The 57,671-nt window shown below is 39.5% G+C and carries 64 protein-coding genes (2 of these 64 cut by a window edge); 32 read left to right on the top strand and 32 right to left on the bottom strand.

Going from position 1 to position 57,671, the window contains the following annotated elements; all coding sequences use genetic code 11:
• Positions 1-200 carry the 5' portion of a BatA domain-containing protein gene (locus PL_RS21040; RefSeq protein WP_041877794.1) on the bottom strand. 1,828 nt of this gene lie to the left of the window's left edge, so only the first 200 of its 2,028 coding nucleotides appear in the window; it begins with the start codon at positions 198-200; the stop codon falls past the left edge of the window.
• Positions 201-483: 283 nt separating this feature from the next.
• On the bottom strand, positions 484-2,061 hold the full coding sequence (locus PL_RS21035) for a L,D-transpeptidase family protein (RefSeq protein ID WP_235324413.1): 1,578 nt from the start codon (positions 2,059-2,061) through the stop codon (positions 484-486).
• A 278-nt stretch (positions 2,062-2,339) separates the two neighbouring features.
• Between PL_RS21035 and hisG the strand changes: the two genes are divergently transcribed.
• The 9 genes from hisG to PL_RS20990 all read left to right on the top strand — a co-directional run bounded on the left by hisG (position 2,340) and on the right by PL_RS20990 (position 10,325).
• A complete protein-coding gene (gene hisG / locus PL_RS21030) occupies positions 2,340-3,191 on the top strand; it encodes an ATP phosphoribosyltransferase (RefSeq protein WP_041877868.1) in 852 nt (283 codons plus the stop codon).
• 65 nt (positions 3,192-3,256) lie between these two features.
• Positions 3,257-4,555 (top strand): histidinol dehydrogenase, encoded by a 1,299-nt coding sequence (gene hisD / locus PL_RS21025; RefSeq protein ID WP_041877797.1) that lies wholly within the window; start codon positions 3,257-3,259, stop codon positions 4,553-4,555.
• Positions 4,545-5,591, top strand: coding sequence for a histidinol-phosphate transaminase (gene hisC, locus PL_RS21020; RefSeq protein WP_041877799.1), 1,047 nt, complete (start codon positions 4,545-4,547; stop codon positions 5,589-5,591). Before hisD ends, hisC begins: the two co-directional genes overlap by 11 nt.
• Before the next feature lie 2 nt (positions 5,592-5,593).
• On the top strand, positions 5,594-6,727 hold the full coding sequence (gene hisB / locus PL_RS21015) for a bifunctional histidinol-phosphatase/imidazoleglycerol-phosphate dehydratase HisB (protein ID WP_041877800.1): 1,134 nt from the start codon (positions 5,594-5,596) through the stop codon (positions 6,725-6,727).
• A gap of 1 nt (position 6,728) precedes the next feature.
• Complete coding sequence (gene hisH / locus PL_RS21010; protein WP_041877801.1) at positions 6,729-7,322, top strand: imidazole glycerol phosphate synthase subunit HisH; 594 nt, start codon at positions 6,729-6,731, stop codon at positions 7,320-7,322.
• A 1-nt stretch (position 7,323) separates the two neighbouring features.
• The gene (gene hisA, locus PL_RS21005) at positions 7,324-8,073 is read left to right on the top strand and encodes a 1-(5-phosphoribosyl)-5-[(5-phosphoribosylamino)methylideneamino]imidazole-4-carboxamide isomerase (RefSeq protein ID WP_041877802.1); all 750 of its coding nucleotides are present in this window, start codon (positions 7,324-7,326) and stop codon (positions 8,071-8,073) included.
• Positions 8,074-8,076: 3 nt separating this feature from the next.
• Positions 8,077-8,832 (top strand): imidazole glycerol phosphate synthase subunit HisF, encoded by a 756-nt coding sequence (hisF, locus tag PL_RS21000; RefSeq protein WP_041877803.1) that lies wholly within the window; start codon positions 8,077-8,079, stop codon positions 8,830-8,832.
• Positions 8,829-9,416 carry a bifunctional phosphoribosyl-AMP cyclohydrolase/phosphoribosyl-ATP diphosphatase HisIE gene (hisIE, locus tag PL_RS20995; RefSeq protein WP_041877804.1) on the top strand — a complete coding sequence of 196 codons (588 nt, stop codon included), beginning with the start codon at positions 8,829-8,831 and terminating at the stop codon, positions 9,414-9,416. The genes hisF and hisIE overlap by 4 nt, the downstream gene beginning before the upstream one ends.
• Positions 9,417-9,425: 9 nt before the next feature.
• Positions 9,426-10,325, top strand: a complete 900-nt coding sequence (locus tag PL_RS20990) for a WD40 repeat domain-containing protein (RefSeq protein WP_348620316.1) — start codon at positions 9,426-9,428, stop codon at positions 10,323-10,325.
• Here the strand turns inward: PL_RS20990 and PL_RS20985 are convergent.
• Positions 10,300-11,100, bottom strand: coding sequence for a C40 family peptidase (locus PL_RS20985; RefSeq protein ID WP_041877806.1), 801 nt, complete (start codon positions 11,098-11,100; stop codon positions 10,300-10,302). The genes PL_RS20990 and PL_RS20985 overlap by 26 nt on opposite strands.
• 130 nt (positions 11,101-11,230) lie before the next feature.
• Between PL_RS20985 and PL_RS20980 the strand changes: the two genes are divergently transcribed.
• Positions 11,231-11,680 (top strand): universal stress protein, encoded by a 450-nt coding sequence (locus PL_RS20980; RefSeq protein ID WP_041877807.1) that lies wholly within the window; start codon positions 11,231-11,233, stop codon positions 11,678-11,680.
• Between the two features lie 73 nt (positions 11,681-11,753).
• Here PL_RS20980 and PL_RS20975 read toward each other — a convergent pair whose 3' ends face one another.
• Entirely contained in the window at positions 11,754-12,104 is a 351-nt protein-coding gene (locus tag PL_RS20975; RefSeq protein WP_041886312.1) for a 4Fe-4S dicluster domain-containing protein, read from the bottom strand.
• 77 nt (positions 12,105-12,181) lie between these two features.
• Between PL_RS20975 and PL_RS20970 the strand changes: the two genes are divergently transcribed.
• From PL_RS20970 to PL_RS20930, 9 genes are all read left to right on the top strand, one after another.
• Positions 12,182-13,201: an acyl-CoA reductase gene (locus tag PL_RS20970; protein WP_041886315.1), complete on the top strand. Its 1,020-nt coding sequence runs from the start codon at positions 12,182-12,184 to the stop codon at positions 13,199-13,201.
• Positions 13,202-13,237: 36 nt separating this feature from the next.
• On the top strand, positions 13,238-13,441 hold the full coding sequence (locus tag PL_RS20965; protein ID WP_041886318.1) for a hypothetical protein: 204 nt from the start codon (positions 13,238-13,240) through the stop codon (positions 13,439-13,441).
• Between the two features lie 3 nt (positions 13,442-13,444).
• The gene (locus tag PL_RS20960; RefSeq protein ID WP_041886320.1) at positions 13,445-14,128 is read left to right on the top strand and encodes a cell division ATP-binding protein FtsE; all 684 of its coding nucleotides are present in this window, start codon (positions 13,445-13,447) and stop codon (positions 14,126-14,128) included.
• Between the two features lie 145 nt (positions 14,129-14,273).
• A complete protein-coding gene (locus PL_RS20955; protein ID WP_041886322.1) occupies positions 14,274-14,852 on the top strand; it encodes a nucleotide exchange factor GrpE in 579 nt (192 codons plus the stop codon).
• A gap of 2 nt (positions 14,853-14,854) precedes the next feature.
• Positions 14,855-16,027: a molecular chaperone DnaJ gene (gene dnaJ / locus PL_RS20950; protein ID WP_041886325.1), complete on the top strand. Its 1,173-nt coding sequence runs from the start codon at positions 14,855-14,857 to the stop codon at positions 16,025-16,027.
• 126 nt (positions 16,028-16,153) lie between these two features.
• Positions 16,154-16,900: a DUF72 domain-containing protein gene (locus tag PL_RS20945; protein WP_041886327.1), complete on the top strand. Its 747-nt coding sequence runs from the start codon at positions 16,154-16,156 to the stop codon at positions 16,898-16,900.
• A gap of 62 nt (positions 16,901-16,962) precedes the next feature.
• A complete protein-coding gene (locus PL_RS20940; RefSeq protein ID WP_041886328.1) occupies positions 16,963-17,868 on the top strand; it encodes an ABC transporter ATP-binding protein in 906 nt (301 codons plus the stop codon).
• A 4-nt stretch (positions 17,869-17,872) separates the two neighbouring features.
• Entirely contained in the window at positions 17,873-19,207 is a 1,335-nt protein-coding gene (locus tag PL_RS20935; RefSeq protein ID WP_041886365.1) for an ABC transporter permease, read from the top strand.
• A gap of 49 nt (positions 19,208-19,256) precedes the next feature.
• Positions 19,257-20,186, top strand: a complete 930-nt coding sequence (locus PL_RS20930) for an exopolyphosphatase (protein ID WP_041886330.1) — start codon at positions 19,257-19,259, stop codon at positions 20,184-20,186.
• Here the strand turns inward: PL_RS20930 and PL_RS20925 are convergent.
• The 18 genes from PL_RS20925 to PL_RS20840 all read right to left on the bottom strand — a co-directional run bounded on the left by PL_RS20925 (position 20,162) and on the right by PL_RS20840 (position 34,190).
• The gene (locus tag PL_RS20925; protein WP_041886332.1) at positions 20,162-20,731 is read right to left on the bottom strand and encodes a Maf family protein; all 570 of its coding nucleotides are present in this window, start codon (positions 20,729-20,731) and stop codon (positions 20,162-20,164) included. The two genes, PL_RS20930 and PL_RS20925, sit on opposite strands and share 25 nt — an antisense overlap.
• 117 nt (positions 20,732-20,848) lie before the next feature.
• Complete coding sequence (locus PL_RS20920) at positions 20,849-21,247, bottom strand: hypothetical protein (RefSeq protein ID WP_041886337.1); 399 nt, start codon at positions 21,245-21,247, stop codon at positions 20,849-20,851.
• Positions 21,248-21,311: 64 nt separating this feature from the next.
• Positions 21,312-21,839 carry a KdsC family phosphatase gene (locus tag PL_RS20915; RefSeq protein ID WP_041886339.1) on the bottom strand — a complete coding sequence of 176 codons (528 nt, stop codon included), beginning with the start codon at positions 21,837-21,839 and terminating at the stop codon, positions 21,312-21,314.
• Entirely contained in the window at positions 21,840-22,082 is a 243-nt protein-coding gene (gene iscX, locus PL_RS20910) for a Fe-S cluster assembly protein IscX (protein WP_041886340.1), read from the bottom strand.
• 21 nt (positions 22,083-22,103) lie between these two features.
• Positions 22,104-22,436 carry a 2Fe-2S iron-sulfur cluster-binding protein gene (locus tag PL_RS20905; protein ID WP_041886343.1) on the bottom strand — a complete coding sequence of 111 codons (333 nt, stop codon included), beginning with the start codon at positions 22,434-22,436 and terminating at the stop codon, positions 22,104-22,106.
• Positions 22,437-22,475: 39 nt separating this feature from the next.
• Positions 22,476-23,240, bottom strand: coding sequence for a Rossmann-like and DUF2520 domain-containing protein (locus tag PL_RS20900; protein WP_041886344.1), 765 nt, complete (start codon positions 23,238-23,240; stop codon positions 22,476-22,478).
• Between the two features lie 29 nt (positions 23,241-23,269).
• Positions 23,270-25,738 carry a heme lyase CcmF/NrfE family subunit gene (locus tag PL_RS20895; protein WP_041886345.1) on the bottom strand — a complete coding sequence of 823 codons (2,469 nt, stop codon included), beginning with the start codon at positions 25,736-25,738 and terminating at the stop codon, positions 23,270-23,272.
• A 5-nt stretch (positions 25,739-25,743) separates the two neighbouring features.
• The gene (locus PL_RS20890) at positions 25,744-26,154 is read right to left on the bottom strand and encodes a cytochrome c maturation protein CcmE (protein ID WP_041886348.1); all 411 of its coding nucleotides are present in this window, start codon (positions 26,152-26,154) and stop codon (positions 25,744-25,746) included.
• A 296-nt stretch (positions 26,155-26,450) separates the two neighbouring features.
• A complete protein-coding gene (gene msrA / locus PL_RS20885; protein WP_041886350.1) occupies positions 26,451-27,110 on the bottom strand; it encodes a peptide-methionine (S)-S-oxide reductase MsrA in 660 nt (219 codons plus the stop codon).
• A gap of 143 nt (positions 27,111-27,253) precedes the next feature.
• Positions 27,254-28,675 (bottom strand): Glu/Leu/Phe/Val family dehydrogenase, encoded by a 1,422-nt coding sequence (locus PL_RS20880; RefSeq protein WP_041886353.1) that lies wholly within the window; start codon positions 28,673-28,675, stop codon positions 27,254-27,256.
• Positions 28,676-28,839: 164 nt separating this feature from the next.
• A complete protein-coding gene (locus PL_RS20875; RefSeq protein WP_348620296.1) occupies positions 28,840-29,046 on the bottom strand; it encodes a CcmD family protein in 207 nt (68 codons plus the stop codon).
• Between the two features lie 149 nt (positions 29,047-29,195).
• Positions 29,196-29,855: a cytochrome c biogenesis protein CcsA gene (gene ccsA, locus PL_RS20870; protein ID WP_041886359.1), complete on the bottom strand. Its 660-nt coding sequence runs from the start codon at positions 29,853-29,855 to the stop codon at positions 29,196-29,198.
• A 117-nt stretch (positions 29,856-29,972) separates the two neighbouring features.
• Positions 29,973-30,632 carry a heme exporter protein CcmB gene (locus PL_RS20865; RefSeq protein WP_041886360.1) on the bottom strand — a complete coding sequence of 220 codons (660 nt, stop codon included), beginning with the start codon at positions 30,630-30,632 and terminating at the stop codon, positions 29,973-29,975.
• Between the two features lie 206 nt (positions 30,633-30,838).
• Positions 30,839-31,258 (bottom strand): hypothetical protein, encoded by a 420-nt coding sequence (locus PL_RS20860; protein WP_348620292.1) that lies wholly within the window; start codon positions 31,256-31,258, stop codon positions 30,839-30,841.
• Positions 31,259-31,427: 169 nt separating this feature from the next.
• Positions 31,428-31,844, bottom strand: coding sequence for a hypothetical protein (locus tag PL_RS20855; RefSeq protein WP_348620289.1), 417 nt, complete (start codon positions 31,842-31,844; stop codon positions 31,428-31,430).
• A gap of 321 nt (positions 31,845-32,165) precedes the next feature.
• Positions 32,166-32,501: a gliding motility protein GldC gene (gene gldC, locus PL_RS20850; RefSeq protein WP_041881265.1), complete on the bottom strand. Its 336-nt coding sequence runs from the start codon at positions 32,499-32,501 to the stop codon at positions 32,166-32,168.
• A 79-nt stretch (positions 32,502-32,580) separates the two neighbouring features.
• The gene (locus tag PL_RS20845; protein WP_235324515.1) at positions 32,581-32,850 is read right to left on the bottom strand and encodes a hypothetical protein; all 270 of its coding nucleotides are present in this window, start codon (positions 32,848-32,850) and stop codon (positions 32,581-32,583) included.
• Positions 32,851-32,852: 2 nt separating this feature from the next.
• A complete protein-coding gene (locus tag PL_RS20840) occupies positions 32,853-34,190 on the bottom strand; it encodes a DEAD/DEAH box helicase (protein ID WP_041881268.1) in 1,338 nt (445 codons plus the stop codon).
• A 155-nt stretch (positions 34,191-34,345) separates the two neighbouring features.
• Here PL_RS20840 and PL_RS20835 point away from each other — a divergent pair, with 155 nt between their 5' ends.
• Positions 34,346-34,654, top strand: a complete 309-nt coding sequence (locus PL_RS20835; protein WP_041881270.1) for a hypothetical protein — start codon at positions 34,346-34,348, stop codon at positions 34,652-34,654.
• 6 nt (positions 34,655-34,660) lie between these two features.
• Here PL_RS20835 and PL_RS20830 read toward each other — a convergent pair whose 3' ends face one another.
• Positions 34,661-35,329 carry a GIY-YIG nuclease family protein gene (locus tag PL_RS20830; RefSeq protein ID WP_041881271.1) on the bottom strand — a complete coding sequence of 223 codons (669 nt, stop codon included), beginning with the start codon at positions 35,327-35,329 and terminating at the stop codon, positions 34,661-34,663.
• Between the two features lie 143 nt (positions 35,330-35,472).
• Here PL_RS20830 and PL_RS20825 point away from each other — a divergent pair, with 143 nt between their 5' ends.
• From PL_RS20825 to PL_RS20810, 4 genes are read left to right on the top strand one after another with little or no spacing between them, the layout of a single operon-like run.
• A complete protein-coding gene (locus tag PL_RS20825) occupies positions 35,473-36,807 on the top strand; it encodes a dihydroorotase (RefSeq protein ID WP_041881272.1) in 1,335 nt (444 codons plus the stop codon).
• Between the two features lie 8 nt (positions 36,808-36,815).
• A complete protein-coding gene (locus PL_RS20820; RefSeq protein WP_041881274.1) occupies positions 36,816-37,916 on the top strand; it encodes a DUF3810 domain-containing protein in 1,101 nt (366 codons plus the stop codon).
• Positions 37,917-37,956: 40 nt separating this feature from the next.
• The gene (gene hscA / locus PL_RS20815) at positions 37,957-39,813 is read left to right on the top strand and encodes a Fe-S protein assembly chaperone HscA (RefSeq protein WP_041881276.1); all 1,857 of its coding nucleotides are present in this window, start codon (positions 37,957-37,959) and stop codon (positions 39,811-39,813) included.
• Positions 39,814-39,868: 55 nt separating this feature from the next.
• The gene (locus PL_RS20810) at positions 39,869-40,825 is read left to right on the top strand and encodes a zinc dependent phospholipase C family protein (protein WP_041881279.1); all 957 of its coding nucleotides are present in this window, start codon (positions 39,869-39,871) and stop codon (positions 40,823-40,825) included.
• On the opposite strand, the gene PL_RS20805 is transcribed toward PL_RS20810, so the two are convergent.
• From PL_RS20805 to gldF, 4 genes are all read right to left on the bottom strand, one after another.
• On the bottom strand, positions 40,822-41,481 hold the full coding sequence (locus PL_RS20805) for a VTT domain-containing protein (protein ID WP_041881280.1): 660 nt from the start codon (positions 41,479-41,481) through the stop codon (positions 40,822-40,824). The two genes, PL_RS20810 and PL_RS20805, sit on opposite strands and share 4 nt — an antisense overlap.
• Before the next feature lie 75 nt (positions 41,482-41,556).
• The gene (dnaN, locus tag PL_RS20800) at positions 41,557-42,681 is read right to left on the bottom strand and encodes a DNA polymerase III subunit beta (RefSeq protein WP_041881282.1); all 1,125 of its coding nucleotides are present in this window, start codon (positions 42,679-42,681) and stop codon (positions 41,557-41,559) included.
• Positions 42,682-42,715: 34 nt separating this feature from the next.
• A complete protein-coding gene (gene gldG, locus PL_RS20795; RefSeq protein ID WP_235324516.1) occupies positions 42,716-44,368 on the bottom strand; it encodes a gliding motility-associated ABC transporter substrate-binding protein GldG in 1,653 nt (550 codons plus the stop codon).
• 20 nt (positions 44,369-44,388) lie between these two features.
• A complete protein-coding gene (gene gldF / locus PL_RS20790; protein ID WP_041881288.1) occupies positions 44,389-45,117 on the bottom strand; it encodes a gliding motility-associated ABC transporter permease subunit GldF in 729 nt (242 codons plus the stop codon).
• Positions 45,118-45,268: 151 nt separating this feature from the next.
• On the opposite strand from gldF, the gene PL_RS20785 reads away from it, so the two are divergent.
• Positions 45,269-45,877, top strand: coding sequence for a YdeI/OmpD-associated family protein (locus tag PL_RS20785; protein ID WP_041881312.1), 609 nt, complete (start codon positions 45,269-45,271; stop codon positions 45,875-45,877).
• Between the two features lie 134 nt (positions 45,878-46,011).
• On the opposite strand, the gene PL_RS20780 is transcribed toward PL_RS20785, so the two are convergent.
• From PL_RS20780 to PL_RS20770, 3 genes are all read right to left on the bottom strand, one after another.
• Positions 46,012-46,554: an outer membrane beta-barrel protein gene (locus PL_RS20780; protein WP_041881290.1), complete on the bottom strand. Its 543-nt coding sequence runs from the start codon at positions 46,552-46,554 to the stop codon at positions 46,012-46,014.
• A gap of 233 nt (positions 46,555-46,787) precedes the next feature.
• Positions 46,788-47,330 (bottom strand): outer membrane beta-barrel protein, encoded by a 543-nt coding sequence (locus tag PL_RS20775; protein WP_041881294.1) that lies wholly within the window; start codon positions 47,328-47,330, stop codon positions 46,788-46,790.
• A gap of 89 nt (positions 47,331-47,419) precedes the next feature.
• The gene (locus tag PL_RS20770; protein ID WP_041881297.1) at positions 47,420-48,127 is read right to left on the bottom strand and encodes an ATP-binding cassette domain-containing protein; all 708 of its coding nucleotides are present in this window, start codon (positions 48,125-48,127) and stop codon (positions 47,420-47,422) included.
• Positions 48,128-48,235: 108 nt separating this feature from the next.
• On the opposite strand from PL_RS20770, the gene PL_RS20765 reads away from it, so the two are divergent.
• The 6 genes from PL_RS20765 to PL_RS20740 all read left to right on the top strand — a co-directional run bounded on the left by PL_RS20765 (position 48,236) and on the right by PL_RS20740 (position 54,576).
• Positions 48,236-49,723 (top strand): glycine--tRNA ligase, encoded by a 1,488-nt coding sequence (locus PL_RS20765; protein WP_041881300.1) that lies wholly within the window; start codon positions 48,236-48,238, stop codon positions 49,721-49,723.
• A 201-nt stretch (positions 49,724-49,924) separates the two neighbouring features.
• Positions 49,925-50,614, top strand: coding sequence for a CAP domain-containing protein (locus PL_RS20760; protein ID WP_041881302.1), 690 nt, complete (start codon positions 49,925-49,927; stop codon positions 50,612-50,614).
• A gap of 70 nt (positions 50,615-50,684) precedes the next feature.
• A complete protein-coding gene (locus tag PL_RS20755; protein WP_041881304.1) occupies positions 50,685-51,164 on the top strand; it encodes a GtrA family protein in 480 nt (159 codons plus the stop codon).
• Positions 51,165-51,249: 85 nt separating this feature from the next.
• The gene (locus PL_RS20750; protein WP_041881306.1) at positions 51,250-53,034 is read left to right on the top strand and encodes an aromatic amino acid hydroxylase; all 1,785 of its coding nucleotides are present in this window, start codon (positions 51,250-51,252) and stop codon (positions 53,032-53,034) included.
• A 1-nt stretch (position 53,035) separates the two neighbouring features.
• Positions 53,036-53,737 (top strand): SDR family oxidoreductase, encoded by a 702-nt coding sequence (locus PL_RS20745; protein WP_041881309.1) that lies wholly within the window; start codon positions 53,036-53,038, stop codon positions 53,735-53,737.
• Positions 53,738-54,072: 335 nt separating this feature from the next.
• Positions 54,073-54,576 carry a C40 family peptidase gene (locus PL_RS20740; RefSeq protein WP_041885399.1) on the top strand — a complete coding sequence of 168 codons (504 nt, stop codon included), beginning with the start codon at positions 54,073-54,075 and terminating at the stop codon, positions 54,574-54,576.
• Positions 54,577-54,579: 3 nt separating this feature from the next.
• On the opposite strand, the gene PL_RS20735 is transcribed toward PL_RS20740, so the two are convergent.
• Together PL_RS20735 and PL_RS20730 are read right to left on the bottom strand one after the other, a co-directional pair.
• Positions 54,580-55,473, bottom strand: coding sequence for a flavin reductase family protein (locus PL_RS20735; protein WP_041885398.1), 894 nt, complete (start codon positions 55,471-55,473; stop codon positions 54,580-54,582).
• A complete protein-coding gene (locus PL_RS20730; protein WP_041885396.1) occupies positions 55,473-56,468 on the bottom strand; it encodes a fumarylacetoacetate hydrolase family protein in 996 nt (331 codons plus the stop codon). The genes PL_RS20735 and PL_RS20730 overlap by 1 nt, the downstream gene beginning before the upstream one ends.
• Before the next feature lie 347 nt (positions 56,469-56,815).
• On the opposite strand from PL_RS20730, the gene PL_RS20725 reads away from it, so the two are divergent.
• On the top strand, positions 56,816-57,671 hold the 5' portion of the coding sequence (locus PL_RS20725) for a homogentisate 1,2-dioxygenase (RefSeq protein ID WP_041885394.1). The gene runs 311 nt beyond the window's last position; only the first 856 of its 1,167 coding nucleotides appear in the window; it begins with the start codon at positions 56,816-56,818; its stop codon lies off the right edge, out of view.

Raw genomic sequence — 57,671 nt, 5'->3', positions numbered from 1 at the left:
ACGATGGCCAGTATCCTGCAGATCAGAATTAATAAATTACGTAGTTTTTCTCTGGAAGAATGTTGTATGGTAACAGCCTTTAAGAAGGCTACATTACTGAAATATATCTTCTTGAATTTCCGGAAATTAAATAAATGAATAAGGATAGGAATGGCTACCGCCAGCAGAGAAAAAAGAAAACCTGGGTAGAGGAAATTCATTAAAAACCAAAGGTATAAATTTTATTAACATCATTTCTCAAAAATCAGAAATTTCAATGCGGCTAAATCCCCTGTTGATTGAGGTTATACCAGTGACCGTTCAGGTTAGGTTCAACTTCTCTGTGAGTCCGCCGCAAGTCCACAGTGAGTCCACGTCGAGTCCACGTTTTTCCAAAAAAAAGGTGGACTCGCTATGGAATTGTTACGGACCTGAAGTGGAATCACACAGAACTTCGTGCGATCTTGTTCAAAACCGTAACTCCAGTACGTATTCAATAAAATTTTACAGGTATTTTTTCATGGCTGCATACAAAGCATCATCCAGTCCGTAAACATCATTGCGATATTCAACTCTGCCGTTTTCAGCCCATGCTGTTTTGTAATTGATAAACACAGAAATGTTTTTCCTGGTGCCAAACCATTTTGGTTTTAACTGGAATACATTCAGTGTATCAGCTTTTTTAGCCAGTTTCTTTCTGTAGATGCCCATTTTTGTCGTGTCAACAGGCGGCAGATTGACTTCCATCCTCAGCTGATCGTATTCAGCATTTCCATTCACCATCTTCTGCGCAAATTCCAAAGGTTTTTCAACTCTTACACAACCATGGCTTATTGCCCGGCTGGCCAGACCAAACGCCGATTTATTATTGGTATCATGCAGATAAATACTCGCTCCGTTATCAAACATAAATTTAAACTTACCCAGTGCATTACCTGAACCGGAGCCCTGTTTAAACTGAAAAGGCAAATGGTCTCTTGAATACTTTTCCCATTGTATAGTATCTGTATCATTAACCAGCTTACCTTTGTAATAAACCTTCATGTTATTATTTGATAAATAATAAGGATCTCTTCTGGCCTGATTATAAATCTCATTTTTAGCTATACTAACCGGAATATTCCAGACAGGGTTTACCTCGATAGCACTGAATTTACTTAACAGAACCGGGGTCTGGTGATTTTTAGGTTTATCATCCAGCGAATGAGTTTTGGCATAAGTTTTCAATTTTTCTTCGTAAGCTTTTTCACGTCTGGCGCCTACACAAACTTTCATATGGGTAACCGTATCCTGTTCTTTAAACCAGGTCAGAGAAAAATCGGGGATATTTACTTCCACATATTCTGAGCTCAGCCCGGGGATTTTCCATCTTGCTCTTTCCATGTTCACTTCAACAGCTTTAATGGCTACTGCATTACGGGAAGGATCTTTTTTGAGTACAGCAAGCGTATGCTGCAAGACTTTGTAGTTTTCTGAGGCAGGCTGAATATCCTTTAACAGTTTTGTCAGACTTTTTGTCTCCAGCACTTTATTCATCGCCGCACTATCTGGTCTGGTAGTAGTTACATAATACCTGTTGAGTACTTTTTTAGGATTAACGCTTCCATAACCTACAAAAGTGTCATACTTTAACAGTGCCGAAGCTGCATAAAGCTCCAGATCGGCAAGAACCGGATAAGCTTCACTCACAGATTTGAATTGATTGGCTGATAAGGCCGATAACGTTTTCTCCAGCTCTTTATAACGGAATACCTCCGGATTATATCCGTGAATATTACTATTTTCCAGATAATTTTTCAGGGTATCTAATTCCCCATTAATATAAAAACGGGTAACCAGCAGATTTCTGCGGTCTTTATCTGCATAAAAATTACCGATTACTTTAGGATTACTTAATTTAGACTGTAAAGAATCAAGGTGACGGTTAAAAACTACATTATAGGCTGCAGTATCAAAATCTTTATAAATTTTATTCTTAAAATGTTCAGAGAGGATCACACCGACCTCTGGTGTGGTTTTAAACCAGTTACAGGACGACAGGAAGAGGCAAACAGGTAAAATTAGTGTTAGTGCTTTTTTCAAAATGAGCGGTATTTAAATAAATTGAGCTTTGTTAACAGGCTTCACGAGCATGCTAAACAAATAAAATGCCATATATTTTTGATTTGTCAATTCTATCTATATATTTGTGGCACTCAGTGTGCAACGCATTATTGAATAGAGACATAGATTATGAACAATATTTTGAACCATCACTCACATTTGTACCATCGCCAGTTATGGCGATAGATATTTAATGTTTTGTACTTCAAAACTTGTTTCCGAATTATTTTCCTGTTTCATTCAATAATTTCAATCAATTGAAAACACTTAAAATTGCTATCCAGAAATCTGGCAGGCTTAACGAAAAATCCGTAGAGATTCTTAAAAATTGTGGTTTATCATTCGAAAACTACAAAAGCTCCTTAATATCGACTGTTACAAATTTCCCACTGGAAATCTTATTTCTGAGAGATGATGATATTCCTGAATATGTTCAGGATGGTATTGCCGATCTGGGTATAGTCGGCGAAAACGTAATCACAGAAGTTGATGCGGATGTAGCCTATCTTCAAAAACTGGGCTTTGGAAAATGCACGCTGAAAATTGCTGTTCCCAATGACAGTGAAGTTACCAGTGTCAGCGGACTGGAAGGAAAAGTAATCGCCACTTCTTATCCGGTAATCCTTCAAAAATATCTGGATGATAACAAAGTAAATGCAGTAGTCCGTACCATTTCCGGATCAGTAGAAATTGGTCCCGGGCTGGGTCTGAGTGACGCGATATGTGATATTGTTTCTACCGGCGGAACTTTAAAAAGCAATGGACTGAAACCCTTTGGTGAAGTCATGAAATCTGAAGCTGTACTGATTGCCAGTAAAGGTATGGAACTCAATGAAGACGTCATAGAATTGCTGCAAAGAATCCGTTCCGTACTGCGCGCCAAAGAGACAAAATATGTAGTCCTGAATGTTGCCAAATCCAATCTTGATAAAGTCGTGAGTTTACTTCCGGGAGTTAAAAGCCCGACAATTGTACCTCTTTTTGAAGAAGACTGGGTAGCCGTGCATTCGGTAATTGCAGAGCAGGACTTCTGGGAAAAGATCAACAGTTTAAAAGCTGCAGGTGCAGAAGGAATTGTGGTTATGCCGATTGAAAAGATCATTTCTTAGGCATTATTTTAATCAAATAGCTTCTTTTTACCGTTAACTATTAGTTAACATAAAAATATAAAACATTGAAAATCTACAAGTATACTGATTTATCTAAACAGAATATTGAAGAACTCTGTTTAAGACAACTGGCTGATGATGCAAGCATTGCTAAAAGCGTCAAAGCGATCATTGGAAAGGTAAAATCAGCAGGAGACCAGGCGCTCAGAGATTACGCCCTGCAGTTTGACAAGGTAAATCTGGACCAGCTCTTCCTCACCAAAGATGAGATCGCACAGATTGCCTCAGAGATTCCTGATGATGCCCGTGCTGCTATCGATACGGCCTATGCAAATATCAAAAAATTCCACGCCGCGCAAATTTCTCAGGAAGCTAAAGTGGAGACTATGCCCGGTGTTTCGTGCTGGCGGGAAGCCAGAGCAATAGCGCGTGTCGGCTTATATATTCCTGGTGGAACGGCTGTTTTACCGAGTACTTTTCTGATGCTTGGCATACCGGCAATACTGGCAGGCTGTCAGGAAATCGTAGTCTGTTCACCACCTCAGCAAAATGGAAAAACCAATTGTTTTCTGGCTTACTGTGCTCAGCTTTTAGGGATTGAAAAGATTTATCTGGCCGGTGGTGCACAAGCTATTGCCGCTATGGCATTCGGCACAGAAAGTGTACCAGAGGTTTACAAGATTTTTGGTCCGGGGAACCGTTATGTAACCCAGGCTAAACAACAGGTGCTGGCATCTGGTATTACTGCAATTGACATGCCTGCAGGTCCGTCAGAAGTACTGGTTATTGCTGATGAAACTGCAAGTCCGGCATTTGTTGCGGCTGATCTTTTAGCACAGGCAGAACATGGTACAGACAGTCAGGCTATCCTGATTGCCAACTCCGCAGCGCTGATTACTGAGACCCTGCAGCAAATTGAGCTTCAGCTCAGCGAACTGCCCAGAAAGGATATTGCTGCTCAGGCTATCGTCAATTCTTATGCAGTACTGGTAGAAAATATGACGCAGGCTATGGCTTTCAGTAATGCTTATGCTCCTGAACACTTAATCCTGGCAACAGACCACTATGAAGAGCTCATTCCGCAGATTATCAATGCCGGATCTGTTTTTCTGGGTAATCTGACTCCGGAAAGTGCCGGAGACTATGCCTCAGGCACTAATCACACTTTACCTACAAGTGGTTTTGCCAAAGCCTATTCTGGTGTTTCTATTGACTCTTTTATCAAAAAGATTACATTCCAGCATATCAGTCCGCAGGGACTGACGGCTATTGGCCCTACTGTTGAAATCCTTGCTGCTGCAGAAGGACTTCAGGCACACAAAAATGCAATCACCATTCGTTTAAAATCATCAGATGGATATTAAGAACCTACAAAGAGAAAATATAAAAACGCTTCGTCCCTACTCTACTGCAAGAGATGAGTACAAAGGTCAGGCAAGCGTATTTTTAGATGCAAATGAAAATAGTTATGGCTCTCCTTTACCGGAAAACTTTAACCGTTATCCTGATCCTTTACAACTGGATCTGAAGGATGCACTTAGTAAAATCAAAGGCGTACCGATAGAAAACACCTTTTTGGGGAATGGCAGTGATGAAGCAATAGATCTTTTGTTTCGTGCCTTCTGTAACCCGGGAAAGGACAATGTGATTATCCTGCCACCTACCTATGGTATGTATGAGGTTTCTGCAAACATCAATGATGTGGAGATCCGCAAAGTGAATCTGCTGCCAAATTTCCAGTTAGACCTGGAAGGTATCGCAGAAGCTATTGATGCCAACACCAAACTGATTTTTATCTGCTCCCCTAATAATCCAACCGGAAATTCAATCATCCGCACAGATATAGAAACAATACTGGCTAATTTTAACGGTCTGGTTGTAATTGATGAAGCTTATATCAATTTTGCCAAACAACGTACGTTCATACAGGAATTAACTGAATATCCGCATTTAGTTGTATTACAGACTTTTTCCAAAGCCTGGGGTCTTGCCGGTTTAAGACTGGGAATGGCCTTTGCTTCAACCATCGTCATTGACATCTTAAACAAAGTAAAGGCGCCTTATAATATCAGTCAGTCTACACAGGATCTGGCACTGGCTGCACTTGAAAATATAGGACAGGTAAATGAGTGGATCAAAACCACAGTTGCCGAAAGAGAAAAACTGAGTCAGTCACTGCAGGAACTTGCCATGGTCAGAAAGGTCTATCCTTCTGATGCGAATTTTATCCTTACAGAGGTTGATGATGCCAATCGGACTTATGATGCTCTGGTAGACCGCGGAATCATTGTCCGTAACCGTGCAAAAGTAACTCTTTGCGAAGGCTGCCTGAGAATTACTGTTGGAACACCGGCAGAAAATGAAATACTAATATCCGCTTTAAAATCGTTAACTAATTAGCCATGAAGAAGATACTTTTCATAGATCGTGATGGTACACTGATCACAGAACCGGAAGATGAACAGGTAGATTCATTTTCCAAGCTTAAATTTTATCCCAGATCTTTGTATTATATGGCTAAAATAGCCGCAGAACTGGATTTTGAACTGGTTATGGTCACCAATCAGGACGGACTGGGTACAGACTCGCACCCGGAAGTGAACTTCTGGCCAATCCATAATTTAGTGATTGATACTTTTGCAGGTGAGGGCGTAGTTTTTTCTGAAGTGATCATTGATAAAACTTTTGCTCATGAAAATGCACCTACCCGTAAACCAAACACGGGCTTGTTACAGCATTATATGACCGGTGAATATGACCTGGCAGGATCATTTGTGATTGGCGACCGCATTAATGATGTGGTACTGGCTAAAAATCTGGGTGCAAAAGCGATCTGGTTAAGAAACAATGATACTTTAGGATCAGCAGAAATGCTGGATAAAGCAGAAACACTGACTGCTGTTATCGCACTGCAAACACAAAACTGGGTAGACATCTATACTTTTTTGAGTGCCGGTAGCAGACAATTTCACCATATCAGAAAAACCAATGAAACTGATATAGAAATTGAACTGAATCTTGACGGAACCGGAAAGGCTAAAATAGAAACGGGTTTGAATTTCTTTAACCACATGCTGGATCAGATAGCCCGTCATGGTGGCGTTGATCTGAATATCACAGCAAAAGGTGATTTGCATATTGATGAACATCATACTGTTGAGGATACCGGAATTGCACTGGGCGAAGCTTTTGCTAAAGCTATAGGCAACAAACTGGGGCTGGAGCGTTATGGTTTCTGCTTACCTATGGATGATTGTCTGGCACAGGCAGCTATAGATTTTGGCGGCAGAAACTGGATAGTCTGGGATGCAGAATTTAAACGCGAAAAAGTAGGTGATGTACCTACAGAGATGTTTTATCACTTTTTTAAATCTTTTAGTGATGCTGCAAAATGCAACCTCAACATTAAAGCTGAGGGCGAAAACGAGCATCATAAAATTGAATCTATTTTTAAGGCTTTTGCCAAAGCTATCAAAATGGCTATCAAAAGAGATCCTGAAAAATTAGTTTTACCAAGTACAAAAGGCTTATTATAAAATGATAGGAATCGTTAATTACGGGGCAGGTAATATCTTCTCGCTGACTTCAGCTTTATCCAGACTGGGACTGAGTTATGGAATGATCAACACCGCACATGATTTTGAGGAGTACTCCCATATCATTATCCCAGGTGTGGGCCATGCCGGAGCGGCCATGGAAAAACTGAATCAGACCGGCCTGGTAGAGTCTGTTAAAAAACTGACAAAGCCTGTACTGGGAATTTGTGTGGGGATGCAACTGCTCACTGCACATTCAGAAGAAGGCGATGCACAGCTGATGAATATTATCCCGCTGGAAACGAAACTATTTGACAAGGATCTGGGTATTAAAATCCCGCATATGGGCTGGAATAATATTCAGATTAAAAACAATTTGCTATTCGAAGGTGTTGAAAATCAGACACAATTTTACTTTGTGCATTCGTACTTTATTGAATATAACGCTATTTTTGAGATAGCTACTGCAAATTATGGTCTGCAATATTCTGCAGCTATACAAAAGGATAATTTTTACGGGGTTCAGTTTCACCCTGAAAAATCCGGTGCCGCAGGTGAACAATTATTATTGAACTTTTCAAAACTAAACAATTAAGATGTACATTATTCCCGCTATAGATATTTTAGATGGTAAAGTTGTCCGCCTCAGAGAAGGTGACTATAACCAAAAGACAGTATATGACGTGTCAATTGCCGAAATGATTGAGACTTACAGGTCTAACGGTACAGAATTCATACATATTATTGATTTAAACGGTGCTAAAGGAGATTTCAGCAATCAGGCTGAACTTTTTGATATTATCAAAAAAACAGATATGCGTGTGCAGTACGGCGGTGGTATCCGTACCATTGAGCAAGTAACTAATCTGCTTGACGCCGGGATACACCGGGTTATTGTAGGGACACAGGCAATCACCAATCCTGATTTCCTGGCCGATCTGAGCAAGGAAGTAGGCAAAAAGTATGATTATGCGAATCGTATTGTCATCGCCATCGACGTGCTGGATGAAGTAATTAAATACTCAGGCTGGATGGAAAGCTCACCTATCAAATTAATGGATTACGTGGACAAATGTCTTCAGCTGGGCTTTTTCAGATTCCTTTGTACAGATATCAACAAGGATGGAAAATTAGGTGGTGCAGCTGTAGATCTGTATAAAAAACTACTCGAACATTCCCCTTTTATCAAACTGATCGCATCTGGCGGAATCAGTTCAATGGAAGATATTGAAGAACTGGCAAAACTGGAAATCAGATCTTGTGTAGTTGGCAAAGCCATTTATGAAAACCGCATCTCTATTGAAGAGATTAAAGAATGGAATCTCAAAGCGATGACATCTTTATAAGCGATGCTAAGCAAACGTATCATTCCATGTCTGGATGTCAAAGACGGAAGGACAGTAAAAGGCGTTAACTTTGTAGATCTGAAAGATGCTGGTGATCCGGTTGAACTTGCCTGGCAATATGCGCAGCAAGGTGCTGATGAACTGGTGTTCCTGGATATTACAGCTACCCATGAGCGTCGTAAAACGATGATAGAAATGGTTAAGTCTGTAGCCAGGCAGCTGAATATTCCTTTCACCATTGGTGGCGGAATTACAGAGATTGCTGATGCTGAAGCTTTACTGAATGCCGGTGCCGACAAGATCAGCATTAATTCTGCGGCGGTTAAAAATCCGCAGCTGATTGCCGATCTGGCCAAAGTATTCGGTGTGCAGTTTGTGGTTGTCGCTGTAGATACCAAATTTATAGCAGGCAAAAACTGGGTTCATCTGAACGGAGGCAGGCTGATGACAACGCTTGAAACAGAACACTGGATCAAACAGGCAGAAGAAGCAGGTGCCGGAGAAATATTGCTGACCTCCATGGATCATGATGGCACTAAACAAGGCTTCGACTGTAAATTACTGGATAGCATCAGCAAAATGATCAATATTCCTGTAATTGCTTCGGGCGGAGCTGGAAAAACTGAACATTTCACAGAAGTTTTTACAACTACAGGTGTCGATGCAGCCCTGGCCGCATCGGTCTTTCATTTTGGTGAGATTCCTATTCCCTACCTGAAAAACGAATTAAAAAAACACAACATACCAGTAAGGTTATGAATATAGATTTTGAGAAAACCGATGGACTGGTTCCTGTAATCATTCAGGATATACAGACATTGGAAGTGTTAATGCTGGGTTATATGAACCAGGAAGCCTGGACAAAAACACAGCAGGAAGGAAAAGTAACTTTCTATTCCCGTTCTAAAAGCCGTTTATGGACTAAAGGGGAAGAAAGTGGCAACTTTTTATATGTCAAAGAGACGCATATCGACTGTGACAGGGACACGATACTGATTAAGGTTACTCCTGTCGGACCAACTTGTCATACTGGCAGCAGAAGCTGTTTTAAAACTAATTTCAGTCAGAACTTTATCTTCGAACTGGAAAAAATAATTCATGACAGATATGATCATCCTACTGAAGAATCATATGTCAATAAACTGCGTAAAAAAGGATTAAACAAGATCGCACAGAAAGTTGGCGAAGAAGGTGTTGAAACTGTGATTGCTGCGCTGAATGAAACTGATGTTGATTTTGTCAATGAGAGTTCTGACTTGATTTTCCACTTATTGGTTTTATTGAGAGAAAAAGGTAAAACACTGGCGGACATAGGGGTAAACCTGGAAAGCAGACATCGTTAATATTTGGATATGCTGAAACATTTAAGATCGCTTAGTGGTCATCAGAATCCTGTTTATGCCTTAACGGGCTCTGCTCAGGCAGGGATTTTTTTTACCGGTGGAAATGATAAAGGTGTAGTGGAGTGGTCATTGTCAAAAATGTCATTTATCAAGGTGCTGATGCCTGTAAAAACTTCTGTTTACAGTCTTCATCAGTATAATGACCTGCTTTTTGTAGGTCAGAGAAGTGGTGAACTGAGCATATTTGACCTCAGTAAACAGGCTGTAACTGCTAACTTTCAGGCACATGAAAAACCTGTATTTGACATCGCTGTGATCCCTGAAAAACAGGAGTTTTTAACTGCTGGTGAAGACGGGACTGTTGGGGTATGGTCTTTAACAGATCTGTCTCTGCTGTACCGGATCCGGGTTTCTGCTGATACAGTAAGAGCCATTGCACTTAGTCCTGATCATCGGCAGGCTGCCTTTGGCTGCAAGGACGGCAACATACGTATTTATCAGCTGACGGACTATAGTCTGCTGCATATCCTGGAACAGCATACTTTACCGGTTACTTCTGTTCAATATTCGCCGGATGGCAAATATCTGATTTCAGGGGGAAGAGATGCACAGCTGAATTTCTGGTCAACACCGGATTATCAGCTTCAGCACACTATTCCGGCTCACCTGTTCAGTGTTTATGGTATTGCTTTTCATCCTACCCTGCCTTATTTTGCCACGGTAAGCCAGGATAAGAGTATCAAACTATGGGGCAGTGATGATCTGAAACTCTATAAAATTCTGAGCATAGAAAAAAACACGCACGGGCATACCCATTCCATTAATAAACTGATCTGGAGCGAAGATGGTAAATACTTAATTACCACAGGTGACGACAAACTGGTTATGGTGTGGGAATGGGACCTGTAAACCTTTTAATAATCCTGAGCTTGTGGCTGTATCGTCCGAGTTCAGGATTATATATCCCCTGATCATCAATCGGATCAATCCTTACTTTTCCTGAAGCATGAATGATACGGCCTGCATCCAGCATCATACCGACATGAATGATTTTCCCTTCTGCATTATCAAAAAAGGCCAGATCTCCTGTCTGCGCTTCGGGCAGGAAATTAACTGTATGCCCCTGTTCTGCCTGTTGTGAGGCATCTCTTTTCAATGGTATTCCACTCAGTTTAAAAACAGCCTGTACATAGCCTGAACAGTCAATACCAAATAAAGTACGGCCTCCCCATAAATAAGGTGCATTCTGAAAAAACAAGGCTGATGCTGCCAGATCGGCTGCTGAAACCTGTGCAGGTACCTTCACCGGTTCAAAGCATACCTCAAATTTTTCTTTACCCAGTTCACAAAAGCCATCTTTATAGCCGGGAAGATTACCTGAAGCAGCTAAATAATAAGCACTTCCATCAGCCGAAATCACTTTATTACTAATCCCTAAAGGTACCAGTGCGTTATGTTCCTGATACTGCTGCCAGGCTGCTGCAGTAATTTCAGCCAATTGCTTAAAATCTATCCAGCCTTCATATCCGTCATATGTATTACGTATGCGCCACCAGGGTTCTGCTTTTTCAAGCACTTCTACCTGATCTCCAAATAATAACTGCGTGGTAATTTCTGCTCTATCGGAAGGTTCAGCTCTTAAGGGAGCTACCGAGACTCTGCAAACTGCGAATAGTTGTTCCATATTGAAATATAGCCTTTGAGCAATTGTTCTGATATAAATTTTAAACGCTCTAAATTACAGATTTGATTTAGAAAACATATGATTCATAAAATTGTTATATAGGTATTACATTCATTAACGCTGAGAAATTATGAACGTCAGAAAGATATTAATCGCGGTAGACAACAGTACCTGCTCAGAAAAAGCAGCAAAAACGGGCTACGAGCTGGCTAAGACCTTTGATGCAGAGGTCGCATTGGTTAATATTATTGAGCCTATGCCGGCAACCATCAATCAGGATCTTACTTTAGCACCTGTTTTTCTGGAAAGTTTTGATAATAGTGAAGAGAACAGCCATCAGCTGCTTAAGGAAATAGAGGATACCTATGCCAATGGTATAAAAACAACTTATTTAACTGTGGTAGATACTGCTGCACATGGTATCATTCAGCAGTCTGATGAGTGGGGATCTGATCTCATTGTGATCGGAACGCATGGTAAAACCGGCCTGTATCACTTTTTAATGGGAAGTGTAGCTGAACATGTGGCCAGGAAATCGGCATGCCCTGTATTGATCATCCCCAATAAGGCAGATGTATAAAGAACTGATAAAGGTATTATATAACAGAAAAGGACGCATATGCGTCCTTTTCTGTTATATATCAATTAAAGAACTAGTTTTCCTGATGTAACCAGGCCTTTTTCTTTAATAATTCTTCTTCGGTTTCACGGATATCTTCATCATCCACACAACAATCTACCGGGCACACTGCCGCACACTGAGGTTCGTCATGAAAACCTTTACATTCTGTACACTTATCTGAAACGATATAATATACCTCATCAGAAACTGCTTCCTGTGCTGCTTCAGCATCTACTTCCTGATTACCAAAATCAATGATACCATTTAAGTTGGTTCCATCAGAAAATCTCCAGGCTGTACCTGCGTCATAAATTGCATTATTTGGGCATTCAGGCTCACATGCTCCGCAATTAATACATTCGTCTGTTATTTTAATAGCCATGTCTTCGTATAAATCTATTTGCTAAAGTTACCTTTGCCTTGCAAATATAACATTTATACTTTAAAATTACTTCAAACATGTCAATCCTTACCGCTGAAAAGTTAATTATTGCATTCCATAAACTAAGTGATTTCTTAAATCACCCCAGCGATGAATTTAATCATACAATCAATTCTGCACCTAATCATAATGCATGGTTTACTCATGCCGAGGTCAGAAGATCTTTATCTTCATTACAGGAAATGCTTAATTTAAGTGACCTGGAAAAATGGTTTGAACAAATTACGATCAGCCAGCACCCTAAAAAGGTAGGTCTGATTCTGGCAGGAAACATTCCGCTGGTGGGTTTCCACGACATTTTATCTGTTCTGGCTACAGGAAACATTGCTGTGATCAAACTCTCATCTTCTGATAATCAGTTATTACCTGCACTGCTTAAACAACTCATAACAGTTGAACCTCTTTTAGCAGAGCGTATTGTTTATGCAGAAAGATTAAAGGATTTTGACGCCATCATTGCAACTGGAAGTAATAATACATCCAGATACTTTGATTATTATTTTGGCAAGGTGCCGAATATCATCAGAAAAAACAGAAACAGTATTGCGATATTAACGGGTAATGAAAGTACCCAGGATATCAGCCTGCTGGGTCATGATATCTTTGATTATTTTGGACTGGGCTGCAGAAACGTTTCTAAAGTCTATCTGCCTGAAGATTATGAGATCAAAAACCTTTTTGAACCGCTGGAGCAATATCAGGACATCATCAACCATTTCAAATACAATAACAACTACGATTACAACAAGTCCATTTACCTGGTCAATAGTGTTCAGCATTTTGATAATGGCTTTTTATTGTTAAAAGAGGATGAAGGACTCTCTTCTCCCCTGGCTGTTTTATACTTCGAAAAATACAAAACACTGGATCAGCTGACAGAAAAACTGATAGCCATGCAGTCTGATATCCAGTGTGTGGTTACTGATGCAGCTATTAAACTGGATACAGCTAGTGTAACTTTCGGCCAGAGCCAGCATCCCCGCTTATGGGATTATGCAGATAATGTCAATACGATTGATTTCTTAAATTCTTTATAGCTTTTTTCTCATTCTGAAACACTATTTTTGAAAAAAATGTATGTAATCAAAGTAAAAGGCATTGCCAAAATCCCGGATTATGTCCAGCTAAGGGACGATAAATTTACCCTTCTGGCTTATTTCAGGGTAGACCGGCCTGATAAATCACTTGAAAAATTAGGTCTGGGTGACAAACTACCTTATATTATGGAGATGGTAAAAGATTTACCATTTGGTCAGATTGCAAAATTAGATATTTAAGACATGGCAGGAAACGCAGTTATAAATTTAAAGAACGTAGATGTATTTCAACAAAAACACCTTGTACTCTCTAATGTTAATCTTAACATAGATAAAGGTGAATTCGTATTTCTGATCGGACAAACCGGATCAGGAAAAAGTAGTTTATTGAAAATCATTTATGGTGAACTTCATATCGGTAACGGTGAGGGGGAAATTGCAGGTTTCGATCTTAAAAAACTGGCAGAAAGAGATGTCCCCTATCTGCGCAGAAAATTAGGAATCGTATTCCAGGATTTCCAGCTACTGACAGACCGTACTATCGAACAAAATCTTAATTTCGTTTTAAAGGCTACGGGCTGGAAAGACAAAAAACTGATCGAGGAACGGATTAAAGACGTACTGGAAAAGGTTGGTCTGCGTTCAAAAATAAGAAAAATGCCGCATGAACTTTCTGGTGGTGAGCAGCAGCGTGTCGTGATTGCACGTTCCTTATTAAACAACCCGGATATCATTCTTGCGGATGAGCCGACAGGAAACCTTGATCCTGAAACCTCCGAAGAAATTGTATTACTGCTGAAACAAATCAGCCAGAGCGGTACAGCCGTATTAATGGCTACGCATGATTATCATATCATCCGTACGCTTCCTTCACGTATTATTAAATGTGAAGCAGGTATCGTGCACGAAGATGCAACGATAAACTAGGTTCTGTTTAAAAACAAGACTATTCCTGACAAAATAATTCCTTTTCAGCCATTCTGTACAGTCTTGTTCAAACAAAACTGACAGCATGGCTGATATATTTCATTGGCAAACCTTTTGAGTTTGCATCATAAAATTCTACTATAGCATGTTTAGCAAGAAGAAAACAAACGATACGGAAAATCCTATTACGGAAAATACTGCTGAAGAGCAGTTGAACAACGAGCTTACTGACGACGCAAATGCGGATACGACCACAGAACCTGTGGTAGAAATCTCTGCTGAAGAGCAGTTAAAGCTTGATAATGCAGCACTGAACGATAAATATCTTCGTCTTTTTGCTGAATTTGACAACTTCAAAAGACGTACTCAGAAAGAGCGTGTTGAGCTTTTACAGACTGCTGGTAAGGATGTAATTGTTTCCATGCTTGCTGTTCTGGACGATTTTGACCGTGCAAATAAGGCAACTGAAAATGCTACAGATATCAATGCTATCCGCGAAGGTATTCAATTGGTGCACACCAAACTTAAAAGCATTCTGGCTCAGAAAGGCTTAAAAGAAATGGAAAGTATCAATACTCCTTTTGATACAGACCACCACGAAGCAATCACTAAAGTTCCTGCACCAACTGAAGAGTTGAAAGGAAAAGTTATAGATGAATTAGAAAAAGGATACACTTTAAATGACAAAGTTATACGCTTTGCAAAAGTAGTTGTAGGTAGTTAATTATGAGTAAGAGAGATTATTACGATATCCTTGGTGTAAGCAAAAGTTCTTCCCCGGAAGAGATTAAAAAAGCCTACAGAAAGCTGGCGATAAAATTTCACCCGGACAAAAATCCGGATGACCATACTGCTGAGGATAAATTTAAGGAAGCTGCTGAAGCTTACGAGATTTTAAGCAACCCGGAGAAAAAACAACGGTATGATCATTATGGTCATGCAGGAGTTGGAGGAGCTTCAGCTGGCGGTGGCGGCTATGGCGGCGGCGGTATGAACATGGAAGATATATTCAGCCAGTTTGGTGATATCTTTGGTGGCGGCGGCGGTGGCGGCAGTCCTTTCGACAGCTTTTTTGGAGGACAGCAACGCAGCAGCGGCAGACGTGTAGCTAAAGGTTCTAACCTTCGTATTAAAGTCAAACTTACCCTTGAAGAAATTGCGCATGGCGCAGAGAAAAAAATAAAGGTTAACAAACAGATAGTTTGTAAAACCTGTGATGGTTCAGGAGCTAAGGATAAATCATCTATCAGTACCTGTAAGACCTGTGGCGGAAGCGGTTCTGTTCGCAGAGTAACCAACACTATTTTAGGACAGATGCAGACTACATCTACCTGTCCTACCTGTAACGGTGCGGGATCACAGATCACTTCTAAATGTACATCATGTCATGGTGAAGGAACTGTCCGTGGTGAAGAAACCATTACAATCAACATCCCTGCGGGTGTGAGTGACGGTATGCAGTTAAGCATGAGCGGAAAAGGTAATGCCGCCCCTAATGGTGGTATACCCGGTGATCTGATCATTCTGATTGAGGAAATCCCTCACGAAACCCTGAAACGTGAAGGTAACAATATCGTTTATGATTTACATTTAAGTATCATTGATGCTGCTTTGGGTTACAGTGCCGAAGTACCAACAATTGATGGTAAAGCCAAAATCAAAATTGAACCGGGTACGCAAAGCGGAAAGTTGTTACGTCTTAAAGGCAAGGGTATTCCTGAAGTGAATTCTTATCACCGTGGTGATCAGATTATCCATGTGAATATCTGGACACCTAAGGCCCTGAGCAGCGATGAACGGAATATGCTGGAGAAACTACGTGAATCTCCGAATTTCAAACCTCAGCCGGGTAAAAATGACAAGAGCTTCTTCGAAAAAATGAAAGAATACTTTGAGTAATCAGAGTTTATAGCATAAGTACTTTCAGGGAATTACCTGAAGATTTAAAACAGGCTGCATCTGATAGATGCAGCCTGTTTTTTTATATCAAAACTTTGCTCCCGTACCGTTGTTCTTGTAAAACATATGGAAGAAAATCAATCAACAGACTGGCGGATCGGCTGCTCGGGTTATTATTACAAAGAATGGAAAGAAATCTTCTATCCTGCCGGGCTGGCACAGAAACAATGGTTCAGTTATTACTGCAGCTATTTCAACACGATAGAAATCAACTCTTCTTTTTACAAACAACCTTCACAGAAAAGTTTGACTGCCTGGTATGAAAGCAGTCCGCCTGATTTCCTTTTCAGTATCAAAGCTCCCCGGACAATTACCCATGACCATAAATTTACAGCGTCTGAAGAGCTGATTGCTGATTTTTACCAGGTCATCATTGCCGGCCTCAGAGAAAAACTGGGGTGTGTATTATTTCAGCTTCCCCCCTCTTTTACCTATAGTGAGGAAAGACTCTCCATGCTGATCAGAAATTTAGATCCGGCATTTAACAATGTCGTCGAATTCAGACATATCAGCTGGTGGAATAATGAGGTAATCAGGCAATTCAAACAAAACCGCCTGACATTTAGCGGACTAAGTTATCCATCGCCCCTGCCCGATGAGGTGATTCAATTTAATGATCCTGTCTACTATCGCTTTCACGGTAAACCGGTACTGTATAAATCTCTTTATCCGGAACAGGAAATTGCGGCATTCGCTAAATCTATATTACCAGTAAACAAACAAGTATTCGTATATTTCAACAATACCTGGGGGACTGCAGCATTAATTAATGCGAAACAATTAATTAAGCTGACGAATTCCGCAGACCAATAGGCTGTAACATTTTGTCAGATCATAGTCTAACGGTTAACTAAAAAACTAAATTTAAAGAACAAATGCTTAACGTAAATAATATTGTTAAACAATATGCTACGCATCTTGCTCTGGACAATGTAAGTCTGAGTGTAGAACAAGGCAAGATATTCGGCTTACTGGGACCCAACGGTGCCGGTAAAACATCCCTGATCAGAATTATCACCCAGATTACTGCGCCGGATAGTGGCGAGGTTATCTTTAACGGCCAGCGTTTAAATGCTTCTCACATTGCCCGGATCGGATATCTTCCTGAAGAACGTGGTCTGTACAAAAAGATGGAGATTGGTGAACAGGTAATGTACCTGGCCAAACTGAAAGGGATGAGTACTGCCGAGGCTACAAAAAGAGTTAAGTTCTGGTTCGAAAAACTGGAGATGGGCAGCTGGTGGAACAAAAAAGTAGAGGATCTGAGTAAAGGTATGCAGCAAAAAGTTCAGTTTGTGGCTACAGTTTTACATGAACCTGAACTGATCATTCTGGATGAGCCATTTTCTGGCTTTGACCCTGTAAATGCTGATATTATAAAAAACGAAATCCTGGAACTGAATAAACAGGGTGCCACTTTCATTTTCTCTACGCACCGTATGGAATCTGTAGAGGAGTTATGTGACAGCATTGCGCTGATTCATCATTCTAAAAAAATACTGGACGGTTCTGTCTCTGACATCAAAGAGAAATACAGAAACAATACTTACTGGGTAGAATATGACGGTGAGTTTAATCCTGAACTTGCAACCGGTATCTTTGATATCCTGCAAAAAGATGTACTGAAAGGGAAAACTACGCTTAAGGTACAGATCATAGAAGGGAAGACAGCTAACCAGCTTCTGTCTGTATTACTGCCGGTGGTGAACATTCATCGTCTGGATGAAGTAATCCCTACTATGAATGACATTTTTATTGACCAGGTTAAACAAAAAAACTAGTGCTATGAACAAAATTTTACTCATCATACAAAGAGAATATCTAAGCAGGGTCAGAAAAAAATCATTCATTGTAATGACCTTGTTAACCCCAATTGTAGTCGCTACCTTTTATGGTCTGCTAATCTATTTTTCTATACAGGGAGCTTCATCCACAAATAACAAAATCGCAGTTGTCAGTGAGAATAAAACACTGACAGAGAAACTGGCTTCCACGAAAAATACTTCTTACGTTTATGTCAATAAATCACTGGCAGAAATGAAGTCAAGTCTTGGTAAAGATGGTTTCGACTATATTCTCTATCTGCCGGAGTTTGACCTGGATGCACCAACAGGAATACAGCTTCTGGGCAATAAGCAGGCTGGCTTATCCATGAACAGTAAGGTTGTTGACGACGTGGAGAATACCATCAGAATTCAGAAACTTAAAGCCAGCGGAATAGCACAGGAAGACCTGGACAAATTAAAGTCTTCGGTAAACATAGATAACAAAAAAATAGATGAAACCGGGAAAGAAGAGGATTCCAGTGCCGGGGCAACAACTATTATCGGCTCAGCAGCAGGTATTCTGATGTTTATGTTTATCCTGATCTATGGTATTCAGGTAATGCGTGGCGTTATTGAAGAGAAAACAAGCAGAATTATTGAAGTGATGATTTCTTCTGTAAAACCATTTCAACTGATGATGGGTAAGATCATCGGCATTGCTTTGGTAGGACTTACTCAGTTTGTATTATGGATTATCCTGTCTGCATCGATTTCTACAGTAGCGGTTAAAGCATTTGTAGACAAAAAGGATCTGCAGCAAAGTACAGCCGCTGTCATTAAGGCAAAAACAGGCACCGCTGTTACGGTAGATAAACAGGTAAGTGAAGATGGCCCGATTGCTTATGTACAAAAGAGTATAGCTAATCTTGACCTGACCAAAATCTTACTGGTCTTTCTGTTTTTCTTTATTGGCGGCTATTTATTCTATAGTGCGCTTTATGCTGCCATCGGCTCGGCTGTGGACAGTGAAACAGAAACACAGCAGTTTATCATGCCCGTCATGATGCCGCTTACACTTGGTTATGTATTATCATTAAGTGTGGTCACAAATGATCCATATGGCACTATTGCTTTCTGGTTATCCATGATTCCTTTTACTTCTCCTATAGCTATGATGGTAAGGTTGCCTTATGGTGTACCGGACTGGCAACTGGCTTTATCAATGGCGCTGTTAGTGGTTGGATTTATCGGTACGGTATGGATAGCTTCCAGAATATACAGAGTAGGTATATTAATGTATGGTAAGAAAACCAGTCTGAAAGAAATGATCAAATGGTTTACGTATAAGAATTAATAACCCGCAGAGAACAGCTAATACAAAACCCGGTATACACAGAAGAGAAATGAGAGCAGCAGTTATTGACTTAGGGACAAATACTTTCCACCTGATTATAGCAGACCTTACTCCTGCGGGAGTTCAGGTCATTTACAAAACGAATCTGCCTGTACAATTAGGACAGGGCCGTATCAATGAGAACATGATTATACCTGCAGCCTTTGAGCGCGGGATAAAGGCGCTAAAGGACTTTAAAACGCTGATAGATTCCCATCAGGCAGAAGTAGTCCGGGCTACTGCCACTTCTGCGGTACGCAGTGCCTCGAATGGAAAAGATTTTGTTACTGCTGCACTTAAAATAGCCGGTATAGCTATTAAAGTAATCACTGGTGAACAGGAAGCTGCTTATATATTTAAAGGTGTAAAAGCTACAGGTGTGATCAGTCAGCAATCACTGATCATGGATATAGGTGGCGGTAGTACAGAATTTATTATCTGTAATCCGGATGGGCCGCTATGGAAGAAAAGTTATAATATAGGTGCTGCGAGATTATTGCAGGCCTATTTTCATACTGACCCCATTAGTACTGAAGAGCAGACTGCTATCAGCAATCACCTGGACGAAGAACTGGCCGGCCTGATTACAGCCTGTCAGAAATACCAGCCACAGATACTGATCGGTTCTGCAGGTGCATTTGAAACTTTTGCAGCTATGTTACTGGAAGATGCTGATCTGAAAACTCTCTGTTCAGCAGTACTGGACATAGATAAATATCATAGTCTTTCTGAAAAACTGATTGCTTCTACACATGCTGAAAGGGCATTAATGCCTAAGCTGATTCCACTCAGAGTGGATATGATCGTTATCGCTGCTATCCTGACTAATTATGTTATCAGTAAAACAGGATTAAAAGCAATCAGTTTATCTACTTATGATTTAAAAATGGGTGTATTATACGATATACTCGCGGATCAGAAATTTGATAGCTCGAAATAAAGTTTTTCGGTAGGTAAGCCCATCACATTGGTATAGGATCCTTCTATTTGCTCTACCGCAATAAATCCAAGCCAGTCCTGAATTCCATAAGATCCTGCTTTATCCAGAGGACTGTATTTATTGATATAATGTTCTATTTCTTCTGTACTGAGCACTCTGAAACGTACTTCTGTCCGGTCAACAAAGGTTTTCAGTTTGTCTTTATAAGCCAGGCTTACCCCTGTGTAGACGTGATGGCTGGTTCCGGATAGTTTTTCCAGCATTACTCTGGCATGTGCCGCATCTGCTGGTTTACCTAATATTTCTCCGTTATACGCTACGATGGTATCGGCTGTGATGACCAGGTTTGATAACCGCTCTTCGACAAATGCCATTGCTTTCTTTTCTGAGATATAACAGGCAATTGCTTCGGGTGTAAGATCCTCCGGATAACTCTCATCTACATCTTTTAATAAAACTTTAAAGTCAAGTCCCATCAATTGCATCAATTCTTGTCTGCGGGGTGATTTAGAAGCCAGAATAAGAGGAGTGGTTTGCTTATACATATTTATTTTTTTGCGCTAAAATAATAAAAGCGGCCCAAAGCCGCTTCTATTATTTTTGATATTTAATGGTACTGAAATCTGAAAAGCCAGATTAACTGTTAAATTTCCAAACAGATCTTAGTTTTCAGCAGGTTTGTTATCGCCCTGCCCTCCACTTCTGTTTTTCATTGCATTTCTTCTTTCTTCCAGAAAAGTCTCATAGGCCTTTTTCTGATCGTCAGTCAATACCGCCTTAATCTTTTCGTTGTTACCCTGCATCAGCGTCATCATTTTTGTACGCATTGCTTTTCTGTCATCGCCCGCTTCTTCACGTGCTTTGTTCATCTGGGTATTCTGATCTAAAAGGATGTCATGAATTTTTGTTTGCTGGTCAGCTGTGAGTGTCAGTTTTTCTGTAAGCTGAGCAGTAGCTTTGGTTGCTCTTTCTTCTGGCGTTCCGCCACGATTACCACCTTGTGCATGTGCAAATGTTATTACACTGAATAACATTCCGCAAATCATCAATAATTTCTTCATATCTATTCTTTATTTTTAGTGATAGAGTCAGAAATTAAAAGAAGGTTTAAAAACGTTGTGTAACTTATTTACTGGAATCAGCTGCCGAAGGGTTTGCATCAAACCATTTCTCCTGCACCCGGAGAACCTTTTCAATAACATCTCTCACTGCAGTTTTCCCGCCACTGAAAGGAGAAATGTATTCGCTGATCGCTTTGATATCAGGACAGGCATCAGCCGGACAGGTCGGTATTCCCACCAGCTTCATTACATTCAGGTCAGGAATATCATCCCCCATGTATAATACCTGCCTGGCTTTGATATTATAAATCTCCAGATAGTCGTTGAATACTTCAACTTTGTCAGAAACACCAAGGAACACATCCGGAATACCTAAACCCTCAAAACGTTTTTCCATTGCCTGACCACGACCACCCGAAATAATACAGACATGATATCCTTTTTTAACGGCCAGCTGTAAAGCATAGCCGTCTTTAATATTGAAAGTACGCATAAGCTCTCCGGAATCCGAAGCTATAACATCGCCGTTGGTTAAAACACCGTCGACATCAAAGACAAATGTCGTAATCCCTTTAAGTTTCTGCAGTAACATTTAATCCTGATTATCTCTCCACTCGTAAACCCAGGCAGACTGGATTTGCTCCAGGTGACCTTCATTGCTTTCTTCTCTTGTACCTTTGAAATTAGGTAATGAAAGAACCCAGTCTATCAATTCAGTGAACCTGATACGGTAGATTTTAGATTCGTTAAAATCATCACCAAACTTTTCATATAACTCCTGAGCGATATCTTCATGATCCTGCCAGTGAATTGGTAAAGCAAACTTATCCTGCATGTTCTATTTTTTTTATATTAATTAATGGCCTAAAAATTCAGATTGGTTAGGGATAGTAACTTCTATATTTCCGTTGATGACTACACACTGGCAACCTAATCTGGAAGAGATTTTTGGACTTATAGCCCGGTCAATGAAGTCTTCTTCTTTATCAGATATTTCCTGAATGTTATCCATTCCCTTAGTCACATATACATGACAGGTACTGCAACCGCAAACACCGCCGCAGTTATGTTGTAGATCTATTCCATTATCCAGGCAGACTTCCAGAACTGATTCTCCACCTGCAATTGGTAGTTGAACCTGCGCTTTACCCTTTTCCTCAAAATTGACTGTTAATTGATAAATATTCATAATTGGTCTCAAAAATAAGCAGCAAAAACCGCAATACTGTTATAGATGCGTTTTTTTAATGCTATTACTTAACGTTTCGTAGATTTTTTGCAGATCGGGATTACCGTTCAGCAAATCCAGATGTTTTTTTATGGTCTTCTGATCACCTCTGCTGGCCGGGCCTGTCTGCGCTTCGGCCGGTGCATTTGACTGTACTTTCTCTGCCGTCTCCAGAATCAGTGGCTTTAGTAAATCGAAATTAAGGTTATACTGTTCCAGCAATCCGCTGCTTAACTGATAAAGATGATTGCTGAAGTTACAGGCAAAAACGGCTGCCAGATGTAAAATACTTCGCTGCTGTGAAGTAATCACAGAAACTTTAGGACTCAATAACTGTGCAATTACCTGTATTTTTTCTAAAGTAAGCGGCTGATCTGCCTCAATACACAAAGGTACCTGAGTCATATCTACAGCTTTTGATTTGGAAAAGGTTTGCAGGGGATAAATAACGCCATACCCGCTTTTCACTTCAGAGAGTACACTCATAGGTGTTGCTCCCGAAGTATGAATAACTACACCTTTTACATCTGTTAAATGGGCAGCCACTCCAGCAATTGCATCATCTTTTACCGCAATCAGATAACAATCAGCAGAACGATCCAGATCGTCCCAGTTACTGATTGGTTCTGCCTTTGTCAAAGCCGCAAGAATCTCTGCATTTTTACCATCATGACTCCAGACCTGAACAATGTCTGCCCCTATCGCTTTTAAAGCAATGGCAAAATGTGTTGCCACATTTCCCGAACCTATACAAACAATGTTCATCGAGAGTCTTTTAAATTTACAGGTTCTAATCAGACTGTCTTAATTTCTTTTTGTCGTCTGATAATGGAAATTACAAATCCAATCACCATTACAATCAAACCTACCCAATATAAATTGATATAAGGGAATTCAATAGACTTAAACACTACCCAGTCTTTAGACTGCTGAGGTTTTTCAAATACCTGCAGTTCTACTTTTTTCTGATCAGGAAGTATCTTGGTAAATCTCAGTCTTAAACCTAATTCAGGAATATTGCGGGCAAAGTCAAATGTATTATGTCCTTTAACCAGGAATATAGGCTCTGCTTTATAAATCTTTCCATTCAGGTCGATCTCCAATGGAAGACCTACTGCGATATCACCTTCAGCCAGCGCAAGACTTTTTGCAGTTGGTTTGAAGTTAAGATCTTTCACCGTGATAATACCACTGCTGGTATGTAAGGTATCACCTGTGCTAACGGTAACTACTCTTGGTTTTTTATAATTCTGTTCTTCACTCTGGGCATCACTCTCTGCATGTGCCTCTTTTTTATCCGGAGCACTGGTAATATGTGTATACACATCGTAAGTAAGATAATGTTTGGTATCAGGAGATGCAATCAGCCCCATTTTCTCATTGATCTGAACACGTGGATTCAGATTAAAATCTTCTTTAAGCTTACCTGTTTTTTCATCAATCACCTTAAAATTCAGGGTGTAATAAGTATTAGGTGCTATCGTGGTATCATTAGTGTAAGTCACAGTGAAACGTCCCATTTTCTTAGGCTCATTTTTGTACAACACCATGTTTTCACCTGGTTTTTCAACCTTCTCGAAATCTTTTACGGGAATAAAGTTCGTTGCATTGATAGAAACAGGTCTGCTTGTAGCAGCAGCAACCAGTGCACCTACCAGTAATAATGCAAATCCGATGTGTGCTACAGCTGCTCCGACTAATTTACCTTTACCACTAAATCCTTGTGTCAGAATACGGGCATTGGAAAGGATAGCGAACATACAGCTGAACGACAGTAAAATATAGATCAGGTTGTTGTATACATTGGTTATATAAACAAAACCTGCTGTAACTACTACAGCAATAATTAATGTAGCAATCAGGCTGCTGTAGAACTTACGGGTATCGGTTCGTTTGTATTTTAAGAACTGGGAGAAACCAGAAATCATCGTAATCAGAATAGCAAAAGGGGCCTGCCATTGATTATAATACTTAATCGCGTCAATAGGCGGAGCAAAATTAGTTCCGAATGCTTTATTAAATACCGGAACTGAGGTAGAAAAGATTACCTGTATACACGCTACTGTTACAACCAATGCTCCGATGAACATCCAGAATTCTCTTGAATAAGTTTCTTCGTCTTTATTGGTAATAGGTAATTCTTTCCAGCGTAAAACAATCAGTACAACCGGAATAACCAGGAAAACTACATTGTAAAGAATCAGATGTCCGAACATTCCAAGATCTGTGAATGAATGTACTGATGTCTCTCCAAGAATACCACTTCTGGTTAAGAAAGAAGCATATAGTACCAGGATAAAACTTACTAAAACCAGTGCGATTGAAGTAAAAAAAGCATGCCCTGTGTTTTTGAAAGCAATCATCACATGGACAGCACCAATTAAAGTAAGCCATGGAATCAGGGATGCATTTTCAACCGGGTCCCATGCCCAGAATCCACCAAAGTTAAGTGCCTCATAAGCCCAGAAAGAGCCCATGATGATTCCCGTTCCTAAAACCATTACTGCGAACAGTGCCCATGGCATAGCAGGTTTTACCCATTCTTTATATCTTTTTTGCCATAAACCGGTAATCACATAAGCAAAAGGAACAACCATACTTGCAAAACCAAGGAACAGGGTTGGCGGGTGAATAACCATCCAGTAATTCTGTAAAAGTGGGTTTAATCCTCTTCCATCAGTAATAAACTTCAGGTAGTTTTTATAGTTTTCAGCATCAGCAAATACTACCGGTGCCATTTCTTTAAGATTTACAGCATCCCTTAAAAGGATAAAAGGAGAACTTCCGACACGCTCTGTCCAGATCTGAACGCCTAAAAGCATCGAGGTCAAGAACACCTGCGAGAAAGAGACAACTGTCATTACACCGTTTTCCCATGTCCTCGCTTTCCACATCAGGATAGTTCCCAATATTGCCTGCCAGAATGCCCAAAGCCAGAAACTACCTTCCTGTCCTTCCCAGAAGGCAGAAACAATATAGTAAACAGGAAGTGTTTTTGAAGAGTGCGAATAAACGTAATAGTATTCGTTATAATGATTAAGGATCAGGTAAAACAAGGTTACACCAATTCCAATTACACTAAACAGATTAATTAAGAATGCTATTCTTCCCAACCTTTGCCAGGATTTATCAGCAAGGTCTTTATTGCGGGTTGCAAAGAAATAAGAAATCGTTGAAAGTAATGCAGCGGCAAACGCTAAAACAATAAAAAACTGCCCAACTTTGCCGGGGAGGAGGGTTTCTCCTGTGAATTGTATGTCCATTAAAATTATTTGTATCGTTTAACCTGTCCGTCCTGCTTTATCTCTACTAGGTCGTTATTATATTTAGAAGGGCACTTCATTAATATTTTAGAAGCATAAAAAGTATCACTGTTCATTTTACCGATCAGTACAAGCTTTTCAGAACGTTCAAAATCCTGTGGTTTGGTACCACTGTAAATCACTTTTTTAACATCACCCTTTTCATCTTTCATATAGAATGAAAAATGATTGGCATCTTTTAAAGCATCATAATAAGTTCCCTTTTCTTTTGCCCAGTGTCCCATTACGTGAAACTCTCTCGAGTCCTTAGCCGCCTCTGTAAAAGTCGAATAGTTACTGGTATCAGCATTTAAGCTTACCAGGAAACAAACACAGATAGCTATTGTAATTAAGCCAATAATTGCACTTTTCTTCATGAGAATATATCGTTTTTTGTCAAATTTGATGTTCGCAGACGTACATTATTAAAAAATGTGTCATAAGCTTTTTCATGGTTAAAAATCAAACCGGCTCCGCCAGTTTAAAATAGGATATAGCTTGCTCACACGAACCTCCTTCCCTAACCAGTTAAAAGAGTACACAAAGATAAAAAATATAAGTACCTAATATCCTTTAGGCACCGGCTATTACTTTAGATGACAAAATATTGATAGTTGGCTGACAAATAAACGACATAATGCCAGCCTCTATATTTTGAACAGGGAGAAACAACCTACTTAAGATATTCATTTTTAATAAGTTGAGGCAGCTCTTTTCTTACGTGCATGACTTTAGGTTTAGAAACGTTTCTAATGTATGGATCCCATAAATTGCGTTCATAATAGTCTTGCTGAGAGGTTTCTGCTGGATAAAATGCCCGAAAAGGCTCCAGTTCTGTAACAAAACCACCGGCATAGTAATTGGCAGCCTGCATTTCTGTCATTACTTTAGCTATTGTCTTTCTTTCCTGCGTACTCCGGTAAAAAGCAACAGACCGGTAATTATCTCCTACATCCGGCCCCTGTCTGTTTAACTGAGTGGGGTCATGTGCAAAGAAAAAAGCATGTACCAGTTGTTCATAGGAAATCTGCGCCGGATTATAATAAACCTGTACCGATTCTGCATGACCGGTATTCTGCCCCATCATATCTTCATAGGTAGGATTTACGGTAGTTCCGCCAGCATATCCGCTGATTACTGTATTCACTCCTTTCAGCTGGATCAGGCTTTCCTGCATAGCCCAGAAACAACCACCTGCAAAGGTAGCTACAGCTTCATCGGAATTAGGTTTGGGTAATACTGCAAATCCATTTTTACTGGATATCTTTTGCTCTCTGCCCGAACAGGAAGCGAGCAGTAAACAGACAATTAAGAAATATATAACTCTTTTCATAACCAGATGATTTCAGCAATCATTCCTCCATACCAATATACGAAATTACCGGTGCAGGGATTTCAAGATGAATGTCATATTGGAGCATAAAAAAATCCGCAACGTTTTCACGTTGCGGATTCAATAATTTATTTAGCTGAACCTTATGGCCAGATACCTAAGTTCATGTAAGAAACAGCAATTTTGTCAATTGAACCAACAAAAGCAGCAGTTCTTAAAGTCTGGATACCTGGTTTAGTTACTAAAGTCTCTCTGATTTCATGGTAAGAGTGAATCATAGTATCTTCTAATCCTGAATTTACCAGTTCCATCTCAGAAGCACCTTTAACAATCATTAAACGGTGCTCAGCCGGAATGCTCTGACCAGTTAAACTTTCCAGTGTATTGATTAAGTTAGCGTTTGAGTTTTCTGCATAACGTTTTTCCATACGGCCAAAAGCTACGTGAGAAAGGTTTTTCAACCACTCAAAGTAAGAAACGGTTACACCACCAGCATTACAGTACATATCAGGAATGATAATACCACCCATTTCAGTGAAGATTTCTTCAGCTTCAGGAGTACATGGTCCGTTTGCACCTTCAGCAATAATTTTCGCCTTGATGTTTTTGATGTTTTCTACAGTAATCTGATTCTCCAGAGCTGCAGGAACAAGGATATCACATGGCTGCTCCAGACCTTCCATAGAATTTTTAAATTCTTTAGCTCCCGGGAAACCTAAGATTGAACCTGTTAATTTACGATGTGCAAACACCTCGTCAACATTAAGTCCGTTCTCATTGTAGATAGCACCTTCATATTCACAAAGTCCAACAATTGTAGCACCAAATTCAGTAAGGAATTTTGCAGAGTGATACCCTACATTTCCTAATCCCTGAACGATAACTCTTTTATCTTCTAAACCAGCTTTAAAACCTAGTTTATTCATGTCTTCAGTTACTCTTACGCATTCTCTTATGGCAAAAGCAACACCACGACCAGTAGCCTCTTTACGTCCGCGGATACCGTGTAAAGCGATCGGCTTTCCGGTTACGCAACCCAAAGCATCCAGCTGACCTGGATTCATTGTCATATATGTATCAGCGATCCAGCTCATTTCACGTTCACCAGATCCGTAATCAGGAGCAGGAACGTCAATACCAGGACCGATAAAATTCTTTTTAATTAATTCAGTAGTATAACGACGGGTGATATTTTCCAATTCACCTGTAGTATAGTTTTTTGGCGTAATTTTAATACCACCTTTTGCACCACCAAAAGGAACATTCACGATAGCACATTTGTAAGTCATTAATGCTGCCAATGCCATTACCTCATCTTCATTAACCATTTCACTGTAGCGAATCCCTCCTTTGGTAGGACTCATGTGGTGAGAGTGCTCAACACGCCATGCATCAATTACCTCGAAGCCATTTCCTCTGCGAATTGGGAATTGGAAACGATAAACACTGTTACAAGCTTTAATTTGTGATAGTAAACCCTCTGGGTGACCGGTGAATTGTGCTGCGTTATCAAAGTTTTTACAGACATCTGTAAAAAAATTTGTCTCGTTTGCTGTAGTAGCCATTATTTGATTTTTATGAATTTGAATTATGTTCTTATTCTTATACCTGCAAAATTGCACTAAAAAAAACGATTAATACAAATTAATAATTGCTTAGTGTAAGTGAAACACCCCATTTAAAATCACCCAAAAACCTGTGTTAAAGGCTTTAGAATAAAATTTTTACCTTAAGATTTTTTTTCTAGTTTTTTTAATCTCCGGTCAATTGAGAACATGAAAAAGATCAGTCCCAGTAAAATAACTACTGCACATACAGCAACTACATAAATTTTCTCTGATCCGGCAAGGGTATCAGTAATGACAGAACTCTGTTCCTGTGCAAAAAGCTGCATGGTAACCATTAACATCAGGACTGTAGTAATTAGTTTCTTCATCTGATTATATTTTTTTCGGAGCACCTGTTATTTTAGCTAAACCGGGACCAGTTTTGATCTTCAGTTCGTATTAAAACTTCGTGGATCTGATTAGCTGATTGAGTTGGCCAAATCGGCAGGCGACACCGTTGTATTTATTATTTATAGAATTATGCTGTTTTATTTTTCTCTAAAGAAGATACTCTGAAAAGTAAAGTATATATCCAGTAGCCAATCAGGATCCATCCCAGACAGGCAGGATAAAAGACCATTCTCATATGGCTATCCAGATCATAGGCATTAAATCCTGGATTACCACCATTACCCGGATGCAGAGAATCTGATAATCGTGGCAATACAAAAAGTAATACCACCATCATGGGAAACGCAAAAATATTATAGATAGCTGCAATTTTGGCTCTTTTCTGATCTTCATCAATTGCATTTCTAAGTATCAGATATGCAAAATACAGCAGAAGTGCGATAGCTGCAAAATTTTGTTTCACATCAAAACTCCAGGCCTGCCCCCACGTAAATTTAGCCCAGATAGCCCCTGTAATGATCCCCAGAATACCGAATATCACACCTGCATTAACACTTTGTACAGCTTTCCTGTCATGCTCTTCATTATTATTGCTCAGGTATTTTATACTGTGAAATACTGATACACTGAAAAGCACAATCATACTAAACCACATGGGTACATGGAAATATAGATTTCTAATGCTTTGATGCAATATAGGTAAAGCAGGAACTGAAGACAAGAAGCCGAATACTGTAGAATAAACTACCAGTACTGCTCCCAAAATTTTCCACCAGGATTTATACATTTATTTAAATTTAAGATCGCTCGCTTATTAATCAGCTCACAACTCAGCACGATATTTTAATTTTGCGAGTTCAAAGGTAATAAAGCTTTATATATTTTTTTAATTTTTATAATTCCGCTAATCCCGCCACAAATACGGAAATAACATCAATGCAAATACAGCAACCAGAACATTGATAATTAAAAGAATACCAATTTCATCAAGACTTACACTTCTATCAAGTCCGTCGATTGCATTTTTACTTAGCTTAATCAGCAGCGTAATCACCGGAATGATTACCGGAAAGCTTAAGATAGCCATTAGCATCCCCCCATTACCGGCCTTTGATGCTATTGCTGATATCATTGTGAATATCGTCGAAAAACTCAGGCTTCCCAATATAGTGGCCACAAGATACAGGCCCATATCTTCAGGGACATAATCAAATACCAGTGTATAAAACCCTAAAGCAATCAGGGTGAGCAGCAGCATGAGAAAAATATTGTATATAGTTTTTGAAATAATCAGCGCAAGCGGGCTCGCTATAGTATATATATACAATTGCCTCCCCTTGCTCTCCTGAAGAAAACTTTTCGAGACCGCATTAATAGAGGCAAACAACATAATAATCCAGAATAAAGCATTCCAGGTTATTCCTTTGAGTGATACAAAGGAAAGAAAGCAGACAAATACTGTAGATACCACATACAGTACTACCCCATTCAAAGCATATTTTGAGCGCCACTCCAGCAGCAACTCTTTCCCAATCAAATATTTAACTTCCTTTATTAATTGCATTTCGGCACAAAGATAATTTTATGGATTGTTTTTTCACCGGACAACACCCATTTCCTGCTCAAATATTGATTATATTGTACTTCTATGATAAAAGAACAGACCTGTAACACAAGAATCTGTTGGATATACAGAATTTACATTAAGAATGTGTGAAGACCTGAAGGATTAAACTAAAACATAAAAATTACTGACAGAAAGCAATTCTGCTATGCCTCTGAGAGTGGTACTACCGGGATCTGCTGTACCGGAACTGTTTTCCGTACTGTAATCAAAGGCAATACTCCCGCAAGAATGACAAACCATCCCCATTTATATTTCACCATACCTGAAGCCAGATTGATCAGTTTCTTAAAATGTATAAAACTAAAGTAATCATGTGATTTAAACCAGACTGCAGCCAGTGTCAGAATCACCAACGCAATAGCAGCCCATCCGCAAAACCGCAGTAAACCTGTTTTATTCAGAAATGCGCCTAAAAAAGCCAGTACAACTATCACGTAAAAGATAATCCCCAGGGACTGGTCTATTCCGAAATAGTTCCAGTTTCCAATAATAGGTACATGTACGAGCGGACACATTCCGCCTACAGCCATCAATAAGACACCAATCACACCTTGAATCTTCATAAAAAATTAAATGTTTTAAATAAACAGAGACAAAAGTATCATCTATTTACTGAATTTGAGATAAGATTATAAACAAATAATCCTGCATCACGGACAAATAGTTGAGCAATGGCAATTCTGCTATGGGATCTCCGGTTTAACACCCGGAACTATTAGCTATTCATCCGGTCTAAGAATTCATTGTCCTGAGATTCCCTTCCGGATCGACATACCGGGTTACCCCCTCCATCCTGACAATTTCCTGTATTAAAAAGTCTAGTTTTTTATTAACCTCATCAGAATTATATTTAACCACATCAGGTCTAACCGGAGCCTCATCAGTTATCTTGTCCGGCTTATCCGCTCTTCCATCTAAGTGATTTAACCTGTCTTCAACCTGATTTAGTCTTTCATCTTCTCCTTTGGGTATTATTTCAGACTTATCTGCGATCGGGACCTTCCTGTATTCTACTTTATCCAGTCTTAGCTCAATTTCATTAAGTCTTTCATTAATACTGGCAATTTCGATATTTATACGCCCCAAAAGACCGGTTACTGTCTGGATAATTCTTACTAAAACAGCTAATTGCTCTTTAAATTGTTTCATATAATTAAATCTCTGACAATAAAGCTACCTGGATTAATTTAAAAACAAACAATTTAACTTTAATAACACACAAATGAGTGTTATCGTATGCTAATTAAGCAATTCAGGAACAAAACTATTATCCACACCCGAAGCTCCTGCTGGAAAAAGGGAACAGGTTTTCCTTAAAAAAGGTAAAAAAAAACTATCCCTACTAACAACCTCCCCCATCCAGTTTACGTAGGAATATGTTAAAAAGCAGAAAGGTGGTATTTCAGGCATTGTTCGCCCCTTCGGGTGAACGCGGCCTGAAATACCACCTTTCTGCTTTTTATCCAGGAATTACTTCCCTGGATCTATCCCCATTTTATCAGCAAAATGTGCACAGTAATCTCTCAGATCTTCAATAATCAGTTTCTCACCGGTTGCTTTCAGAAAGCTATCTCCCATAGTCTGTAAAGTTTCATAAAAGAATCTTTTCATTTCATCCACAGGCATATCCTTAGTCCACAGATCAATACGCATTGAATTCTTGTAGTTATGATCCCATAAAGCCAGCATCATAGATTTCACAGGAACTTTTTCCTGAGTTTCCGCATCCGTAGATTCCCACATTAAGTTCTCAGGAACATTATTATCATCAAGTTCAACTGTTATTTTAATTTCTGCTGTTTTCATCAGTATAAATTTGTTTTTTTATATTTTTTATTGCCGCCAATTTTTCAACTGGATCTTTCCTGTTTCCCCGTAATAAAGATTACCCCAAAGTAACTTTCAGAATTATCATTAATACTACTGTGAATACAATCAAAGCACACTCCACTATCCATAATTTGCTGAGCAAAGGTATAAACTTCCGGAAAATCAGATCTGAAATGAAAGCAATAATTGCAGTTAAAACACAAAGACCTATCAGCATCCCATTGACTCCTTTCTGGACAGGAAGTTCTTTATCCGGGCCAAAGAACATTAGCAGTGCTAACACCAGGCAGCCTGAAGTAACTATATTTAACGGAGTTAATTTCAAGATTAAGTTTTTTTGAATTTTCTTTTCTTCCAGGCCGGAGTTTTATTCATCTTTTTCTTCGCAGCGATAACGGCAGCCGCAGCAATCGCAGCAGCATGTTTTTTCTCATGGAAAGCCCCTTTAAAATCAGGATCATCTTTCCGTTTCTGGTTATCTATCTCCCTGGCTATATACTGACGTTCTTCATAAGGAGTTTCCTCTACAAAAACTTCCTTGGGTAACTCTATGACAGGAATATCCTGACGCATCAGTTTCTCAATCTTTTTGATATAGTATTTTTCAGCTTCAGTACAGAAAGTAAGTGCGTCGCCTTTAGCATAAGCTCTTCCGGTCCGGCCTATACGGTGAACATAATCCTCAATAATAATAGGAACGTCAAAATTAATCACGTGACTTACTTCAGCCACGTCAATCCCGCGTGAAGCTACATCTGTAGCTACCAATACACGAATATGACCTTCTTTAAAACTATTAATTGAATTGATTCTTGTATTCTGTCCTTTATTCGCATGAATTACTCTTACTTCTTCAGCACCATATCTGCGTTCAATAAAACTGAATATATTATCTGCTACAGTTTTGGTCTTGCAAAAGATAATCAAACGTTTAAATTCTATCTCATTCTTCAGCAAATGCTGTAAAAGATTGATTTTAGTCTTAAAGTTGGGAACCTCATATAATCCCTGTGTAACAGTTTGTGCCGGAGTTGCCTGCTGGCCAACTTCAATGATGGTTGGATTTTTAAGAAAATCACCTGCAATCTTATGAACCAGATCACTCATTGTTGCTGAGAAAAGCAGGTTTTGTCTTTTACGCGGAACAACTTCAAGAATTCTGTGAATAGAACCGATAAAGCCCATATCCATCATTTTATCCGCTTCATCCAATACCAGGAATTTCAGATACTGCGTATTAATATGTCCGGCCAGATAAATATCAAGGAAACGGCCAGGAGTAGCAATAATAATATCTACACCAGCTTTGATCTGTTCAATCTGTGTTTTCGGGCCAATTCCTCCGAAAATAACTACCGAGCGTAAATCTGTATATTTAGAGAATATCTTAACATGTTCAGCAATCTGCATAGCCAGTTCACGTGTTGGCGCAAGTATTAAAGCACGTGCAGCATCACCCTGAGCATATTTAAGCTTCATTAATATAGGCAACACATAAGCTGCCGTTTTTCCGGTTCCCGTTTCAGCGATACCAAAAATATCCTGTCCCGATAGAACCGGTGCGATTGCTTTTTCTTGTATTGGAGTTGCAACCGTAAACCCTGCATCAGCGACAGCATTTAAAATCTGTCTGTTAAGGTTGAACTCTTCGAATGTTTTTGGCATTTTGCAAATATACTATATTTTAACAGGAAGCTAATTAAGCTCTGTTTAAATGTTATTTTTATGATAAGGGATAGTCTGGAATCTAAACCTTTGTTAATTGTCTGCTATGAAAAAATTAATGTTAAGGTATAAAAGAAGAGACTGCGTTTATCTCTTTGAAAGATAGCACGCTAAAAGATTTGTTCTCTAAAGCACTGCTCACCTACCGTCATTTTGGCTATGAGCAACCCGATACAAATTCCAGAAAGCTCATGCTGATCTCCTCATTTCAAGATGAAGTCGATGGAAATCCGTTTCATTTCCCTTTAGGTGCCTATCATCAATTCGAACAAATGGCAGAAATAAAATTGAAATTCATTTCTGCCACCCCCTCATTTATAAAAATGAAAATAATTAAAGGAACCGATCCCCAAAAAACTGTCTATTTTAAGCACAAACAAATAGATGTCTCTAAAGATCTATAAACAGGATTAAGCTTCCACAGCCTGTACCCTTGCTTTTAAATTTTTGAATTGATAATCAGGAATTAAATCTCTTTTTTCATGCACCTGAGTAAATTCAAAAGATTCTTCAGTTTCCAGAGCCGTAATTGCATCCTTGGCCTTATTATAAGAACATCTGTATAACTCACCACCATCAGTTGATTTTCCACTTTTTTCAACCTGATACTGAACTTTATTCTCGCTCAGTCTCTGTTGAATTTTACGTTCACTTCTACCCTGCATGGAAGTTTTCGCATCAAATAAAAGTACCCAGTCATCAAAACCGGCGAACTTTGTCTTAGGCATATTTAAACTTTTAATTCTGTCAAGGACATTGGTGGTAGAACCAACTTTGATTAAAGTTCCTTTTCTTGATCCGGCAATATAAATGAAACCAGCCTCACACTCTCTTAGCAAAAGTGCGATTTTACCCGGCTCACATTGCGGACAATGACCTCCGATAGTTTTGAAATTATGATTATCATCTTTAATACAACCAACAGTATTGTAGGCAAAAACTGTATTTGTCTCCTGCATACGCTGCTTAAGCTCTTCTGTCATCCCCTCTCCCTGTGCGTCAACCAGCAATTCTGCCGGGATCTTGTGTTTCTTAATAAAGCTTTCCTGTGTTTTGGTTAGTACGTGTTTAATAATCATCTCCAAAATTAGTCATATTAATTGGGTTTAAATTGGTTATGACAGGAACCAGTACAAAAATAATCGTATATTCCATGTTTTGCCAGATTACCGATCTCAATCACGTTAAAAAATATTGCATCAAATTCCTTAGATTTGACAATATGAACACCATCCTTATAAAAGCCGCAACCTTAGTTAACGAAGGAAAAATATATGTTGCGGACGTATTTATCAAAGACGGATTAATTGAAGAAATCAGTCCGGAGATAAACAGGTCCGCAGATCAGGAAATCAATGCAGAAGGGTTACACCTGTTACCCGGAATGATTGATGATCAGGTACACTTCAGAGAACCTGGTTTAACCCATAAAGCAGACATATTTACAGAAAGCATGGCTGCCGTAGCCGGAGGAATTACTTCCTTTATGGAAATGCCTAACACTGTCCCTAATACTTTAACACAGGAGTTATTAGCAGATAAATATAAGATTGCCTCAGAACTTTCACTGGCCAACTATTCCTTTTTCATGGGAGCTTCAAACGATAATATTGAAGAAGTCCTGAAAACTGATCCGGCAAAAGTGTGCGGTATCAAAGTATTTATGGGTTCATCTACCGGAAATATGCTGGTCGATAACGAACAGGTATTAGACAATATTTTCAGGGAAGCACCGATACTGGTAGCTACTCACTGTGAAGATGAGCTGACTATCAGGACTAATATGGCTGCTTTCAAAGAGAAATACGGAGAAAACATCACTATAGATATGCATCCGCTGATCCGTAATGCCGAAGCATGTTATCTATCTTCATCTCTTGCTGTTTCCCTTGCAAAAAAACACAATACCCGTCTTCATATTCTGCATATCTCTACCGCAAAAGAAATTGCTTTATTCGACGCTGTTACACCACTGGCAGCTAAAAGAATTACTGCCGAGGCCTGTGTTCACCATTTATGGTTCAGCGATCAGGATTATGCAGAAAAAGGAAACCTGATTAAATGGAACCCGGCTGTTAAAACCGCTGCAGACAGAGATGCCATTCTGAAAGGTGTTTTAGATGGCCATATCGATGTGATTGCAACAGATCATGCCCCTCATACTTCAGAAGAAAAAGCACAGTCTTATCTGAAAGCTCCGGCAGGAGGACCATTAGTACAGCATGCACTTTCTGCTTTGCTTGAAATGTATCACCAGGGAAAAATCTCACTGGAACAAATAGTTGAAAAAACAGCACATAACGTAGCTACCTGTTTCCAGATTGACAGAAGAGGATATATCAGAGAAGGATACTGGGCGGATCTGGTACTGGTAGCCCTGAATGACCCGGTTAAAGTTACCAAAGCTAATATTCTTTATAAATGCGGATGGTCTCCTTTTGAAGGTCAGACTTTCAAGGCAGATATTACCCATACCTTTATTTCAGGAAATCTGGCTTACCACAAAGGAAAGTTTATGACTAATAAAACCGGACAGCGATTAGCTTTCAACCGATAACATAGCAAATGAACCCTGCGATCAAGTCAAAAATCCGTCGTTTAATAATCCTGAGCTGTATCGCTTTACTCATCTTTCTTTTAGGATTGAACAGTGGGCTCACAGAAGCAGTTTATTCCAGCGGGATTTACCAGCTGACTTCGGTCGCACAACGTCTGATCAGCTCACCGTTTCCTTTTGCGGTGGGCGATTTTCTCTATCTGCTGTTAATCATTTACTGTCTCTGGTCAGTATTTAAAGCGATCAGAAAAATAAAGAACAGAACACCTGAGCAACAATTGCAATTTCTCTTCCCGCTTCAGATTACCAGTTTTACACTGATCCTGTATATCGCATTCAAGCTTCTCTGGGGGTTAAACTATTCCAGACCATCTGTTTCCAGACAATTAGGAATAAGTAATCAAAAGTACACCACAAAAGATCTCGTTTTACTGGGCGATTTTCTCATTAGCCGGGTAAATACCATTAAGCAGGAAATAGAGAAGAAAGGTTTACAAAAAGAGTTCAATATTAAAGAACTGGAAAGCGGATCTAAATCTGCCTATGACCGTTTAGCCAGAACCAATTCCTTTTTCACCTACAGAGTTCCCGCAGTAAAGGCAGTGATTATGGATCTCATGATTACAAAAATGGGTATAGAAGGCTATTATGCTCCCCCTTCGGGAGAAGCTAATGTCAATATGCGTATTCCCGCAATAGATTTGCCCTTTATTACCTGTCATGAAATTTCTCATGAACTGGGCGTTGCACGTGAAGACGAAGCTAACCTGGTAGGCTATCTGGTCAGCACCGGCAGTACAGACCTTAATTTTCAGTACTCAGGTTATTATAATATCCTGCGGAATGTCCTTTTGGAAATCAGAATTAAATCTCCTGAAGATTATGGTGCACTGTATAAAAAAATAAATGCAGCTACCCTTGCAGATTTCCTCCGGGAACAGGAATTCTGGAAAAAGTATAATTCTGAAATGTCCGGATACCTTGGAGCCGCTTTTGACAAATTTCTTAAAATCAATAACCAGACTAAAGGAACAGATAGTTATCAGGACATTGTTTTATGGGTATTTAATCTCCATAAAAAGGAATTGGCCAAAACATTACGCCCCTGATACAAAAAAAGGATAAAACATTCCTAAATTTGCCATAATTATGGCAAAGATATCCATCAACCTGGCAACAGGTTCTTTACAAAAAGAAGAGATTATCGTAGGTATTGATTTAGGAACGACCAACAGTCTGGTAGCCTTTATAGATCCCGATAAAAATCCTAAAGTTATTAATGACACCGGAAAAGGATTATTAGTCCCTTCCATAGTCCATTTTAATGCTGCAGGAGATACCTTGGTAGGTAATGAAGCCAGAGAATTTCTGATTACCGATCCGGCCAATACTATATTTTCAGTTAAACGTTTACTGGGCAGGTCTTATAAAGATATTGCGGGCCACCAGGATACTTTCTCCTATAAACTGATAGACGAAGGCAATGATTCACTGGTTAAAATACAGGCCGGTGATAAATTCTATACCCCGATTGAATTATCAGCAGAGATTTTAAAAGAGCTGAAAGCAAGGGCTGAACATGCCTTAAAAACGCCGGTCAACCGTGCTGTGATTACCGTTCCTGCTTATTTTAACGATAGCCAGCGCCAGGCTACGAGAGATGCTGGCCGGTTGGCAGGACTTGATGTTTTAAGAATTGTTAACGAACCTACAGCAGCAAGTCTGGCTTATGGAATAGGTCTTGATCCTGCAGAACAAAAAACGATTGCAGTATATGACCTGGGCGGAGGAACATTTGATGTTTCTATCCTTGCTATTCAGAATGGCATATTTGAAGTGCTTTCAACCAATGGAAATACTTTTCTTGGTGGCGATGACTTTGACCGTGCAATTGTTCATTACTGGATAGAAAAAAACAATATAGATACCACAACACTGTCAGCAGATTCAGGTTTAATGCAAAAACTGCGTTTAAAAGCGGAGGAAGCGAAAAAGGCCCTAAGCACACAGAATCTGTTCAATGAAAAATCAGATGATATCTGGTTCACTCTTGACAGGCATACATTTGAGCAGTTAATCGAAGCCAAAGTTACCGAGACTTTAAACTCCTGCAAACAGGCCCTGAAAGATGCTAAATTAACTATCGAAGCTATTGACGAAGTAGTGATGGTAGGCGGTTCTACCCGTACCCCTTATGTAAAAGCACAGGTAGAGGCATTCTTTGGCCGTAAGCCGCACGATCAGATTAATCCTGACGAAGTAGTAGCCCTGGGAGCAGCCATACAGGCAGACATCCTTGCTGGTAACCGTTCAGATATTCTGTTGCTGGATGTCACCCCGCTTTCTCTCGGAATTGAAACGATGGGTGGGCTGATGGACGTAATTATTGCCAGAAATGCTAAAGTACCTACAAAGGCCGGTCGCCAGTATACCACTTCTATTGATGGCCAGGTGAATATGAAGATTTCTGTTTATCAGGGAGAGCGTGACCTGGTTAAAGAAAACAGGAAACTGGCTGAGTTTGACTTAAAAGGCATCCCTTCTATGCCTGCAGGTATGCCAAAAGTAGATATTAACTTTATTCTGAATGCGGACGGAATATTAACCGTTCAGGCAGTTGAACTGCGCTCGGGTGTGAAACAGGAAATAGATATTACCCCAAGTTACGGCCTTACGGATGATACCGTAGAGAAAATGCTGATTGACAGTATTACACATGCAGAAAGCGATGTAGCGCAACGGATGCTGATTGAAGCACGTGGCGAAGGAGAACAGCTGGCTTATACCGCAGAACGTTTCATAGAGAAAAACAGTTTCGTCCTGACTCCTGAAGAATTAGAAAATACAAAAGTATATATTACTGCTTTAAGAGATGCGCTGAATGAAGGAAGCAAAGACAATATCCTTAAAAAAGCAGATGAACTGAATGAATTTACCCGCCCTTTTGCAGAGCGGTTAATGGACATGGCTGTTTCTAAAGCCATGAAAGGGAAAGCTATCGATTAGTCCCTCAGACAGATTAATTACCAGAATATTCAGGATTAGAATTAGTTTTACGAAAATGAAAAGACCTTTCATTTTCGTAATTCTTTCGGCTATTACATTGCTTACAGGCTCATGGGGCTTTTTTGCACATATCCGTATTAACCGGCTCGCTGTATTTACGCTGCCTACCGGGATGAGCAGATTTTACAAGTCCAATATACATTACCTGGCAGATCATGCGACAGACGCAGATAAAAGACGTTATGCAGATACAGCTGAAGCACCAAGGCATTATCTTGATGTGGAGCTATATGAAACACAAATTGACAGTATCCCGGCTAAATGGAATGATGCTGTAAAAAAATACGGCATAAGTCAATTAAATAAAAATGGAATATTGCCCTGGCAGATTCAACGCACCTATTTTCAGCTGGTCAGTGCTTTTAAATTAAAAGATTCTGTAAAGATCCTGATCCATTCTGCATTTCTGGGACATTATATTGCAGATGCTCATGTCCCGCTGCACACTACAGAAAACCATAACGGACAACTCAGTAATCAGTATGGCATCCATGCTTTCTGGGAAAGCCGCTTACCTGAATTATTTGCCGGAACCTATAACTTTTTAGTAGGAAGAGCCCTTTACATTGATGATCCGTTAAAGGAAACCTGGAAAATTATCAGACATACTCATCAGCTGGTTGATAGTGCCTTAGTTACAGAAGCTGAACTGAACAGACGTTTTCCTTCTTACAGAAAGTACAGCTACTCCAAAAGGAATAAACAGGTGATGAAACAATACTCTTTTGAATATGCCCGCAGTTATCATGAGGCGATGAATAAAATGGTAGAAAAGCAAATGAGGGCTTCAGTATTGGCTATAGGCTCCTTCTGGTATTCAGCCTGGGTAGATGCCGGGCAGCCACAATTGGAAAATATGATTAAAACAAAGCCTGATCTGGCAGCAGAGAGAGAAACAATGGAGCTGAACAGGAAGTTCAGCTCCGGAAAAATTATTGGCAGAGAAAATTAATTCTCTATGATTTCTTTAGATTTAAATCTTGATTTTACTGCTGCAAAGATCACAGGAGCAAATGTGACTACCGCTATAATTAAAATCACGATAGAGAAGTTATCCCTTACTACAGGAATCTGTCCCAGTAAAAATCCTGCGAACAATAAACTTCCAATCCATCCCAATCCACCGATGATATTATAATAGGTAAATCTGCCGAATGGCATTTTTGCCACACCAGCAACAAAAGGAGCTATAGTTCTGAAAATCGGTAGAAAACGGCTGAATATAATAGCCTTACCACCATGTTTTTCAAAAAACATATGTGATTTGTTATAATACTCAAGTTTTAAGATTTTATTTCCTTCCTTGAAGACTTTTACCCCAAAGAAACTGCCTAAACGGTAATTTAAACTGTTGCCCACAATAGCTGCCACAGACAGAATAAAAAACATAATCCAGATTTCCAGACCGGTATTTCCTTTGGCAATTAATGCGCCTACAGCAAATAGCATCGAGTCTCCGGGCAAAAATGGAGTGACAACAAATCCGGTTTCGGCAAAAATAATAATGAATAAAATAAGATAGGTCCAGGTCTGGTAATTGCTTACCAGCTTAACCAATTCTACATCTGTGTGCAGAATAAACTGTATCAGCTGATTGATGATGTCCATAGTGTAACATAGCAAACGTCATTATAGCGTGTTTATTTCCGCATATAATGACGTTCAGATAAATTTTATATAAAATTAATTATAGTTGTTTAGCATAACCGGCATAACCAGCATCAGGACATCTTCGTTTTCGTCATTGGTTTGAGGAATCAGTAAACCAGCACGGTTTGGCGTAGAAAGTTCTAAAGTTACTTCCTCACCAGAAAGGTTACTCAGCATTTCGATCAGGAAACGTGCGTTAAAACCAATTTCCAGGTCTTCACCCTGATACTGACAGCTTAAACGCTCATGAGCCTCATTAGCAAAGTCAAGATCTTCAGAAGAGATATTCAGTTCACTTCCATTGATTTTTAATCTTACCTGGTGAGTTGTTTTATTAGCAAAAATAACTACACGACGCAGTGTATTCAGGAATAAAGCTCTGTCAATAATTAGTTTATTCGGGTTGTTAGCAGGGATTACTGCTTCATAATCAGGGTAACGCTCATCGATTAAACGACATACCAGGTTGATATTCTCAAATTTGAAGAATGCGCTGGTTGCATTATAATCAACCGATACATTAATATCTGTTGAAGGTAAAGCTGCTTTTAATAAAGTAAGTGCTTTTTTAGGCAGAATGAATGAAGCTGTTTTATCTGCTTTGCTGTCCATACGTCTGTATCTTACCAGTTTGTGAGCATCAGTAGCTACAAAAGTGATAAACTGATCAGATAACTGGCAAAAAACACCAGTCATTGCCGGACGAAGCTCGTCATTACTTACAGCAAAAATAGTCTTGGTAATGGCTTCTGTCAGCACTGAAGCAGGCAGGTTTACTGATGAAGCGTTTTCTACTACCGGAATTTTAGGAAAATCATCTCCGTTTTCGCCACTCAGTTTGTATTTTCCGTCACCTGCACTAATTTCAATAGAAAATGTAGCATCATCAATATTGAAAGAAATAGGTTGATCAGGAAGCGTTTTCAAAGTATCTAATAAGATTCTTGAAGGTACAGCAACTTTTCCGCCCTCTTTTGATTCAACAGGTAAAGAAGTAGTCATACTTGTCTGCAAATCTGTAGCGGAAATCGTTAAACTTCCGTCTTTAATCTCGAAAAGGAAATTTTCCAGTATCGGCAAAACAGTACTGCTGCTTGAAGCACCATTAACCGTTTGTAAATGTTTTAATAGCGTTGATGTGGATACAATAAATCTCATAATATGATCTTGTCAGTTCTCAAAAATATAAAAATTACCTTGCATACTTATACTTGCGGTAATAATGTTGAAAAATTGCGAACAATATTAACAGTAATAATGGTAAAATAAGATTAATAAACTGCCATTTGGTTTTTGATTGTCTCAAAAGCTGTTTATCCAGCAGCCTGACCTTAACCTCTTTATTCCTTAATTCAATTAAATTATCGTCACTGGATAAATAATCTGCAATATTTAGCAGAAAAGCCTTGTTCCCAAAATTTCTTTGGGTATACCTGTCAAAACCAAGAGGAAAAACAGAACCATCACGTCCGCTCACCTGGTTCAGAAAAATATCTCCATCACCAATTACGATCATTCTGGTATTTTTACTTTGCCCCGGAACGCCGTAGTTTTCCGTTATTCCTGCAGGGACTGCGCGGTTTGCAAACACTGAAGGAAAAACACCTTCAAGCAAAACTGCAGCATTTTGCGCCGGATTTGAATATAACTTCTGATCAGGTGTTTCAGCAACAGTAGCTAAAGTGAGTAATTTAGGTGTTTGATAAACGATATGATAAGGAGAGGTACGCAGAATAACTGTTTTACGTATACCTTTTACCCCGATTGTGTCTACTGTACTCAGGAATTCAGTTTTTACTCCATCAATATTTCTGACTATATTATTCGACGTGTCCGGAACCAGTACAGGATAATAAATCCATGGAGCCATTTGTATATCACGCCCTGCTCCGCCCCTCATCGCTACCGGAATCTCTGCACAATTCAGATCAGCTACCAGATTATAATTTATTCTGGCACCATACATAAATAACTGATCATCGAGATTCAGCTTATTATTAAAAGCCAGTTGCTCACCTTTACCCTTCAGGCTATCCAGACTTGCACTCACCTGGTCAAGACTCCAGACTACCCTGCCGCCATTCATCACAAAATAATTGATTTTATATTTTACAGCTTCAGAAAACTCACGCTGAGGTTTGGTAATAAAAAGGATTTTGAGTTTATCCAGTCCCTGTTTACTGATCTGATTCAAATCTACCCGCCCTACTTCATAACTATCAGACAGGGATTTCATCGCATCACTCAGATACAGATCTGAAGGTTCTCCGTTTCCTTCTGTAAAACCAATACGCGGGTTCTCTCCTGTGCTTACTTTTTTAATGGCGGAAGTAAAAACATATTCCAGGTTTTGAATAGAATTATTGATATTATCTTCATATCCTCCGCCTGCATCAAGATTCTGAAGCAGTTTAACCGCAATCTGTCTGTCCCCGGCTTGTACAATAGCCATAGGGAAGATTGTTTTCTGCGTAAAACCCGCTTCATTTTTAATATTCAGATTGGTAGGCTCAATGCCGATGCGGTATAAATTACTCAAAACCGTATCCTGTTCCTGCTGTGCCAGTCCACTGACCGGATCAGTAAATACTACATTAATTTTTACTCCCGAAGTAGCCTTATAATCATTCAGTAAATCTGCTGTGGCCCGCTGTAAACGTTTAAAAGCAGCAGGTAGTTCTCCATCCAGAAATACGGTAACTGTAATTTCTTGTTTTGCTTTAGCTAAAACAGCTTTGGATTTAGGATTTAACGTAAACCTTTTTTCCTTCGTAAAATCAAAACGGGTATAAAAATGACTGGCTATTAAATTTAAAAAGATGAGCAGTGCTGCAAAAAACAGCATACGGATCTTTATTTGCTTATTTACCATTTTCTACCTCCAATCACTATCCGGGTTATCCCCAGAAACAATAAAATAAAAGAGATAAAATAAACCAGATCACGTGTATCAAGTACTCCCCTGCTCATGGATTGAAAATGTTCATTGATACTCAGCCAAACAAATATATCTTCAAACACAGTGGCAGAGAAAATCTTACCCAGTGAATCAAAACCACTATAAGCGATAAAAGACAATAAAACGGCCACGGCAAAAGCAATAACCTGATTTTTAGTAACCGATGATGCAAAAACACCAATGGAAGCAAAAGCGGCTCCCAATAATAACAAACCTATATAAGATCCGGCAACGGCCCCTCCGTCTATATTACCTTTCGGCATACCAAGCTGCACGATGGTATAATAATATAATAAGGTAGGAATCAGGGCAAAGAGGATCAGGGTAAAACAAGCCAGGTATTTAGCCAGAATAATCTGCCAGTCTGTAAGCGGTCTGCTGGCCAGCAAAATATAGGTACCCTCTCTGCGTTCCTCTGCAAAAGAGCGCATCGTAATTGCAGGGATCAGAAACATAAATAAAAATGGAGTGAGACTAAAAAAGCCGTTTAGTTCAGCATAACCATATTCAAGAATTGAAGTATCCGGAAAAAACCAGAGTAGCAAGCCTGAAACCAGCAGGAATACACCAATAGTGATGTAAGCCATTAATGAATTTAATAAACTGAATAATTCGCGTTTAAATACTGCGTACATGAAAAATTATAATGTTGCCGAAGTTAGTAAATATCGGGAGAATGGGAAAGTATAGCAGTCTTATATTAGATTACATCATACCATAGATAAAAACACATTTTTGACTAATTTAGTAACCATTATTATTATAATCTATTAATTGATACAGGCCATGGGAAAATATGACAACCGCATCGATCTTTATATTGATAACGCTGCAGCATTTGCACAGCCGATATTAAACCACCTCAGAATGCTTGTGCATGAGGCCTGTCCCGAAATTATTGAAACCATTAAGTGGGGTTGTCCGCACTTCGATTATAAAGGACCTGTCTGTGGCATGGCTGCTTTTAAAAACCATTGTTCTTTTGGTTTCTGGAAAGCTTCTCTGATCCCCGATCTGCGTCACCTGACAGGTGAAGATAAACCGCATTCTATGGGTCACCTGGGTAAACTTGAATCTGTAGAAGATTTGCCAGGCGATGATGTTTTGATCACTTATATACAAAACGCTGTGATTCTGAATAAAGAAGGTGTCAAGGTACCCAAAAAGCCAGCAGCCCCAAAAGTAGCTTTACAGGTTCCTGATGATTTTGTGGAGAGACTGGTTAGTGTCCCTCAGGCTGGAATCAATTTTGAGAAATTCAGCTATTCGCAGAAAAAGGATTACCTGGAATGGTTCAGCGAGGCAAAAACTGAAGCCACAAGAAATAAACGGATGGACACAGCCCTGGAATGGATAACTGAAGGAAAATCCAGAAACTGGAAATACCAGAGATAAACTCGTTTTAACTACACATGCCGATATTTTACCGTCCGTACGGACTGGTATTATTTTAAAGAAAAGGCGTCTTAAATTATAATTTAAGACGCCTTTTTTATTTAAGATTTAAAATCTGTCTGATCAATTCCGGTTTATATTCCAAAATTATAGGCAACTCTCAAACCAAAAAATCCTACTGAAGAATTTTTTGACCATCCTTCGTATCTTACACCTAAATCAACTGCCTTTTTATTAGCCAGAGGAAGCTCTAAACCAATACCCGGCGCATAGGCGAAAGCAGTTCCGTTATCACCATCTTCTGAAACAAAAGCAGCGCCAACCTCACCACCTGCATAAAAACTGTCTGTAACAAAATATCTTGCTCCGACTTTTACTGGAATTACGTTTGAATTAGGGACTTTTCCGGATAATGAGTAATTCCCGTAATAAAAGTCTAAAGTCTTACCAACCATACTCAGATAGCCAGCTGAGGCTGTAAAATTCAATTTTGGTGCAATTGGAGTTTGAAATAATAAAGATCCTCCATAACCAAATTTATAACCATTACTCAGGTTCCCGACAGGAATAGCAAAATCAGCTCCGATACCTAACTTCGGGCCTTTAATTTTTTGAGCTGATACATTACCAAATGCAAAAACTCCGGCAATAGCCGTTAATAAGAATAACTTTTTCATTTTGTGTTAATTGTTTAGATATTAAATTAACAGCAAGACTAAACAAAAAACAATTAACAAGAAAACTTAATAAACAAATAATTAGAAATAAGCGAGTTAAAATTTATAACGGCCTGAAGTAACCTCTGTTATCATCATCAAAAGAAAACAAATGAAATAAAAAAGGGCTGTCACAATTTATGACAGCCCTTTTCGAGTATTAAGGTTTAAAACCCGACTATATAATATCCAAATTATATACCGAAGTTATAAGCTAACCTGAAGCCTACGAATCTTGCAGCACCATCTTTAGACCATGACTCATATCTTGCGCCTAATTCAATTGTTGATTTGTCTGCAACCGGGAATTCTACTCCTAAATTTGGTGTATAAATAAATGAAGTTCCTGCACCAGTACTAGTACCGAAAGCAGCACCCAGCTCACCACCAACAAACACATTTTCTGCTAAGAAATATCTTAAACCAGCTTTTACTGGAATAGCAGCAAAATTAGGTGCCTTATAAGTTCCCAATGAACCTAAACTAATAGATTTACCTGAAAAACTAAGATATCCTGCACTGGCAGTAAAATTTAAATTATGTGCAACCGGTGTCTGGAATAATAATGAACCACCTACTCCTAATTTATAAGCGTTGTTAAAGTTACCAGTTGGCAATCCAAAATCAACACCAATACCTAATTTCTGACCTGACATTGCAGGATCTTTTTTCTGAGCTGAAACGTTTGAGAATGCAAAAATTCCTGCTATAGCTGTTAGTAAAAATAACCTTTTCATATTTTCTTATTTAAGTTAGCGGATATAATCCACTATAGATTAAACAAAAAGCCGGCCAAACTAAAATAAGATACTCAAAAAACTACATATCAACTAGTTAGCACCCTGAACAAATCCTCCAAAGAGTCAGTTTTATGTTGTTTTTTAAGATCAATTAATGACGAATCTGCTACAATTTTTCCTTTACTGATAATCACGACCTGTTCACAAAGAGCTTCAACCTCCTGCATAATATGTGTGGAAAGAACTACAGTTTTATCCCTGCCCAGATTTCTGATCAGTTCACGGATATCCGACAGCTGATTAGGGTCCAGGCCCGTTGTAGGTTCATCCAGAATTAAGATCTCAGGATCATGAATAATTGCCTGTGCCAATCCAACCCGCTGCTTATATCCCTTGCTCAGCATAGCAATCTTTTTATGCTGCTCCTCTCCCAGTCCTACCTTTTCAATGACTTCCCTTACCTTAATTTCTGTATGACTCAGCTGATAGGTATTTGCTACGAAAGTCAGAAATTCCCGAACATACATATCTGTATATAAAGGCGTATTTTCTGGCAGATAACCCAGAATACGACGCATTTCAAGACTTTGAAGCTGCGTATCATAACCACCTAAACTGGATTTTCCTGAAGTTGGCTGTAAATAACCGGTCAGCATACGCATGGTTGTAGATTTACCCGCTCCGTTTGGCCCCAGGAAACCAAGAATTTTGCCTGCCGTAGCCTCGAAACTGATATTATCTACTGCTTTTTGCTGACCATATGTTTTTGACAGTCCTTCTACCTTTATACTCAATGGGCTAATTTTAATTGTGACTGATAGCAGATAACTATCAGTTCAAAAGTAATAATTCGTATTTAATATATGTTAAAATTACCCTCCAAATTCTATATTTGCAGTATTATGGCCAAAACAAATAACGACGAACAATTTAAAAATGTGATCTCCCACGCCAAGGAATATGGTTTCGTATTTCAAAGCAGCGAAATTTATGATGGCTTAAGTGCCGTTTATGATTATGGTCAGTTAGGTGCTGAACTAAAGAATAACATCAAAACTTACTGGTGGAAATCTATGGTTCAGATGCATGAAAACATTGTAGGAATTGACTCTGCAATCTTTATGCATCCGAAAGTATGGAAAGCCAGCGGCCACGTAGACGGATTCAGCGATCCGATGATCGATAATAAAGATTCGAAAAAACGTTACCGTGCTGACCAGTTATTAGAAGATAAAATTACCCGTTATGAAAAGGACGGAAAAACAGATAAAGCAGCAAAATTACAGGCTGATATGGATGAGGCCCTTAAAGCTGAAAACCTGCCACAGCTTAAAGTATTGATTGAAGAGCATGAAATTGCCTGTCCTGTAAGCGGAACAAAAAACTGGACTGATGTACGTCAGTTTAACCTGATGTTCAGTACACAGTTCGGAGCAATGGCAGAAGGCGCTGAAGAAGTATATTTACGTCCTGAAACTGCACAGGGTATTTTTGTAAACTTCCTGAATGTTCAGAAATCAGGAAGAATGAAAATTCCTTTCGGTATTGCACAAATCGGTAAAGCTTTCAGAAACGAGGTAATTGCACGTCAGTTCATCATGCGTATGCGTGAGTTTGAACAAATGGAAATGCAATTCTTTGTACGTCCGGGCGAGGAAATGAAATGGTATGCCTACTGGAAAGAAGCACGTCTTAAATGGCACACTGCATTAGGTACAGATCCTGCAAAATATAAATATCATGATCACGCTAAACTTGCACATTATGCAAATGCAGCAGTTGATATCGAATTTGAATTCCCATTCGGCTTCAAAGAAGTTGAAGGTATCCATAGCCGTACAGACTTCGATTTAAAACAACACCAGGAGTTTTCAGGTAAGAAAATGCAATACTTCGATAATGACCTGAATGAAGACGGAAAACCTTATGGCAACTATATTCCATATGTAATTGAAACTTCTATTGGTCTTGACCGTATGTTCCTGCTGACCATGATCGGTGCTTTCGAAGATCAGGATCTGAGCGATGGCGAAAAAACTGACAGTCGCATTGTACTTCATTTACACCCATGCCTTGCTCCGGTAAAAGCAGCTATTTTACCATTAACCAAAAAAGACGGTTTACCGGAAAAAGCACAAACGATCATGGATAATCTGAAACTGGATTACAATGTCGTTTATGAAGAGAAAGATTCAATCGGAAAACGTTACCGCAGACAAGATGCAATCGGTACACCTTTCTGTATCACTGTTGATCATCAGACACTGGAAGACGATACCGTAACTATCCGTCACCGTGACAGCATGGAGCAGCAGAGAATTGACATCAAAGATCTGGAAGAACTGATTGCTAATAAAGTAAGCTGGAAAAATCTGTTAAGACAGATTTAACAGATCAGCATATATTCATTCAAAAGCCTTCTCTATAAAGAGAAGGCTTTTTTTATACAAAAAAATTAATCGCTGACCTTTTGCACAAAATTTCACCTCCGAAACAATTCAAAAGTGCCCTAATTTCCAATATCTGCAAAGCATGGTCTTATTATTGTTAACAGCAGATAATTAAACAGACCTTATGCCGTTAACCTTAACATGAAATTCATCCTTATAGCATTCCTTCTCTTCTTTTCAGGCATAAATGTGACTAATGCACAGTCATCGGCCAAAACCTGGACAACTGAAGAACTCGAAAATGCGAATACCGCCAAAAACACGAGTTACCTGAACGAAGAAGAAAAGAAAATTATTCTTTATATGAATCTGGCACGTACCGACGGGGAAAAGTTTTTCAACACCTATTTCCAGGACTTCGTAGAAGCATACAATGTAGATATGCAGCAATACAGCAATTACAACGAGCTAAAAATCAACCGAAAAGACAGATACTACAGAGGTCTGGAAAAAGATCTTAAGGATATTAAAGGTCTGACATTATTCAGTCCGGACGAAACGCTGACCTGGATTTCACAGCAACATGCCAAAGACATGAAAAAAAATAATCTTGCCGGTCATAATTCAAGTGACGGGAGATCAGTATCTGACAGAATATGGAAATATTATCCCAAAAGAGCAGTTTCAGAAAACCTGGCCTTTGGTTTTTCTAAAGGATTGGCTAATGTATGTATGCTATTACTCGATAAAAATGTCCCGGATCTTGGACACCGGAAAACAATTCTTGGAACAAGCTATAATTTAAGTCTTGTTGGCGTCAATATCAGTACACATCCGGGATACAAATACTGTGCGGTGATAGACTTTATTTCTGCACCACCAACACGTTAATATGAGCTGTTATTTTCGATATCGGATATCAATTCCTAACTTGCGCCCTTTTATTGAATTGTAATCCCCCATGCGCAAAGCTGTACTCAGATTTATAGACTTTTTCCATCCGCCTTTTTCACGCTGGGTGTCACTGCATACTTTCAGATATATTATTTCTGGTGGTACGACAGCCGCAACAGGAATTATAGTTTATTATATCGTCTATAATTTCATCCTGCACCAGCAGCATGTTGATCTGCCATTTCCTCCGGGAATGATTACTGCCCCGGTTGCAGCACTGATTATAGAATCTGTAATCACTTTTATCATCGGCTTTGCCCTTAATAAATACCTGGTATTTACCCAATCACAATTAAAAGGGAGAATACAGCTTTTTCGCTATGGCACAGTAGTAGCCACGAATATTCTGCTTAATTTCGCAATGCTGAAAGTATTGGTAGAAACCTGTCATCTCTATCCCACTATTGCAAAAATCATCTGTACAGTCATCCTTGCTGTATTCAGTTATTTTAGCCAGAAGCACTTTTCTTTCAAGGTAAAAAAATAAATCATTTAGAAGTAAAAGCATTACGGTTTCCTTGATAAATCCTGGCGTCAGCCTTATCTTTAGACAAACACAAATATAAACAGCAATGAGCGATTTTAACGACTTTAACAACCCCAGGGTAGCCCAGCTTCCCAGGCATCTCAGGCAATTTATCGTAGATCAGAACTATGCTAAATACACGCCTGTTGACCAGGCAGTCTGGCGTTATGTTATGCGCCAGAATTATAGTTATCTGAAAGATGTTGCCTACTATCCATATATCAAAGGTCTGCAGCGTGCGGGCCTGAGCATTGAATATATCCCTGACCTGCAAACCATGAATGACAACCTGGGTAAACTGGGCTGGGGCGCAGTTACAGTAGATGGATTTATTCCTCCGGCAGCTTTTATGGAATATCAGGCCTACCATGTACTTGTTATTGCGGCAGACATTCGTCAGATTAATCATATTGAATATACACCAGCTCCGGATATTATCCATGAGTCGGCAGGACATGCCCCTATTATTGCTGACGCGGATTATAATAGCTACCTGAGCTATATCGGCTCTATTGGTGCCAAAGCTATGTTTTCGGCTAAAGATTTTGAATTATATGAGGCCATACGTGCGCTTTCTATCTTAAAAGAAGCTGTTGATGTCCCTGAATTTGAAATTACCAAAGCTGAAGAACAGCTGAAGGAAATTTCTGCCAACATGGGCGAACCTTCAGAAATGGCTCTGCTCAGCAGGTTACACTGGTGGACAGTAGAATATGGTTTGATCGGCAGTCTGACTGACCCTAAAATATATGGTGCAGGCCTGCTTTCTTCCATTGGAGAAAGTTCAAGCTGTATGACCAAGGAGGTAAAGAAACTGCCTTATACTATAGATACGATTAACTATTCGTACGATATTACCAAAACCCAGCCTCAGCTTTTTGTAACTGAAACCTTTCAAAATCTGATCGATGTACTGGAACAATTTGCCAATACCATGGCCTTCAGAAAAGGCGGAGCCGAAAGTATCCGCAAGGCAATTGACTCCAAAAACCCTGCTACGGCAGTTTACAGTTCAGGTTTACAGGTAACCGGCGTATTCAGTGATATGGGACTCAATGATGCCGGTGAACTTATTTTCATCAAAACCACTGGTCCGTCTGCCCTGGCTATAGCGGATAAACAACTGGAAGGTCATGGCAAACTTTACCATAAAGACGGCTTCTCTTCTCCGGTTGGTAAACTGAAAGGTGCTGCTACACCGGTAGAAAACTTTGGCAGTGAAGAACTTTATGCGCATGGAATTATAGAAGGAAATACTGCTGAACTTCTTTTTGAAAGTGGTATCCGGGTAAACGGTGTTGTAAAAGCTGTTTATAAAGCTGAAGATCGTATTATCCTAATCACTTTTGAAGACTGTACCGTTAAAGAAAGTAATGGAAATATTCTTTTCCAGCCGGAATGGGGTACTTATGATATGGCTGTAGGCGATAAGATTGTCTCGGTATTCAATGGTGCCGCAGATAAAGGTGCCTATGAGGAAATCACTTATATCAGTGATAAACAAACTGAAAAGATTGTTTATGATGAAGCCACCAATCAACTGCATAATATCTATAAGGAAGTAAGACAGATCAGAGAGGGAGGAAATAACGAAGAAAGATTACCGTCATTATTTAATGCGCTGAAAACAACTTATACGCAGGACTGGCTTTCTGCATTGGAAATACTGGAAATCGTACATTATAAAGGAACTCATCCGGAACTGGAAAAAGAAATCAGGAATTACCTGGAAACAAAAGCTTTGGCCGAACCCGGACACCAGAAACTGATTCATGACGGGCTCCATGTTATTGAAAACCCTGTTACCCAACTAATTACAGAAGAAGACTAAAATGAATATTGTATTAACAGGAGCAAGCAGCGGAATAGGCTTTGAAGCTGCTTTAGAATTTACTTTACAGACTGAAAATAAAGTCGTATGTATTGCCAGATCTGCTGATAAACTCAGAAAATTATTAGAAATAGCCAAAGGAATTAATCCGGACTGTACATTGCTGCCGGTAGAGTTTGATATTGTTCATGATGACTATGCTGCATTGGTACCTTTTCTGAAAGAAAGACTGGGTACAGTAGATATCCTGATCAATAATGCCGGGGCATTAATTAACAAACCCTTCCTGGAGACTTCTGCAGCCGATTTAAATGAAATGTTTCAGAGTAATGTAACCGGACATTTTAATATGATCAAAAATCTGCTTCCGTTAATGAATAGTGGAAGTCATATTGTAAATATTGGCAGTATGGGCGGTTTTCAGGGAAGCGTTAAGTTCCCGGGACTTGCAGCTTACTCCTCAAGTAAAGGAGCTTTACACACACTTACGGAGTGTCTGGCTTTTGAACTGGCTGACACAGGGATCAAAATAAACTGCCTGGCACTGGGTTCTGCTCAGACAGAAATGCTTGAACAGGCATTTCCAGGTTACCAGTCTCCGGTGATGGCTTTTGAAATGGGGAAATATGTGGCAGACTTTGCTAAAACCGGTCAGAAGTTTTTCAACGGTAAGATTATTCCTGTTGCCGTGACTACTCCATAGCTGGATTTTCTAAAAGAATAAAAAAGCGCCTTGCTACAGTGAAGTGAACCCCAAAAGTTGGACAAAAACTTTTGGGGTTCACTTCACAGAGCAAGGCGCTTTTTTTATGTACGGTTAACTGATCAAAGGGTACTTTAAGACTTGTTGCTGTTCGGGGTTGGTATAGGGTTGGTATACCCCCGGGGTATACCAACCCTATACCAACCCCGACCGCTTACACTGTTTAGCATTACCAACCTGTTGCCGGCAACACCACACTTGTCCCTGTTAACTCATGATAATCAACTGCTTTTTTATTGCTTTGTGAAATATTTTGATAACTTAGCGGGCGATATATGAAGAAAAGCCTGTTATTATTCTGCTTCGTAGCTCTGTTTGCCGCATCAGGCAAGTCGCAGACCGTCCCTGTAAAGTATCAGGAATTACTTAAAAAGATGGTCGCTAATAAGACCTCTAATCAATTGATAGGTTTCGCAAAAACACTGATTGGTATTCCTTACAGATATGCATCAAGCAATCCGGCTATAGGGTTCGACTGCTCGGGCTTTGTCAGTTATGTATTCCATAACTTCGGATTTAATGTTCCACGCTCTTCTACAGAATTTAATCAGACGGGAACACCTGTTAAACTGGAAAATGCAAAGGTTGGTGATGTGCTTATTTTCACAGGGACCAACCCAAGAAGACGTGTAGTAGGACATGTCGGCATTATTGCAGATATTGAAGGCGATACGATAAAATTCATCCACTCTACCTCTGGTAAAGCACATGGAGTAACCGTAACCACCCTTAATCCTTATTACAAAAGCCGGCTGATGAAAGCAGTCAGTATTCTTTAATAATTAGCTTTCCAGCAAGACCACCTTCAAAGCATCAAGCACTTCACCCCTGCTAAGCATTTCTCTGGCTACTTCATGCAGCTCACGCTGACGGTTCACACTATCGCCAATGGTAGCGTCGAGAACTTCTTTTACAGCAGCATGGCTTCTGATCAGATCGATTTCCTCTTCAGCTGGTATCTTTTCTATATTTCCCAGCATCCCCAGATCATTACCGCTTAATACATAAGAATTTCTTACACCATGTGGTAAAGCATTTACCCCTATACCCAACGTAGTTAAAGGTTTAGCCACTTTAAACAGGTTATCGGCTGTTACCCTGCAATACCAGTCTCCGCCTAAACGGGCAACCAGATCTATCTTTGCCTGATCAATTTTACCGTCAGCATCTAAAATCTCTTCTTTAATGTGAATCAGCTTTATTTCTGCAAGAATCAGGTTACCGGCACCGGGATTATCTCCGAGATGGATCACCTCGGTAACAATACATTCCATTTGAACAGGAGCCTCTGCCACCCGGGGTGGCCGGACCAGTTCTGAAGGAAGCATTGTCAAACCAGCTTTCTCAAACTCGTTTATTCCTTTTGCATACTCGGTACTAGCCAGACTGGTCTGCTGAACCATCGGATAGTTCACTATATTAATCACACACTCCTTTACCTCCAGAACGTTCTCCAGGGTATGTTTTGTCGTATTATCACGTACTCTTCTTGCCGGAGAGAAAATACACAGCGGCGGATTGGTACTGAACATATTAAAGAAACTGAAAGGACTCAGATTGATATTTCCTTCGTTATCAATAGTAGTAGCGAAACATATAGGTCTGGGCGCAACTGCATACTGCAAATAGTTTTGCAGCTGCGCCGGACTTAAGTCTGAAGTTTTAACTGTCAGCATTATTTTTTAAGGGCTAAAATAGAGAAATCAGTATCAACTTTACGGATTGTATTACTCAAACGGCCAAGACCGGTAATTTCCATTTCTACCACATCACCATCCTGTAACCATTGCGGTTTAAAGTCCGGATTGTTTAATAATCCAGTACCGTTAAGTTCAAGAAAACATCCTGTTCCTACTGTACCAGAACCGATTACATCACCTGGTAAAATATCGACACCATAAGCACAGCGCTCAATAATTTCTGCAAATGTCCAGTCCATATCAGCAGTATTTCCCGCAGAAACCTGTTTTCCATTTACTGAACAGGTCATCTCCAGGTTATAGCTGTTTCCGGTATGCCCTGCTTTAGGAGCCACTTTATAAACTTCCAGCTCATCCGGAGTAACCAACCACGGCCCGATAACAGTAGAGAAGTCTTTTCCTTTCGCAGGACCTAAGTTTAACAACATTTCTTCCATCTGCAACGTTCTGGCACTCATGTCATTCATAATCATATATCCTGCGATATAAGCGTCAGCCTCTGCAGCTTTAATATTTCTTCCTTTTTTACCGATAACAACAGCTACCTCAAGTTCAAAATCCAGCTTCTGGAAATGATCGGGCATACATTCAATTTCTCCCGGCCCCTGAATAGCATTATGGTTGGTAAAATAAAATATAGGATACTGATCAAATTCAGGGATCATATCCACCTTACGGTTTCTGCGCGCGGCAGCAACATGCTGACGAAAAGCATAACCATCTCTGCACGAACTTGGGTGCGGAACCGGAGCTACAACTTCATAAAACGCTTCTTCTTTAGGCTCTATTTCTCCCGACTTAATTTTAGCATCGATAGCCAATGCTCTTTCCATCAATACTTCTGAATCTTTTAAAAACCCGTTCATATCATTTGGTATCTGCTTATCGCAAGAATGCAGATTATAGATATGTCCGTTGATGAAAACACCAAGATGTTCTCTGTCTTCTGTTTTGTAGGATACTAATTTCATATAGTTTTATGTTTGGTAGCACAATGTATAGTACAGCTGGTCAAAGCTAGAGAATTTAGCTCACAATGAACAGGAGCGTTAAAAATAAATGACAATAGAATATATGGTATAAATTTGATCGCTAATAATATAATTCTTAAATTAGCCTTCGCAACAATGACAAAGCGCAAATTAAAATATCAGGATCGTATTGCCAGCCAAGTACTGGCCGGGTTCAGGTATGCTATGCTCTCTAAGATCATTTTTGCACAATATTCCATTTAAGCTTTTTCCTAAAGCCCAAGTATATTAAACGTTCTCGCGTTTTCTATCCATCCTATATTTTAACCAATTTATAACCTATAGATATGCCTATTTATCATACCTTAGGAACCATTCCCCCTAAAAGGCACACTGTTTTTAGAAAGCCTGATGGTGAGCTCTATGCTGAGGAACTGGTCTCCACTGAAGGATTTTCAAGCCTGTATTCGCTTGTTTACCACTGTCACCCGCCAACCATCGTTAAATCGCTTGGTGAACCTTATTCTGTAGAGCCAAAAATTGCCAGAGAGAAGCATTTAAAACATACTTCCCTGATCGGTTTCAATGTTGCTCCTGAAGATGATTATCTGAAAAGCAGAAAACCGGTACTGGTTAACAGCGATCTGCATATCTCTCTTGCCGCACCAAGAAAATCCATGACTGATTATTTCTATAAAAACAGTCAGGCCGATGAGGTTATCTTCATCCATGAAGGATCAGGTACTTTAAAAACAGGCTTCGGAAAGATTCGTTTTGGCTATGGTGATTATCTGGTCGTACCCCGCGGCACTATTTACCAGATGGAATTTGATGACGAAAAGAACCGCTTATTTATCGTTGAAAGCTTCAGCCCTATCCGGTCGCCAAAACGTTACAGAAATGAATATGGCCAGCTGATGGAACATTCACCTTATTGTGAACGTGATATCAGAAGACCCGCTGACCTGGAAACGATTGATGAATTCGGTGATTTTAAGGTACTGATCAAAAAACAGGGATTAATGTATCCTTATACTTATGGTACACATCCTTTTGATTTTGTAGGCTGGGACGGTTTCCATTATCCGTGGGCTTTCTCTATTCATGATTTCGAACCTATTACCGGTCGTCTTCATCAGCCACCACCGGTACACCAGACTTTTGAAGGACACAACTTTGTCATCTGTTCTTTTGTACCCCGCA

The organism is Pedobacter lusitanus, from assembly GCF_040026395.1.
Classification (GTDB): domain Bacteria; phylum Bacteroidota; class Bacteroidia; order Sphingobacteriales; family Sphingobacteriaceae; genus Pedobacter; species Pedobacter lusitanus.
The sequence above is the reverse complement of the archived record's forward strand: the minus strand, read 5'-3'. Positions and strand labels throughout refer to the sequence as shown.

Coding starts and splice junctions, on each gene's coding strand:
- hisA (WP_041877802.1), top strand. CDS start 7,324: ATGTACATTATTCCCGCTATAGATATTTTAGATGGTAAAGTTGTCCGC.
- PL_RS20805 (WP_041881280.1), bottom strand. CDS start 41,481: ATGGACATCATCAATCAGCTGATACAGTTTATTCTGCACACAGATGTA.
- PL_RS20740 (WP_041885399.1), top strand. CDS start 54,073: ATGAAGAAAAGCCTGTTATTATTCTGCTTCGTAGCTCTGTTTGCCGCA.
- PL_RS20765 (WP_041881300.1), top strand. CDS start 48,236: ATGGCCAAAACAAATAACGACGAACAATTTAAAAATGTGATCTCCCAC.
- gldG (WP_235324516.1), bottom strand. CDS start 44,368: ATGCTGTTTTTTGCAGCACTGCTCATCTTTTTAAATTTAATAGCCAGT.
- PL_RS20990 (WP_348620316.1), top strand. CDS start 9,426: ATGCTGAAACATTTAAGATCGCTTAGTGGTCATCAGAATCCTGTTTAT.
- PL_RS20955 (WP_041886322.1), top strand. CDS start 14,274: ATGTTTAGCAAGAAGAAAACAAACGATACGGAAAATCCTATTACGGAA.
- hisC (WP_041877799.1), top strand. CDS start 4,545: ATGGATATTAAGAACCTACAAAGAGAAAATATAAAAACGCTTCGTCCC.
- PL_RS20860 (WP_348620292.1), bottom strand. CDS start 31,258: ATGAAGATTCAAGGTGTGATTGGTGTCTTATTGATGGCTGTAGGCGGA.
- gldF (WP_041881288.1), bottom strand. CDS start 45,117: ATGTACGCAGTATTTAAACGCGAATTATTCAGTTTATTAAATTCATTA.
- PL_RS20940 (WP_041886328.1), top strand. CDS start 16,963: ATGCTTAACGTAAATAATATTGTTAAACAATATGCTACGCATCTTGCT.
- PL_RS20930 (WP_041886330.1), top strand. CDS start 19,257: ATGAGAGCAGCAGTTATTGACTTAGGGACAAATACTTTCCACCTGATT.
- PL_RS20920 (WP_041886337.1), bottom strand. CDS start 21,247: ATGAAGAAATTATTGATGATTTGCGGAATGTTATTCAGTGTAATAACA.
- PL_RS20890 (WP_041886348.1), bottom strand. CDS start 26,154: ATGAAGAAAAGTGCAATTATTGGCTTAATTACAATAGCTATCTGTGTT.
- hisH (WP_041877801.1), top strand. CDS start 6,729: ATGATAGGAATCGTTAATTACGGGGCAGGTAATATCTTCTCGCTGACT.
- PL_RS20980 (WP_041877807.1), top strand. CDS start 11,231: ATGAACGTCAGAAAGATATTAATCGCGGTAGACAACAGTACCTGCTCA.
- PL_RS20745 (WP_041881309.1), top strand. CDS start 53,036: ATGAATATTGTATTAACAGGAGCAAGCAGCGGAATAGGCTTTGAAGCT.
- PL_RS20750 (WP_041881306.1), top strand. CDS start 51,250: ATGAGCGATTTTAACGACTTTAACAACCCCAGGGTAGCCCAGCTTCCC.
- PL_RS20900 (WP_041886344.1), bottom strand. CDS start 23,240: ATGAACATTGTTTGTATAGGTTCGGGAAATGTGGCAACACATTTTGCC.
- ccsA (WP_041886359.1), bottom strand. CDS start 29,855: ATGTATAAATCCTGGTGGAAAATTTTGGGAGCAGTACTGGTAGTTTAT.
- PL_RS20935 (WP_041886365.1), top strand. CDS start 17,873: ATGAACAAAATTTTACTCATCATACAAAGAGAATATCTAAGCAGGGTC.
- PL_RS20820 (WP_041881274.1), top strand. CDS start 36,816: ATGAACCCTGCGATCAAGTCAAAAATCCGTCGTTTAATAATCCTGAGC.
- PL_RS20915 (WP_041886339.1), bottom strand. CDS start 21,839: ATGTTACTGCAGAAACTTAAAGGGATTACGACATTTGTCTTTGATGTC.
- PL_RS20760 (WP_041881302.1), top strand. CDS start 49,925: ATGAAATTCATCCTTATAGCATTCCTTCTCTTCTTTTCAGGCATAAAT.
- PL_RS20755 (WP_041881304.1), top strand. CDS start 50,685: ATGCGCAAAGCTGTACTCAGATTTATAGACTTTTTCCATCCGCCTTTT.
- PL_RS20780 (WP_041881290.1), bottom strand. CDS start 46,554: ATGAAAAAGTTATTCTTATTAACGGCTATTGCCGGAGTTTTTGCATTT.
- PL_RS20925 (WP_041886332.1), bottom strand. CDS start 20,731: ATGTATAAGCAAACCACTCCTCTTATTCTGGCTTCTAAATCACCCCGC.
- dnaN (WP_041881282.1), bottom strand. CDS start 42,681: ATGAGATTTATTGTATCCACATCAACGCTATTAAAACATTTACAAACG.
- PL_RS20965 (WP_041886318.1), top strand. CDS start 13,238: ATGTATGTAATCAAAGTAAAAGGCATTGCCAAAATCCCGGATTATGTC.
- PL_RS20785 (WP_041881312.1), top strand. CDS start 45,269: ATGGGAAAATATGACAACCGCATCGATCTTTATATTGATAACGCTGCA.
- PL_RS20975 (WP_041886312.1), bottom strand. CDS start 12,104: ATGGCTATTAAAATAACAGACGAATGTATTAATTGCGGAGCATGTGAG.
- PL_RS20945 (WP_041886327.1), top strand. CDS start 16,154: ATGGAAGAAAATCAATCAACAGACTGGCGGATCGGCTGCTCGGGTTAT.
- hisB (WP_041877800.1), top strand. CDS start 5,594: ATGAAGAAGATACTTTTCATAGATCGTGATGGTACACTGATCACAGAA.
- dnaJ (WP_041886325.1), top strand. CDS start 14,855: ATGAGTAAGAGAGATTATTACGATATCCTTGGTGTAAGCAAAAGTTCT.
- PL_RS20825 (WP_041881272.1), top strand. CDS start 35,473: ATGAACACCATCCTTATAAAAGCCGCAACCTTAGTTAACGAAGGAAAA.
- PL_RS20775 (WP_041881294.1), bottom strand. CDS start 47,330: ATGAAAAGGTTATTTTTACTAACAGCTATAGCAGGAATTTTTGCATTC.
- PL_RS20970 (WP_041886315.1), top strand. CDS start 12,182: ATGTCAATCCTTACCGCTGAAAAGTTAATTATTGCATTCCATAAACTA.
- PL_RS20830 (WP_041881271.1), bottom strand. CDS start 35,329: ATGATTATTAAACACGTACTAACCAAAACACAGGAAAGCTTTATTAAG.
- PL_RS20985 (WP_041877806.1), bottom strand. CDS start 11,100: ATGGAACAACTATTCGCAGTTTGCAGAGTCTCGGTAGCTCCCTTAAGA.
- iscX (WP_041886340.1), bottom strand. CDS start 22,082: ATGCAGGATAAGTTTGCTTTACCAATTCACTGGCAGGATCATGAAGAT.
- hscA (WP_041881276.1), top strand. CDS start 37,957: ATGGCAAAGATATCCATCAACCTGGCAACAGGTTCTTTACAAAAAGAA.
- PL_RS20730 (WP_041885396.1), bottom strand. CDS start 56,468: ATGAAATTAGTATCCTACAAAACAGAAGACAGAGAACATCTTGGTGTT.
- gldC (WP_041881265.1), bottom strand. CDS start 32,501: ATGAAAACAGCAGAAATTAAAATAACAGTTGAACTTGATGATAATAAT.
- PL_RS20875 (WP_348620296.1), bottom strand. CDS start 29,046: ATGAAGAAACTAATTACTACAGTCCTGATGTTAATGGTTACCATGCAG.
- PL_RS20840 (WP_041881268.1), bottom strand. CDS start 34,190: ATGCCAAAAACATTCGAAGAGTTCAACCTTAACAGACAGATTTTAAAT.
- PL_RS20960 (WP_041886320.1), top strand. CDS start 13,445: ATGGCAGGAAACGCAGTTATAAATTTAAAGAACGTAGATGTATTTCAA.
- hisF (WP_041877803.1), top strand. CDS start 8,077: ATGCTAAGCAAACGTATCATTCCATGTCTGGATGTCAAAGACGGAAGG.
- PL_RS20905 (WP_041886343.1), bottom strand. CDS start 22,436: ATGAATATTTATCAATTAACAGTCAATTTTGAGGAAAAGGGTAAAGCG.
- PL_RS20895 (WP_041886345.1), bottom strand. CDS start 25,738: ATGGACATACAATTCACAGGAGAAACCCTCCTCCCCGGCAAAGTTGGG.
- PL_RS20810 (WP_041881279.1), top strand. CDS start 39,869: ATGAAAAGACCTTTCATTTTCGTAATTCTTTCGGCTATTACATTGCTT.
- PL_RS20735 (WP_041885398.1), bottom strand. CDS start 55,473: ATGCTGACAGTTAAAACTTCAGACTTAAGTCCGGCGCAGCTGCAAAAC.
- msrA (WP_041886350.1), bottom strand. CDS start 27,110: ATGAAAAGAGTTATATATTTCTTAATTGTCTGTTTACTGCTCGCTTCC.
- PL_RS20865 (WP_041886360.1), bottom strand. CDS start 30,632: ATGCAATTAATAAAGGAAGTTAAATATTTGATTGGGAAAGAGTTGCTG.
- PL_RS20880 (WP_041886353.1), bottom strand. CDS start 28,675: ATGGCTACTACAGCAAACGAGACAAATTTTTTTACAGATGTCTGTAAA.
- hisIE (WP_041877804.1), top strand. CDS start 8,829: ATGAATATAGATTTTGAGAAAACCGATGGACTGGTTCCTGTAATCATT.
- PL_RS20855 (WP_348620289.1), bottom strand. CDS start 31,844: ATGAAACAATTTAAAGAGCAATTAGCTGTTTTAGTAAGAATTATCCAG.